Source organism: Desulfoprunum sp., assembly GCF_053613775.1.
In genome coordinates, this window is sequence record NZ_JBSHXH010000004.1 from 515,702 (window position 1) to 573,372 (window position 57,671).

Sequence of the window (57,671 nt, forward strand, 5' to 3'; positions counted from 1 at the left end):
GACAAGGTCGGGGTCATCCTGCCGTTCGAGGAACAGTTTTTCCGCCGGCGCGGGGTTGACGCCCACTATGTCGGCCATCCCCTGCTCGACTCCGTCAGCGTGACGATGACGCCCGAGCAGTTCTGTGCCAGGCACGGCATTGCCCTGACGAGCCGGCGGATCTGCATCCTCCCCGGCAGCAGGAAACGGGAGATCGCCTGCCTGCTGCCGCACTTTCTCGGCGCGGCACGACTGCTGCAGGCATCCGTCGGGGAGAAACTGGTGTTCCTGCTGCCGCTGGCATCAACCGTCAGCTCCCGTGATCTTGACGCCAACGGCCTGGCCGAAGCCGGCGATCTGGATGTCAGGATCATTGCCGATGAACGCTATGAAGTGATGGCCGCCAGTGATTTGGCAATGGCCGCCTCCGGCACCGTGACGCTCGAACTGGCGCTGCTCGGCGTGCCGATGGTCGTTGCCTACCGCTTTTCGCCGCTCACCTATCGCCTCGGCCGCCTGCTGGTCAAACTCGACCATTTTTCGCTCGTCAATCTCATCGCCGGCGACGAGGTCGTGCCGGAACTGCTGCAGGACCAGGTCGACCCGGAACACCTGGCCGGGCTGCTGCAGCGGCTGCTCCGCGATAACGACTACCGGACAGCCATGGTGCGCGGTCTGGCGGATGTCAGAAGCCGTCTCGGCGAGCCGGGGGCCTCGGAGCGGGCCGCCCGGCTGGCGCTGACGATGCTGCGGCGAGGGGAGCGGAATGGATGAGGAAATGTTCGACGACGGCGAGCCCGTCGAGGTGGAGATCGACGGGGTCCTGGATCTCCACAGTAATGTCCGGTTAGGGACGTGGATGTATCCAACCTGAAGTTTCCCGTTTTTAGACCCGGCTGACCCGAGATCCTGGCAAGCGAGGCCCGTGATTCGAATCAGAACCGAGTTCGGAGAAATATTTATTTTAATAATTTCAAGACGATGCAGTGAAAAATTGGAGAAAGCTAACTGCTTGATATCACACGGCAAATCAAAAGCGATTTTTCACAGGCAATGGGGAAGTTTGATTAATAACAGGAACATAATAGTGAATGCGAGGCCCACTCATGGTAAGATGTAACTAACCCTACAACGCAATTTAATCAATTTTACCTTGATGTTTGTCAGGCCCTTCTGGTATGGTGAAATAAAAACACCTACAAGGAGGTGGAGCCATGTTACCAGATATTCGACAATCGGACTATCTCTACCAAGTGCCTCAATTTCAGTTGGATCGCGATGATATAGTAAATATGGCCTACGAACTCAAAGGGTTCCACGAGAACTTCGCAGAGTGTTTTCAGCGCAGCGAATCCCGTGACAATTTCTATCGGTACATGACCGGTCAATTCAGCCACCTCGAGCGCAAGTCAATCGAGCCGATTGCCATTGCTACGGAAGGCGGCAAAGTCCGAGCGATGCAACGCTTTGTTTCCGATGCGCCATGGGATGATGCCAGGATCACAGATATCTATCGTAGTCTTGTTAACGATGACCTGGGGCATCCCGATGGAGCCATTATTTTCGACGAGAGCGGTTTCGTCAAAAAAGGCAACGACTCTATCGGCGTCGGCCGCCAATACTGCGGTACCATCGGCAAGGTCGACAATTGCCAGGTCGGCGTTTTCGCTGCCTATGCTTCGCGGCATGGCTACACTCTTATCGATAAACGGCTCTATGTTCCCGAGAAGTGGTTCTCCGATGCCTATCGTGCTAAACGGGACAAATGCAAACTACCGACTGACGTACTCTTTCGCACCAAGCCACAGCTTGCTGTCGATATGCTCTCGGAGATCTCCGACCAAGGCATACTGCCGTTCCGTTATGTCCTTGCCGATTCCGTCTATGCCAACAGCAGCGAGTTCATAGACGCCATCGAGGTTCTGACCGGGGTCACATATCTCCTGCAAATACCGGAAGACACGTTATGCTGGCTCAAGCACCCGGTCGTAATTCGAAAGACCTATCAATACGGCGGGCAACGGCATACGAAAGAGCTGGTTTCCGACCAGGTCAAAGCATCGATTTCCGTTAAATCCTTTGCCGCGCGGATCAACGATTTCTTCTGGTACCGGCGAAAAGTCTCCGAGGGCACCAAGGGACCGATCGAGTATGAGTTCACCAAGCGACGGGTGACCATCTCTCGGCATGGGATGCCGTGGAAGACAGTCTGGCTGTTGATTCGTAGGACGCTTGAGCCTGAACCGACGTATTCCTATTTTATTTCCAATGCACCGCTCAGTGTTCCGTTGGCCAAACTTGTATGGCTGAGCGGGCTGCGCTGGGCGATCGAGCAATGCTTCGAAGAAACCAAAACCGAACTTGGCATGGACCAGTATGAGGTGCGCAAATTTCCAGGCTGGCACCACCATATGCTGACATGCATGCTGAGTCATTACTTTCTCTGGCATCTCAAGATCCGGTTGGGAAAAAAAAGTACCAGTTATTACGCCATCGCAACTGAGGGTTTTACTCAAGGCAATATTGCCCTTGCGTGTGTTTGACATCGATATGGCCATCGCTCTGGTACAGTGGGTTCAGGTGCGGAACCATCGGGCTTACCTTTCACATCGGAAAAAGAGGTTATGGATGTCGACGGAAAAAAAACTCTTCCTCGAGGTGTTCTCCCGCCAGCAGCCTATGAAAAAACGCAAGACTCCACAACGACTACCGGCGTGAAACATCAAGCCGATTTGGCAATACCAATCAATTTCTCAGAGGTTCGGTGAAACGGAGGCGGGCTCTGCTGAGGAGCAACCCGTCAAGGGATAGCCGGATGGGCGGCGAATAGCCGTTAAAGAGGAGGGAGCCTTCGGGCTCCCTCCTCTTTTTCCGCCGGTCGCACTTCCGACTATTTGATGCCCCCATGCCTTAAAAAAACCTTGGGGTCCGGGGCAAAGCCCCGGTCGTCAGATCGATCAACCACAAACCATCAACGTGCCGGAAAAAATGCCCATCATTTTGCGTGATCGGGCTCAATTCGATAGCGATCTCGATTTCGAGAGCCCATCCCAACCCATGTGTCGAAGAGGTACCACACCGTTAAACGTGCTCCCGGCCTGTTCAGGGAACTGTTACGCCAGTGTTCGCAAGGGTGTCAGCCATTGGCCCCTTGCCGTCCGGCTTTTTCATATCTTTTTCTGCGCTTTCTGTATTGGCTGGAACGGTCCGTACTGATGCTGATCCTGGGGGAAATCGTCGGCATAGGGTGGATACGGGCAATCCACCGCTTTTTTCTCCTTCTTGGGATAGTCCTTTTCCAATCCGCTCATCTGCGGTCGTTCCCTGGAGCTGAGATAGCCGGCGACATCGTAAGCGTCTTCATTGGTAATTGCCGGATGATTCCACGGTGTCCCCAGCGGCATGTTGCTGTGAATAAATGCGGCGGTGGTCAACAGCCGGTTCATTCCGGCGCCGTTGTTATAGCTGTTTGCCCCCCAGAGTGCCGGGGCGACATGGCTGCCGGAACCTCCTGCCGCCATTGACTGATAGCCGTCCCCGTTTTCACCGTGGCACGACATGCAGAACCGGCTGTACACAACCTCGCCTTTTTGCACATCGGCCTTGCGGTTCGGACCTTCGAATTTGGGAGCCCCCAGGCCGGAAACGACCTTGGGCATGTCCTTCGACAACCAGTCGATGTAGGCGACCATCGCCTTCATCTCCCTGCTGTCGACAGCCAGCGCCTTGCCATTTAGACTTCGCTCGAAACAACCGTTTATCCGCTCCTCAAGTCCCTGCTCCTGATCTTCCCGACCTCGATACTGGGGGTATGCCTGGCTCACTCCCATCCAGGGGAGCCCGAACTGTTTGGTGCCGTTATCCATGTGGCAGCTCGTGCAATTCAGGGCGTTCCCCGAGAATCGCATTTTCTCATCTTTGGCACCGGCGCCGAGTTGCGCATAGGTATCGGTTAACAGCCGTGCGCCGTAGCGGATGAGATCGCCTTCCTCCGTTTGGGGAATATCCTGCATCAGCGGCGGCACCCAGGTGGCAGGAGATACCTTGGCCTTGATCGGCGGGGCGGTGGTGCGCTCGGTATCTGCCAGCGTGGTCAAAAATCTGAGAATAGAGTTGATCTGGTCGTCTTTGAGTTCCCTGTTCAACTGCAGGTAGCCCATCTGATCGACGGCCTCCGCCAGATTGCCCACCTCACCGTCATGGAAATAGGGGGCGGAAAGGGTGACATTGCGCAGAATGGGGACCTTGAAGACATATTTATCTTCTTCCAGATTGGTGACTTTAAAGCGTCCAAGATCCTCTCCATTGGAGTACTTATCGAACACGCCCATTTTCTGGAATGTCATCCCGCCCAGGTTGGGGCCGCTGTGGCACTGCACGCAGCCGACATTGATAAAGGTGCGCATCCCTTCAATTTCCTGGTCGGTGAGGGCCTTTCTGTCCCCTTCCATAAAACGGTCGATGCTGCCTCTGCTGATCAGGGTCCGTTCAAAGGCCGCAATCGCTTTGGCAAAGTTGTCGAAAGTCATGGGGTCTTTGTCGCCGGGAAAGGCATCTTTGAAATCAGCGGCATAATGTTGTATGCCTTTCAGCCGTCCGACCAGCGTTTCTGCATCGGGCATGCCCATTTCAATAGGATTGAGGGGAGGGCCTTTGGCCTGATCTTCAAGTGTCGCCGCCCGTCCATCCCAGAACTGGGCAATCTGGAAACCGGCATTCATGGTGGGCGGATCGTTGCGGTCGCCGGATTTCCCTTCCGCACCTTTACCCGTCTTGAGATTATCCGCGCCTGAGCCTTTGTTGTCTATGGGATGGCAGGAGTTGCAGGATTGGGTGTTGTTAATGGAAATGGCTTGTTCGAAATAGAGTTTCTTCCCCAGGGAAACCATGGCGGGAGTATCATGTTCACTGCCCGGCATGGTCGACGGAAGTTCGCCGATAAGCGCCTGTGCCTGCATCAGCACCACCCCATCCGAGTTTCCGGGCACCGCTGTGATTGTATGCGGGGAAGGCATCTGACGCTTCACCGCTTTGTCTTGTGCCTCCGCTGTGGATTTGGCAGAGGCCTGCGTGATCAGATCGCCCCCCATGCCGGAAACACTGAGTACGCCCAGTCCCGTTGCCAGACAGACAACTGCTCGTAGCTTCTTCCGCATTGTCATTCCTCCTTCCTTGATTGTTTAGGCCTCCCGACTCGGGTTTGATTCAGGCCAAGGTTCGAACGGTTTTTCCTGCGTTGTGGCCGACATTGGCACTTTGCAATATTGCCTGGCCAACCTTGTCGACAGCGATTGCCTTCCATCGTGCCGTATTTTTGCTTGATCAATCTCCTCGGAGCCCGGTTTGCTGTGAGCTTCTGGTGGTTTCATGTCTCGCTCCGTTTCGGATTTTTCAAACACACCGGTTACGGCGCAAGGTGTCCACCACAGCAAGAGACAACGCCGGCCAAGCCATACCCGCGGCGGCAGCGCTAGCATATCGCTGAGATAATGAGCACCCACGCACACGCGGCTCACACCGACTAGCAGAATCATGACGATTGCATCGACGACTGCCCCAACTCGCCGGCGCCAGACCAACGTGAAGGCGAGCAATAGCGCCTCGCCGACGATTTTGCTGACGACATCAGCCCATTTCTCGGCTGCACGCCAGCACTTTCCCGCTCAATCGGCAATCATCCCGACGCCATTTCCTTCATGATTTCAGTTCCTATAATCCAATTCTTGTACCAGGTGGCAACCATCCTCGATACTTTCATCTATTGTTTTGATATTTAATAATAATTAGCCGGAAGAGCACGCGCATGGTGGTCATTGTCAGCCGTATGAAAAAGGGCATATTTAACCGCTGGTCGCATATGACCAGCGGTTCACCTCGGTGCAGGTTAAATCAGCCAACGTAAACACTTGAACTTCGACGCCCTCATCACCACTATTCGGGAGGATTTCGGTAAGCATCCTCACCTCAAGTGTGTAATCGTCGAGGATGGTCTCAGCTCCAACGCGCCCCATATCGAGGATCTGCGCCAAGACGGCCACCATTTCATCTTGGGGGCCAAGCCGGGCGATCATGGTCATCTCTTCGAGCAGATGGACGAGGCCTTTAACGCCGGCCAGGCGGTGGAGTTTTCCAAGGCAGACGAGAACCGGCAGGATATTCTCCACACCTATCGTTTTGTCAATGGCGTGGCGCTTAACAAATCGAATCCGGATGTTCAGGTTAACCTGCTGGAGTACTGGCAACTTGACGGCAAGGGTAAGGTCATCCGGTTCAGCCGGGTTACCGACCTGGAAATCACCGCCGCCAATGTCTACCAGATCATGCGGGCCGGGCGGGCCAGGTGGCGGATTGAAAACGAGACCTTCAATACCCTCAAAAATCAGGGCTACAACCTGGACCACAACTATGGCCTGGGCAAGAAGCACCTGTCTGCCGTCTTTGTTTATCTGACGGTGCTGGCCTTTTTGGTAGACCAAGTCCAGCAACTCTGCTGTCCGCTGTTTAGGGAGGCGCTGGTTTTCCGCAAACGCAAACGGCGGCTCTGGTCGGGAATCAGAAACCGTTTCGAGCTCCTCGACTGCCCGTCCATGGAGGCGATCCTGCTCCACATCGTCGGCCGAGGCAAGCCCCTGCCGCAACTGGAATGACCGTCACCGGCAATCGGCCGGGGGATGGATAATTTGTCAAAGATCAGAATGCTTGCCGGGTGCTGCCCGCGGCTGCAACGGGGTAATATTGCCAAAAAACGGCAAAATCGACTATGTTACGGATGACTCGGCCAGTAAAAGTGATAACCGGGCGCCATCAGACCCGGACAGCCACCGAAAAAAAGTAAAACAAGCCACCTGTGCCATCATAATGTTGGCAAGTGGGCCAAAGCGGGAATGGCTGACGGCATACCACGCTCAACTTTAACAATTGGGAAAAGGCAGGCGGAAAGGAAGATGCTGTTCAGAACCGGAACGAGAGGCGGGGTGTGAGCAAGCGGCAATCGGCACAGGCAACATAGCGCTTCCGCAACCCAGCTCGATTCCTGGGCCCCCGCTAAAAAGGGAAGGCCATCCGGGCGCTCAGGGTGCTGCGGTCAAGGCCCATTATTTCCGAGGCACTGTTGCTGCCGCTTACTTTCCATCTGGTCTGCACCAACACCTGAAAAATATGGTCACGTTCAACCGCTTCCATGGCTATAACCATACCTTGTGGAGGCATTATGGCTAAAATTCAGTCCTGGGAAGTATCCGATATTTTTTGGCAGAAAGTGGCACCACTGGTCCCTCAACCGGAACGTGATTCGAGTAAGGAATATATTCGTAAAGTTGGCGGAGACAGAAAGCCTATTCCACCACGACAAATCTTCGAGGCAATATTGTACGTCCTGAGAACTGGTTGCCAATGGAAAGCATTGCCGAAAGAGCGATTTGGCAGCCCCAGTGCCATTCATACCCATTTTATGCGTTGGATGAGAGCAGGGTTTTTCGTTGCCCTTTGGCGCGCCGGACTTGCCGAGTATGATGAGATGGAGGGCATTGCCTGGAGTTGGCAAAGCATCGATGGCGCTATGACAAAAGCTCCTCTCGCACAGGAAGCTGTTGGCCGGAATCCAACCGATAGGGGAAAAAAAGGAAGCAAAAGACATCTGCTGGTGGACGGCCGTGGGGTCCCGTTATCGCTCGTCGTGACCTGAGCAAATCGACATGATGTCGACCCGGTTGGAACTTGTACTGGATGAGATCATTATAGAGCGCCCCGAAGACATTGATCAGCATCTCTGCGCCGACCGAGGCTATGATTATCCATCAGCACGGCAGTGCCATAATTCCAAAAGGATACACTCCTCCTCACGTGAAAAGGCGAGGGGAAGAGATTCAGCAGGACAAAGACAACCCCGGTTGGAAAGCAAGGAGATGGTGGTAGATGTGAGTCTTAAAATCCTATTTTATTTACGGATATGTTCTTAGTCACACGCTACCGGCTGGCAGGGGCCGAGGCCGGCACCTGGGGGCAACCCTGGTCGACCTGGTGGATCACCGCCTGAGTCCGACGGCCGACCCGTCGTCGTCGAGTACATAGCGGCGCTGCCGGCCGATAAATGGGCAGATGAAGGCGAGCGAACAGGCGACCAGCTGCAGGCCGATGCCGTCGTTGCCGGCGCCATAGCGGCGGTCGCCCACCAGCGGGTGGCCGAGCAGGCTCAGATGGCGGCGGATCTGGTGATACCTGCCGGTCTCGAGGCGGATGTCGACCCGGCTCGTCTCCCGATCTTCATGGATATCCCGCACCGTCACCAGGGTCCTGGCCGTCTTGCCGTCGAGCGGGGCGTCGCAGGTCACCACCTCCCCGACAGGACCGAGGATGCCGTGGATCTCGGCCCGGTATCGCTTGTCGATCGCCCGCGTCTGAAACATGCGCGACAGTGCGGCGGCCGCCTGTCGACCATGGGCCAGCAGCACCAAGCCACGCGCCTCGCGGTCGAGGCGGTGGACGAGACGGGCCGCTCCCCCGATCTCCTTGAGTTTTTCCGCATGGCGGAGCAGGGAACAGTGGTCGCCGTAGCGGCTGCCCTGGCTCAGGAGGCCGGCCGGCTTGTACCAGACGCTGTAGTGCCGTTCGCGGGCCAGCTGGATTGGTTGTTCCGGAATGAGGGCGAGAATCGCCGGATCGTAGTACAGGGCGAGGTGGTCACCGGCCAGCAGGGCGAAACCGGCCTTGCGGATCCGCCGTTCCTTGCTGCCGGGGCGCTTCAACCAGACCGCCCCCTTGGTCATCGCCTCCTTGACGGCGGTCTTCGACAGCCCGGTCGCCGCCGACAACAGATCAGGGGCGGTGCCGGTCGTGTCAGCGACTGACAGCCGCGCTATAATCGGCGCTTGGTCATTTGCCAAAGCTGCAGGCGGGGTAATGACAGGTCGGACAATTGCGGCACAGGCCGCCGTGGCCGAGGGCGGCCAGCTCCCGGCGCCCGACCGGTTCACCGGTCAAGATCCGCGGCAGCACGAGGTCGAGGACGGTGATCTTGTGGAACATGCCGCAGGCGGGGATGCCGAGGACCGGCACCTCGCCGATCCGGCCGGTGAAGAACATCGCTCCCGGCAGCACCGGGCTGCCGTAGGCGGTGTCGGCGGCCCCGGCGGCCATGATGCCGGCCCGGGTGACATCGTCGGGATCGACCGACATGCCGCCACTGGTGACGATGAGATCGGCACCGCCGGCCAGCGCCCGGTTGATCGCCGCGGTGATGGCGGCCGGATCGTCGGGGGTGAACTCCACCGACTGGACGGTTGACCCAAGCTTGCCCAGTTTCCGGCGCAGCACTTCCTCGAAGCGATCCTTGATCCGGCCGTAGTAGATCTCGCTGCCGGTGATCACCAGGCCGCAGCATGCCTGCCGCAGCGGCAGGACCTGGAGCACATGGCCGTTGCGGCCGGCGATCGCCGCCGCCTGATCGACGAGCGCGCGCAGACCGACGAGCGGAATGAGGCGGGTGCCGGCAATGATCTCCCCCTCCTTGACCGGGGTGTTGTCATGCAGGGTCGCACACATGACCTCGCCGAGGAGGTTGAATTGGAACAGCGTTTCAATATTCACCCGCAGCAGCCCGTCGCGGGCGGCGGCGAGGGTGATCTTGCCCTCGTCGGGGCCGGCATTCAACCGCACCCCCTGGCCGGCCAGGGCCTGGGCGAGGATGGCGGCCGCCTCGTTCTCATGGATTTCGTCGGCCGCAAGCGACAGGATATAGATATGGTCCTTGCCCAACCGCTTGAGATGGGAGATGTCCTCAGCGCGGATGATATGGCCTTTCTTGAAGGCACATTTTTTATGGCTGTCCCGGACTATTTCAGTGATGTCATGGGGCAGGACCATGCCGACGGAATCCTCGACGGGGACGGTTTTCATCATAGCAGAGCCTATCTGACCTGGTTTGCTCAGAGACAGCCGTCGGCCAGGCCGGCGGGCAGGATATTCTTGACATCGTAGATGACGGCGTTGTCGCAGCAGAGCCGGCGGAAATCCGCCGCCTGCATGGTCGCGAACTGCCGATGGGCGACGGCGATGACGATGCCGGCATAGCCATGCTCCGGCAGCGTGTCGATCAGCCGGATCCCATATTCTTTCAGGGCCTCCGCGGCATTGACCCACGGGTCATGGACATCGACCCGGATGCCGTACTCCCGCAGTTCGCCGATGATGTCGGTGACCCTGGTGTTGCGCAGGTCCGGGCAATTCTCCTTGAAGGTCAGCCCCAGCACGAGAACCCTGGCCTTGGAGGTGTCAATCCCCTTGCGCGACATCAACTTGATCATCGCCGCCGCGATATGGTGCCCCATGTTGTCGTTGACCCGTCTGCCGGCGAGGATCATATCCGGGTGGAACCCGACTTCCTGGGCCTTGTGGGTGAGGTAGTAGGGATCGACGCCGATGCAGTGGCCGCCGACCAATCCCGGCTGGAACGGCAGGAAGTTCCATTTCGTCCCGGCCGCCTCCAGTACCTCGCGGGTATTGATGCCGAGACGGTCGAAGATGAGGGCGAGTTCGTTGACCAGGGCGATATTGACGTCGCGCTGGGTATTTTCGATGACCTTGGCCGCCTCGGCCACCTTGATCGAACTGGCCGGGAAGGTGCCGGCGGTGACAATCGTCCCGTACAGCCGGTCGACGAAATCGGCGATCGCCGGTGTCGAGCCGGAGGTAATCTTGACGATATTGGGGAGCCGGTGTTTTTTGTCCCCGGGGTTGATCCGCTCCGGACTGTAGCCGCAATAAAAATCGGTGTTGAAGACCAGGCCGGAGACTTGTTCCAGCACCGGTACGCAGACTTCCTCGGTCGCCCCTGGATAGACGGTGGATTCATACACGACGACATCACCCTTTTTCAGCACCGAGCCGACCGTCTTCGAGGCGCCGATCAGCGGTTGGAGGTTGGGGCGCTTCGAGGCATCGATCGGGGTCGGCACCGCGACGATAAAGACATTGCAGTCGGCGATCGCCGCCGGATCGGTGGTGTAACGGAGATTCAGGCAGGAGCGAAGCTCATCCTCGCCGACCTCGAGGGTCGAGTCCCGTCCCCCCGCCAGTTCGGCGATGCGGGCGGCATTGAGATCAAAACCGATTGTGCTGAAAAATTTTCCAAATTCAACGGCCAGCGGCAGCCCGACATAACCGAGGCCGATGATCGCAATCCGTGTCTGTTCAGGTGAAAGCATGATATTTTCCGGTAAATGACAGCGATAACGATAAAAATCCGGCGGAATCCCGATATGATATTGAACTATCTAGCCGACAATGCAGGAAATGTCAAACCCCTCGTGTCTGCTCAGGCCAGATGAGGGTGTGAAGCTGGAGCTGCAGCCGTACCGGCAGGCGGTCCGCGAGGACGGCTGCGGCCAACTCCGCCGGCGATATCCGGCCGCGGACCGGGGAAAAGAGGACGGGGGCATGGGCCGTCAGGTCATGCTCAAGCACGAAATCCCTTGCGAACCGATAGTCGCGGAGACTGCTGATCACAAACTTCACCTCGCTGCCATTCGGTCTCCGGGCGGCCCGGCGGCGAATCGCGGTCAGATTGTCCGGCAGCCAGGAAGCGGCCATGCCGCTGTCCGGACACTTGACATCGAGGATGACGCGAACATCGGCGGGGAGATCGGCGATCGGCTGGGACCCGTTGGTCTCGAGGAGAACGGTGCGGTGTCGGCCCACCAGCCTGTCCAGCAGCAGCAGGCTGCCGGGCTGCAGCAATGGTTCGCCGCCGGTCAGTTCGACCAGGGTACCCGGGTAGCCATCGACAAAGTCGAGGAGGCTGTCGACGGAGACCTCGCGCCCGGTCTCCTCGTAGCTGTAGGCGGCGTCACAGTAGCTGCAGCGCAGGTTGCAGCCGGCGAGCCGGATGAACACGCAGGGCAGCCCGGCGAAGGTCGATTCCCCCTGGATCGAATAAAACAGCTCCGACACCAGGAGCCGATCCTCACGGACCATAGTAGGTCAGACCCGAGGTATCGGTTTCATGGACGGTCACGCTGCAGAGCGAATACCGGTCATGGGTGAGAGGCCCCTTGAGCTCGCTGAACAGAAATCTGGCGATATTCTCGGACGAGGGGTTGACGTCCTTGAAGATCGCCATGTTGTTAAGATCCCGGTGATCGAGCTTGTCGATCGCCACTTTAACGATATTTTTCAATAATTTGAAGTCGATGCCCATGCCGAGTTCATCGAGTTCGGTGGCGCGGACCGCAACCTCGACCTTCCAGTTATGGCCGTGCGGATTTTCGCATTCTCCGGGATAATCGCGAAGGTGATGGGCTCCGGCAAAATGGGTCTTGACGAATATGTCGAACATGAGCAACTCCTCGGGATTCGATAGAGATTGAGAGAGGGGATGGTGACGGATAAAATGTTATGGACAGATGTGTGATTGCGCTTTACTTCATGGATTGGACGCGGCACACTGACTGCTTTTCAGGCGTCGTCGCATTGCTGCGTGGTCCGGTAGGAAGAGCCGTATTTCATTCGCCTCAGTGTAGCAGGAAAGGAGTAAAAGAGCATGGCTTTTATTGCACCGTTGAGAGGGGTCCGCTTCGATACCGACAAGGCCGGGAGGCTGGATGACATCGTCACTCCGCCTTATGATGTGATCAGAGAACAATCGGCGGAGGCGTTTCTGGCGAAGAATCCCTACAGCATGGTTCGCCTCGATATCACCAAAGCTCCCGGTTCCGGTGCTGTCGACCGGGAAAGGTATGTGGCGGCGGCCAACCTCTTCAACACTTGGCGAAGGGAGGGCATCCTGATCCGGGATGAGGAGGACGCCCTGTACCTCTATGAAACCAGGTACACCCTGCATTCCGGCAAAAAAATGGTGCGTCGGGGGCTGCTGTGCCTGGTCGGCCTGGCCGAATTCTCGGAGGGGGTGGTCAAGCCTCACGAACATACCTTCGACACGGTCGTTGCCGATCGGCTGCAGCTGCTTCAGCACTGCAAGGCCCAGTTCAGCCAGATCTTCTCGCTCTACTCCGACCCCGACAATGCGGTGATCGCCCTGCTCGAGGGCGCCCGATCGGAGCCCGCCGGATCGGTTACCGATGCCGACGGCTGCGTCCACTCCATCCGCCGGGTCACCGATCCCACGGTCATCCGCCAGGTCCAGCTGTTTTTCAGGGATCAATCGCTGTATATCGCCGACGGCCATCACCGTTATACCACCGCCCTCGGATATCGGCGCTACCTGCGCGAACAGCAGGGGGAACTGCCGGTCACCCACCCGGCCAACCATATCATGATGTATCTCTGTCCGATGGAGGATCCGGGGCTTTCGGTGCTGCCGACCCACCGGCTGCTGTACTGGCCCGGCGGGCTGGATGTGGCCGAATTGACCAGGCGGCTGCAGCCGGGATTCGAACTGGAAGAAATTCATGCCGGCAGCCGGGAGAGTCTGATCGAGGAGGCCCTGTCGCGGATGGATGAAATCGAGCAGCGGACCCAGGAAAAGACCTCGACGAGCTTCGGTGTCTATCATCCCGGGGAGGATCGCTGTTTCGTGATGACGATGAAAGCGGGAGTGAATGACCGGTTCGAGATCGCCGCGCCGTGTCTCAAGGATCTCGATGTCGTCGTTTTGTCGGAACTTATTGTTAAGAAGTATTTTGGACTTGACCACCAGCGATGCGAAAGTGAGGACCTCATCCACTTTTACAGTGATCCGGATGAGGCCCTCGACGCTGCCGTCAAGGACAGTGCCGAGCATGATGACATCACGCCGCTGCTGTTCCTGATGAATCCGACCCGGGTCGAACAGGTGAGGAAGGTGGCCGACGCCAACCACGTCATGCCCCATAAGTCCACCTATTTTTATCCGAAAATAATGACAGGACTGCTTTTTTTACCAGCTTGTCGACAACGAGATGATCAAGCGTCTTGAGTGAGCAGAAACGCCGGGAGGCAACCGCCGCCGTCAGCCGTGACAGCCTCTTCGACGGCCGGCTGTCGTGTCTCCAGCACCGCCGGGGGTACCGGTTCTCGGTCGATGCCGTCCTCGTCGCCCATTTCCTCCCCCCGACGCGGGGAGCGGTCGTCCTCGATCTCGGCACCGGTTGCGGCATTATCAGCCTCATCATGATGTATCGCTGGGGCGGGCGGATCAAGGAGTTGACGGCCCTCGAAATCCAGCCGGGCCTGGCCGCACTTGCCCGGCTCAACTTTCAGGCCAACGCCTTCCAGGATACATGCCGCGTCGTCGAGGGTGATCTGCGGCAGATCGGAACCATCCTGGCGCCGGAATCCTTCTCCCGGGTGGTCTGCAACCCACCCTTTTACCGCCACGGGTCGGGAAGGCAAAGCCTCGACCAGGAGGCCCTCGCCGCCCGGCACCAGATCCTGTGCGGGCTCGACGAGATCGTCGCCGCCGCCGCCTTCGCCCTCAAGACCGGCGGCAGCCTGGCGATGATCTATCCGGCCGATGGCCTGGCCGAACTGACCATCGCCCTGGCCGCCGGCGAGCTCGAGATCAAACGGCTGCAATGCGTCTACAGTTATCCCGATCCGGCGGAGCCGGCGCGGATGGTTCTGGTGCAGGCGGTCAAAAGGGCCGGCAGGGGCGGGCGGATCCTGCCGCCGTGGTACATCTATGAGCGGCGACACGGCGGGTACAGCGACCAGATGCACCGACTGTACCTGGCCGGCGACGACGACCTGAGGCCGAATCCCGGGCAGGCGCAGGGGGAAGAATAGCGATGCTCTCCTCGATCAAGAGCTGCACGGTGATCGGCATCGATGGCATGCTGGTCGAGGTGGAGGTCGATGTGGTCTTCGGCCTGCCGATATTCTCGACCGTCGGCCTGCCCGATGGGGCGGTCCGGGAGAGCCGGGAGCGGGTCCGGGCGGCGATCAAGAATTGCGGATACGAATTTCCCCAGAAAAAGATCACCGTCAACCTCGCCCCGGCCGATATCAAAAAAGAGGGCACCGGCTTCGATCTGCCGATCGCCATCGGTATTCTCGCCGCTGCCGGGCTGTTCAATCGTTGCGAGCTGTCGTCGTTCTGCGTGGTCGGGGAGTTGTCGCTGGATGGCCGGATCCGCCGGGTCAACGGGGTGCTGCCGATGGCCCTCGCCGCCGCCGCGGCCGGGATCAAGGCGATCATCATCCCCGAAGACAATGCCGCCGAGGCCGCGATCGCCGCCACCGCGATCAGGGTGTTTCCCGCCACCCATCTGCCCCAGGTCGTCGAATTCCTGCTGGGGATGACCGAGATCGCCCCCCTCGAGCCCTTCCGTCTCAATGACCTGCGCCAGGCCCGGCAATCCGAGGTCGATTTCTCCGATGTCCGAGGCCAGGCCCATGTCAAGCGGGCGCTGGAAATCGCCGCCTGCGGCGGCCATAACATTTTGATGAAGGGGCCGCCGGGATCGGGCAAGACCATGCTGGCGCGGCGTCTGGCCACGATCCTGCCGGAGATGAGTTTCGCCGAGATCATCGAGACGACCAAGATCTACAGCATTTCCGGCCAGCACCATGGCGTCCAGGTTCTCCGGCCGTTCCGCGCCCCGCACCACACCATCTCCGATGCCGGCCTGATCGGCGGCGGCAACACCCCGCGGCCGGGCGAGGTGTCGATGGCCCACAACGGCGTCCTCTTTCTCGATGAACTCCCTGAATTCAAAAAGCATGTGCTCGAGGTTCTGCGTCAGCCGCTCGAAGACGAGACCGTGACCATCGCCCGGGCCAACATGACCCTCACCTTCCCGGCCCGATTCGTGCTCGTGGTGGCAATGAATCCCTGCCCCTGCGGCTTTCTCGGGGACTCGCGCAACCGCTGCAATTGCAATCCGGCCCAGATCCAACGCTACGAGAGCAGGATTTCCGGGCCGCTCCTCGACCGGATCGACATGCATCTCGAGGTCCCGGTCGTCCCGATCGAGGAGATGCGCGGAACCCATACCGGCGAACCATCGGCTGTGATCAAGGAGCGGGTCGACCGGGCCAGGGAGATCCAGAAAACGCGCTTTACAGGCAACAACCGGATCTATTTCAACAGCCAGATGGGGCCGAAGGAGATCGAACGGCATTGCCTCCTCGATCCCCCCGGTCTGGCGCTGCTGGAAAAAGGGGTAGAGAAACTCGGCCTCTCGGCCCGGGCCTATCACCGCATTCTCAAGATAGCCAGGACGATAGCGGATATGGAAGGGGCGGAGCGGATCTTGAGCGCCAACATCGCCGAGGCGATCCAATATCGGCGTTTCGACAGAAAATCGTCAGGGTCCTGATCTTCGGCCTGTCCAGGATCGTGGAATCGAGACCGATCGCCAGGCTGCCGATCCCCCCCCTTAAGGCGGGGGGAATTTCTTGCCGCCCTCAGTCGTTCATGATAAACATCGATGTTTGCCACCTGCAATTCCGTCAGGTGTTTTTCCCGAGGATATTCGTATGAAGATGAAATATTTCGCCGGCATCGCCGGCTGCCTGCTGCTTGTCGCTCTCTGGTATGTCTGGGGAGACGGGCTCCTGAGGAAACCGACCGACCCGGCGGCGCTCGTTCCCGACAACGCCCTGCTGTATCTCGAACAGCAGAAAATCGGCGGGCTGATCGATGGTATCAAGGCCTCGCAGTTCGGCAAGGCGGTGGCCGCGATGGATATCAAGAAGATTGCGGCCGGCCTGGAACTCGATGACGATCAGACCCTGAAGATCGAGCAGGGTGCCGAGACCGTCGCAGCGCTCGGTAACGATCCGGTCATCAGGGAGTTGTGCGGCAAATCCCTGTCTCTGGCCGTTCTTCCCGGCGAGAGCGAGGTCGTTGTCGACCACGAGAAGCACCTTCTCCCGGTGCAACTGCTGTTGATCGCCCGTCCCGAACATAAGGCCGAACTGCTGGAATTGATGTCCCAGGCCTTTACCGGGGAGGTCAAAGAGGACGTGATTCCCTATGGAAAATCGGAAATCGTCCAATTCACCGTTGATGGGACAACATTTTTCGCGGCGGTGACCGACGGTCTGTTCGTCTTCGCCCTGAACCGGAAGACCGTCGAGGCCACTCTCGATCTCCAGGGTAATTCACAGGGGGCGCTGGTGGCGCTGGCGGCGTTTGCCGAACTGAAACAGCAATTACCGGCTGTGGAATTTCTGGCCTTTTCCGCTCCGGAAAACCTCGCTGCCGCAATGGCGGCGACAGTGCAGGGGGAGGAGCGGACAGACGACAAACTCGCCGGATTGCGCTACAGCATCTATGGGATCTGGAAAGAGGGTACGGGATTCAAGGACCGGACGGTAACCCTGATCGACCGGAAGCGGCTTGATCCGCTGCTCGCCAGGATCCTGGCGACCCCGCCTCAGGACAATGATACCCTCGCCTTCGTCTCTCCGGAGGTTCAGATCTACACCTGGTCGAACGCCCTGGCCCTCGATGCCATCTGGGAGAGTATCAAGAAGGAAGGAGGTGCGGATGGGCCTTCAACCGAGTCATTCGCTCGCAGATTCAGAGAGGTGACCGGAAGCGAGATCGAGCAGGTCCTCGCCCTGTTCGAACCGGGAGTGAGTCTGCTGGTCCAGAAAGGCAACGCCAATGGTCTCATCCCGATGCCGCAGATCACGCTCATGTTGAAGGTGAAGGACTGGGCGCCGGTGGAGAAGGTCATCGAACAGGGTGCGGCCGGTCTCGGTATCCGGATGGAGGAAGTGCAGTACAAAAACACGATGTACAGGTCGTACAACCCGGGCCTGCCGGGCAATATCGAGGCCGTGTACGGTTATCACGGCCAATATCTCGTGGTCGGCAACAAGAGGCAACTGCTGGAAAAAATCATTGATGCCGCCGAGGATGGCAAAGAATTCAAGCAGAGCGAGGAATATGCCGCTCTCGGTCTGGACCTGGAGCATGGCAATAATTCTGTCGGTTTGATCAGGGTGGCGGATATCGCCAATGGGGCCATCAAACTGATGGCATGGACCGGAGCGATACTGGCGCTCCAGGACCGGAATCAGGCGCTGCGGTCACAGGTGGTGTTCGATGAGGTGATCAAACCTCTGCTCCACGGTATGACCACGATCGCATCGGTTGCCACCAGATCCTCCTTCGCCGACGACAGGATCACGGTGGAATCGACGATTCAAATCAGACCGGACCAGCCTTTATCAGCAGGGCGGTGAAATCATGGAACAACTCGTCAGCGAACTGAAAAAACTGGTGGATTTCAAGGACACGACCGATATCGGCGATATCATCCTGATCGCCGCTCACGATCCGCAGTTCCTCGTTTTTGCCCTGGTGACGGATATCGAGAGGGACCCGGGCCGCAGGGACGAATGGTGGCACCTGCACTTTTCGGTGCTCTCGATCCCGATCCAGAAAATGACCTGGACCCTGCGGACGCCGCAGATGTGCGGCATGGAGATCTTCACCATGGACGGCAAGGAACGCTTCGTCAAGGCCGTCAACATGGGGGGATCGCAGCTCAAACCGGTCGAATCCGGATCGGTCCCGCGGCCCGGAGGTCTGAAGCGGATAAAATAGGGCTAGTTTTCGCCGGGCGGGATGAAATGAATGGCAAGAGATTCCAGCGAGGTCCGCATCTGCCGGTAGGTGATGTTCGGTGATTTGTCGAGCATGATCTTGGCCGCCCTGACCTGATCGGTGTCCCGGTACTTGTCGGAGAGGTAGATGATCTCCGATATCCCCGACTGGATGATCACCTTCGTGCATTCATTGCAGGGAAAAAGGCCGACATAGATCCGGCAGCGGCGCAGGTCGGTGGTGATCGCGTTCAGCACCGCATTCAACTCGGCGTGGCAGACATAAGGGTACTTGGTGTCGAGATAGGCCCCCTCACGCTCCCAGGGCAGCTCATCATCCGAGCATCCCCAGGGAAAACCGTTGTAGCCGACCCCGACGATCTTGTTCTGGTCGTTGGCAACACAGGCCCCGACCTGGGTGTTGGGGTCCTTGCTGCGCTGGGCCGAGAGCAGGGCCACAGCCATGAAATATTCATCCCAGGAAAGATAGTTCAGCCGTTTCATCAGTCTCGATTATTGTCGTTGTCCTGGAATTTCCTGCGCCGCTGTCTCCAGGTGTTGAGGCCGCAGATCTCGTCGATGAACTTCCTGATGCATTGAAAATACCGGACGCCGGCCATGGCGATCAGCGAATTGTGATCGGCGCCGGGGATGAGCAGAAACTGCTTGTTTCTCGCCCCGCTCTGCATCTGCAGTTTCTCCGCCTGATAGGGCGGAATCAGTTGATCCCGCGCCCCGTGCAGGATCAGTGTCGGCAGCTTGATACCGGCAATCTTGCCGCCATTGTTGAAACAATCCTGCTCCCTGATGTCGACGCCGTCAAGGCCGATACCCAGCGCTTCGGCGAGGGGGAGGGTGTCGGCGAAACCGCTTTCGAGGATCATGCCCTTGTAGTGTTGGCCATGGTGCAGGGCTATTTCGATGGCGCTGGCCGAGCCGAGCGAGCGCCCCATGACGATGAGCGGCCCGCCGAACTTGTTCTCCGCCAGCCAGCCGGTGACAAAGCTGCTGATGGTGAGAGCATCGCTGAACATCGCGGTCACGGTCGGGGTCCCATCGCTCCAGCCATAGCCCCGGTAGGTGGCAATGAACAGGTTGAGCCCCTGACGGCGGTAGTCGTCGGCTATCTCGTCATAATCACTTACCACCTCGCCGTTGCCGTGAAAATAGAGAATGGTCGGACTGTCCGGGGCAGCCGCATACAGCCGGCAACCGAGCCGGACCCCTTCGGTCACCGTGATGAACACATCCTCGGCGTTATCCGGCAGGGGTGATCTGTCTGCCGGAACCGGGAAAAAAATATGAGCGAGGTATTCGGGACGGTCGAGGATGCAGTGTTCTGTCATAATGATAGATGCCGTGCTGATTATTGTTGATGGGGATCAGAACAGGCAGTGTAATTGATGCGTGAGGAAAAAGCCAGCACCGGGAGACGAACCGTTCTGCATGTCCCAGCGCCGGGAAAGGATTCAGACGGGGCGCGGGGGGAAGTTGCGCCGGACCTGGCCGGCGAGCGGAGGACATGGCAGGAAAAAAAAAGGTTGCGGACAAACGCCCGCAACCTTCAAATAAATGGGGTGGACAATGGGACTCGAACCCACGGCCTCCTGGGCCACAACCAGGTGCTCTAACCAGCTGAGCTATGTCCACCACCTGTATCGCCTTGAAAAAACGCCCTCCTTATACCCACTCGGCTCCGGTTTTGCAAGCGCAAAGTTACTTCACGGTCTCACCGCAGTGCATGCACTTCACCGCCTGGGCCTTGATGATTTCGAAGCAGGACGGGCATTCCTTCCGGTAGTTGGCCTTGAGGATACTTCTTATCGCGAGATTGCACTCATTCTCGAAGGCGATGTCCCGGAACGCATGGTTGCGGATCGGATCGATGCATTCGAGATCGTTGAGCTGGACCATGAATTCCAGGGCCCGGGAGCGATTGACCCGATCCGCCGCCTCGTCGAGCAGCAGGGTCATGACCGGCTCCAGATTGTTATCTGCCACGCAGGTGTCAAGCGCCTTGACCGCATCTTTTTCCTTCTGGTAGCGGGTATTCTGACTTTGCAGTTCCTGCGGATTGATGACTGCGGCCTTGAACGCGTCGGCATTGCCGACCATCATGACATTGCTTTCCCTGCTGCCCGGCAGTTCCATATAGCGATAGGAGGCATGATGGCCGTACTGGTTTTCAATCTGCGCCCAGCCATTGAGGAACAGCGGGCACATATCGTTGAGGCAGATGAAAAGGATCTCCGACCCCCAGCCGAGTCCGTCGCCGACATGGACCGGTGGCGATTCGCAACAGGACATCCGCTCAGAACAGTGCGGACACGTATGTTCCTCTTGGATGAATTTCTCTACTTGTGGATGCATATATTCACAGCTCCTTACTGCACATAATTGCCTCTGGCGGACGGCCAGGGGATGACGTTTTTGCCGCGCTCACAATACACCTGATGGCAAAGAAGGTAAAGATGTACCGTCTCCCAAAGCCTCAACTGTCCCAATCTCCCTTGTTCGCCGAGAGGGAGAGCACCTCGTCGACCGCCTTGGCCTGCTTCATCCAACTCTGGAGAAAGGCCGACGGCATGAAATTGCGGTTTGCCTCCATTATCCGGCACAGTTCATTGATATTACCTGATTCAGCGAGGTCGATCAGGTGGAGAAGATTCTCGGCGAAGCTGCGGACGATCTTGCGACCGTCGCCGGAGGTCGCCATGATCTCGGCATAGGTCCTGGGGTTCTGGATATGGACCCTGGCCATCGCCAGGATGCCGTAGAGGGAGGTCAGGGTGGTATGGCTGCTGATGTCGAGGCAGTCGATCTGGTGGCGGGCAAGCGTCATCGCCAGCGCCACCGAGATGGTGGTCGGCAGTTTCTGGCCCATCCCCGTCAGCAGGTCGTGCCTGGACGGGCTGTCGTGGAAGATATCGGCCCCGTGCTTATAGAGAAAGGCCTCGAATTCGCTGCAGAAGGCCCCGCTTCTGGCGGTCCGTACCACGGAGGCGTTCTTGTCCTTCATCGTCAGGGCCTGGGGGCCCCAGAGATTGTGGACCAGCATCAGTTCGACGCCCGGACTGGTGGCGGCAAAGGCGGTGTTGATGGTGTTCTCCGATTCTCCGGCAAGCAGGATCAGGGCCTGGCCGTCACGCAGATGCCGGCCGTACTGCCTGATCGTATCGACGGTGACCGAGATCGGGACGCAGATCACCACCACATCGACCATCTCGATCATCGCTTCGGGGCGAAGGGCGGAGGTCCTCCCGGTCAGGTAGGTCGTGTAACCCTCGTTTTCGAGCCGACTGGCGAACCACCGGCTCATCGCGCCGGAACCGATGAAGCCGAAGGCCTTGATCTGCTTGACCCGCATGTCGACCCGGGGGAAGGAGCCGAGCAGCTTGATCGCATTGCTTTCCTGGATGACGCTCTTTTCCAGCCGGGTCAGGGCCTCGCGCAGCACGGTGTCATCGATGTGTCCCTCGGCCTCGATATAGATCCGCAGTTTCTGGGTCTTGATATCGTTTTCGGTCTGCAGATCAAGGATATTGATCCCCCGTCGGGTGAATTCGCCGAGGATGTCGGCGAGCATGCCGACCCGGTCACGCAGCGGTCGGGTGATGATCGCCGTCGCATCGTACCCGGATGACTTGGCCAGATCCTTGCCCAGCACGGCGAAGCGGGTGCGGTTGTGGGGCACGACCTCCCTGGCGATCAGCGGGATGCCGTGCTTCTTCAGCAGCGTTTCGGATTCGATGACCGCATGGGTGGTCCGGTCGCTGGTCCGGATATCGGTCAGAGCGGCCTCGATATCCTGCACCGCCATCATGGTGGCCAGGGGAAAATGCCGGTCGAGGTATTCGTCGCACTGCCGCAGCACCGAACTCCTGCCGACGATGATCTTTATCGTCGACGGATCGAGGCCGCCGCCGGCGACCGCCCCCAGCGACAGATGGATCGGCAGGACGACGTTGTCGATCCAGTACCCCTGTTCCAGTTGGGAAACGAGTCTGAATGTCTCCTTGATCTCTCCCTCGCGGGTGTTGTAGACCGGGACCAGGGCCTGGTCGGCGGCGCCGCCGAGGAAGGCGTCGAGGATATCGGCGATCCGGTTGAACAGAAGGAGGCGGGCATCGGGGGCATACTGGCGTGCGGCCTGGCAGCTGTCGGAGCCGGCCGGTCCCTGGGTGGCGATACTGATCATTGATTTCTGCGGCTGTTCTGGGAAAAACCCGGTACTATCTCGCTGTCGACTGGATGTCTGTGATCGATCCCGCCGGCGGCAGGGCAGCAATCGCATATGCCGGCGCCAACAGGACGACAAGAGATTAAATTATACACTTTTTTGTGTGAAAGCAAGAAATTAAAACGGAGATCATGACTGCATCCCATGATCCTGCCGCAGGGACGGGCGATATCGTTGAATATCTCGCCGCCCTGGAAGGCTCGAGGAAATTCGGCCCGCAGGTGGTATGTCACCGGGTCTTTCCCGCCACGAGGCAAAATCCGGCAGCCGCCGATCCCGCCCTGTGCCCGGCGGTGCTCGACCTCCTGCGTACCAGGGGTATAGATCGTCTCTACGCCCACCAGGCCGAGGCGATCGGCCACCTCCTGGCCGGCAGCCATGTCGTGGTCGCCACGCCCACCGCCTCCGGCAAGAGCATGATCTTCAACCTTCCGGTCCTCGACGGCATCTGCACCGGTACCGGCGGCCACGCCCTCTATCTCTATCCGCTCAAGGCCCTGGCCCAGGACCAGTTGCGGGTGGTCGGCGAGTTGGCAAAACAGCTGCGAGGCGGACCGACCGAAGGTCCCGTAGACGTTGCCGCCATCTACGATGGCGACAGTACCAGCCATCAGCGGCGACGGATCAGGGACCACCTGCCGCCGATCCTGATGACCAATCCCGATATGCTGCACCTGTCGATCCTGCCGTACCACGGCAACTGGTCGGCCCTGTTCAAAGGACTGAGGTATGTCGTGATCGACGAGATCCATACCTACCGCGGGGTGTTCGGGTCGCACATGGCCTGGGTTATCCGGCGGTTGAAGCGGATCGCCGAACATTACGGCGCTCATCCCCAGTTCGTTCTGCTCTCCGCCACCATCGGCAATGCCGGTGCATTCGCCCGGCAACTGATCGACGCCGAGGTCGAGGTCGTCTCCGTCTCCGGGGCGCCCCAGGCCGAAAAACACTTTCTCTTCCTCAATCCCTGGGACAGCGCGGCGACGGTCGCCAGTCAGCTCCTGGAGGCGGCGATCAAACGGGGGCTGCGGACCATCGTCTACACCAAATCGCGGCGGATGACCGAACTGATTCATCTCTGGACCGCGCCCCGTCTCGGGCCGCTGCAGGGCAAGCTCAGCTCCTACCGGGCCGGGTTCCTGCCGGAAGAGCGGCGGGAGATCGAGCAGCGGCTCAACCGCGGCAGCCTGCTCGGGGTGGTCTCGACCTCGGCCCTCGAACTGGGCATCGATATCGGCGATCTCGATCTCTGCATCCTCGTCGGCTACCCCGGCTCGATCATGGCCTCGTGGCAGCGCGGCGGCCGGGTCGGCCGGCAGCAGCGGACCTCGGCGATCATCATGATCGCCCAGGAAGATGCCCTCGATCAGCACTTCATGCGCCAGCCCGAGGATTTTTTCAGCCGGGCGCCGGAGTCGGCGGTGGTCAATCCGCTCAACGAATCGATCCTCCACCGCCATCTCCATTGCGCCGCCGCAGAACTGCCGCTGGCCGCGGCGGAACCGCTGCTGCAGATCCCGGACGTCAGCGCTGCGGTCGATGCCCTGGCCGGCTCCGCGACCCTGCTGCAGGACGCCGACGGGAGATACTGGCATGCCAGCCGCAAGTATCCGCAACGGCATGTCAATCTGCGGGGCGGCGGGCTGCAGCTGGCCCTGATCGACTGCGACAGCGGCGAGATCTTCGGCGAGGTCGACAGCGGCAGGGCGCTCAAGGAGTGCCACCCCGGGGCGGTCTATATCCACCGGGCAAACTCCTGGCTGGTCGAGGGTCTCGACCTGGTGGGCCGGGAGGTGAAGTGCCGGCGTCAGACCCCGCCCTACTATACCCGTCCCATCTCCGGCAAGGAGACCGAGATTCTCCAGGTCCTGGAACAGAAGACCACCTTCGGTTGCCGGGTGTCGTTCGGCCGGCTCAAGGTCACCGAAAAGGTTACCGGTTACCAGCGGCTGAATAACGCCACCCGGCGGGTCATCGCCACCATGCCCCTGGAGCTGCCGGAGCAGATCATCGAGACCGAAGGGTTGTGGCTGGAGATAACCGAAGATATCCAGCATCGGCTGGAGGCGGCACAGCTGCACTTCATGGGTGCCATCCACGCCCTCGAACACGCGATGATCTCGCTCTTCCCCCTGCTGGTCCTGTGCGACCGCAACGATATCGGCGGGATCTCCTGTCCCCGCCATCCCCAGACCCCGTGGGCGGCGGTCTTCATCTATGACGGCCATGACGGCGGGATCGGCCTGGCGGCGGAGGCCTTTCGCAACATCGATGAACTGCTGCTCCAGACCGAGCGGACGATCAGGCTCTGCCCCTGCGATAACGGCTGTCCGTCCTGCGTTCATTCCCCGAAATGCGGCTCCGGCAACCGCCCGATCGACAAACAGGCCTGTCTCGCCCTCCTCGAGGTGATCCTCGCCGGCAACCATCGCCAGGCAGCTGCCGAGAGCACGATCCAATCCGGAGAAACAGCAGGGGAGAGGGCCTCGCTCATGGGGCGCCGGGCCGAGAGCGGCCGGCAGACCGGAGAGCGGCCGGGGATCGGGGCGCTGCCGCGCCATTACGGGGTGTTCGATCTGGAGACGATCCGGTCGGCGGCGGAGGTGGGCGGGTGGAACAGGTGCGAACGGATGGGGATCTCGGTGGCGGTGGTCTGGGATTCACTGCTCGGCGAGTGCGTCACCTATCTCGAACAGGAGATTGACGGCCTGATCGAGCATCTGTCGGCTCTCGATCTGGTGGTCGGCTTCAACTCGCGCCGGTTCGACTACTGCGTCCTGGGCGGCTACAGCAGGCAGGATTTCAGCCGCCTGCCGACCCTCGACCTGCTGGAGGAGGTGACCAACCACCTGGGCTATCGCCTCAGTCTCGACCGGCTGGCCGAACATACCCTGGGGGAAAAGAAGAGCGCCGACGGCCTGCAGGCGCTCAAGTGGTACCAGGAAGGCAGGATCGATCTGATCGCCCGGTACTGCCGGAAAGATGTCGAGATTACCCGGGATCTGCTGCATTTCGCCCTGGAGAAGGGCTATCTGCTCTTCCAGAACAAGGCGGCGAAGACCGTCAGACTGCCGCTTGCTCTGGAAAAGATTATCGGTGCGGTGTGCGCCAAGGACGATCAGGGCCAGATCAGGGGCTGAAAGATCCAGCCGACCGTGCCGCCGCTGTGTTTGACCTTGACCCATTTGTCCTGCGCCGACAGTTTGATCAGCACCACCCCCCGTTCGACATCGGCGACCACCGGGGCCGTGGCGTTCGGTTCGGTCCGCATGTTGGCGCTTTTCTTGGCGTTGACGATGACCGTATCGCCTTTTTTCACCAGTGACGAATGGATATAGCCGGAATCGTTCTCATAATCGGTCACCTTCAGCCAATCGCCCTCCTTGCCCTGCACCAGCAGCGGATAGCCCTGGAACAACTCCATCAACACCGGGGCATCGGTATTCGGTGCCGTCCTGACGTTGACCCCATCTTTGACAACGCTGACGTATTCGGCGGCCATGGCCGGTCCTGCAAGCATGGTGCAGAGAGAGCCGGCAACAAGAACTCGTTGTGTGATGTTCTTCAGGTTCTGTAAAAAAGTCATAGCAATGTTCTGTGGTTGAATTGATAAACGGGAGCAGCGTCCCCTTTGACCACGACGGTTTCGAGTATCATCTATAGCACTATTACCGGTTGAAGTCAAAGGCTTCACGCCCAAAAAAGCATCGACTGCATATGCCTATTGCTCGATACAACAGGGAATTTTAACTGAACGCGAGACATCTCCGACTGCTGTTGACGACAACGCGGGCGCCGATCGGCAGGGTCAGGTTTTCGGGGCGGTGCCCTGACGGCAGACCGGCCCAGACCGGGATCCCCGAGGATGCGGTCAGGTCGAGGACCCTTTGCCACAGCCATTCCTGATCCACCGGGCCGGTTTCGGAATGCCGGGTGTCGCCAGGGGAGAAATCGCCGAGGAGGATCGCCGCCGCCTCATCAAACTTGCCGGCGATGGCGAGCTGGGTCAGCATCCGGTCAAGACGGTACAGGGGCTCATTGACATCCTCGAGCACGACGACCAGGCCCTGCCAGGAAAAATCGAACCGGGTGCCGAGGAGGGAGGTCAGGCTGGTGAGATTGCCGCCGGCCAGGATACCTTCGACGTTGGCCCCTCCCCTAAGAATCTCGAGGGATGGGAAGGTGAAGGTGTTGCGCCAGGCACCGGTCAGGCAGTGATACAGGCGCTCGATGGCGTTCGGCGGCGAGGCGGCGAGGGTGGTCAGGACCGGGCCATGCAGACCGATCAGCCCGAGCGAGGCCAGCAGGTGGTTGTGGATCAACGTGATATCGGAAAAGCCGACGAGCAACTTCGGATGGGCCCGCACCAGATCGAGGTCGATACCGCCCAGCATCCGCAGGCTGCCGTAGCCGCCGCGCACGGCGAAGATCGCCGCGGAGCGATCGTCGGCAAAGGCCCGGTTCAGTTCTTCCGCCCGGGCGGCATCGCTGTCGGCAAGAAAGCCGCTGCCGGGCCACAGCCGCTCGGGATAACGGACGATGAACCCCATCTGGTCGAGGACGGCCAGGCCCGAGCGGAACGGCTCGATTGATTGCGGCCGGCCGGCGGGGGCGACGACCTGAATCACATCGCCCCTTTTCAGGGCGGGGGGGATGATCCGGGCCTTCATCGGTCTCTTTTCTTGTCGTAAATGATGCGCAGCCCTTCGAGGGTGAGATTGGGATCGATATGGCCGATCAGCGTGGCGTAGGGTGAGATGAGCCGGGCCATGCCGCCGGTGGCGATCACCTCGACATGTTTTCCTTCCCCGACCATCTCCCGGCTGATCCCTTTGGCCAGGCCGTCGATCATCGCCCCGTAGCCGAAAAGAATGCCGTTGCGCATCGCCTCGACGGTCGTGGTGCCGATGATGTTCTCCGATCTCGCCGACACGTCGATGTGCGGCAGCTTGGCGGTCCTGGTGGCCAGGGCCTCGAGCGAGATGCCGATCCCCGGGAAGATGATGCCGCCGATGTATTCGCAGCGGGCGGTAACGCAATCGAAGGTGATCGCCGTGCCGAAGTCGATGACGACCAGGTCGCTCCGGAATTGCTCCCAGGCGGCGATGCCGTTGACAAGCCGGTCGGCGCCGACCTCGCCGGGGTTGTCGGTGCGGATGGTGATCAGGTCGCCGACCGTTGCCGCCGAAACGGTCAGCGGCGATTGATGAAGGTTCGGCGCCAGATGTTCTCGGCAGCAGCTGACCCAGGCGGCCTCCAGATTGGGGACGACGCTGGCGATGACGATGCCGGTGATGCGGCGCGCATCGATGCCGGCCATGGCAAAGAGCGCATTGCTGTTGATCGCCAGCTCGTCGGCGGTCTTATCCCGGTCCGATTTGAGCCGCCATTGACCGACGAGCCGGTCGCCGTCGTACAGACCCGTCACCGTATGGGAGTTGCCGATATCGATAACAAAGAGCATGGGATTCCTGTGCTGGTTGATTGATGGTGGTTGATGCGGTCATTCCGTTTCGCCACAATAGACCAAGGCGGGGAAAAATGAAAGATTCGGCGATCGGTGCAGCGAAAAAGTCTCCGCCGCCCCTCTCCTGCGGCACAGGGGATGCAGGAACACCGCACCGTATTTGATTGTCAACGCCCCAGGGATATTATAATATGTCGGCATGTCACGGTTTTCATGACAAATGCGGGACGCGGCCATCCTGCCGCCGCCTGAAACTCCGCACGTGACAGGCGGCGGTGTCGCTCATGGGGACAGCGCGCCCCCGCAGGCATCCCGAGGCAGGGTATCCCCGGGCGATCCCCGGTCGGTACTCACCCCGGGTGAGCGATGGCCGCATCGCCTCCTTGCGGCAATTCAATATAGTGGAGTCAGGATGACGGTACCAAGGCTGGTCGCCAAAATTGAGTCCGAGGAACCGACCCTGCGGCTGGCGGTGTTGATCGATGCCGACAACGCTCAGGCCGCGGTCATTGAAAACCTCCTTGCCGAGATCGCCCGCTATGGCGAGGCGACCGTCAAGCGAATCTACGGCGACTTCACCGCGCCGACGAGCGCTTCCTGGAAAAAGGTGCTGCAGCGTTACGCGATCAAGCCGGTGCAGCAGTTTGCCTACACCACCGGCAAAAACGCCACCGACAGCACGCTGATCATCGATGCGATGGATCTGCTCTATACCCGCAAATTTGACGGGTTCTGCCTGATCACCAGCGACAGCGACTTTACCGGCCTGGCGATGCGCCTGCGCGAAGAGGGGCTGACGGTGCTTGGCTTCGGGGAGAAGAAAACCCCGGAGGCATTCCGCAACGCCTGCCATAAGTTCGTCTTTACCGAGGTGCTGCGCCGCGAGGCGGCGGTCCATGCCGAGAAACAGCACCCGGTCGAGCACGGCAGAAAGTCGGGGGCACCCGTCAAGGCGGCCACTCCCGCCGAGTCCACGAGTGATGGCGCCGGTCCGCCGAGTGAGTTCCCCAAGGATTTTGTCCTGGCGGCGCTGGAGCAGTCGACCGACGATGCCGGCTGGGCCCAGCTCGGCACCTTCGGCAGCTATCTCACCAAGCTCCAGCCCGACTTCGATTCCAGGCTCTACGGCTACAAAAAGCTCTCCGACCTGGTCAAGGCCAGAAGCGATCTGTTCGAGACGGAAGAGCGGAAAATATCTGGAACCACCCAGAAGGTTCTGTACCTCCGGGCCAAATAATACCGCATACAGGCGGTAACGATGCTGCCGAGATACAGTTATTAACATTATATTAATTGCTTATGACTGAAATGGGTACCCCGATCCTGATCACCACGACCTTCGAAAACGAACAGGACGCCGAGAGGCTCGCCAGAATCCTGCTGGAGCAGCGGCTGGCAGCCTGCGCCCGGGTTTCGGTTGCGGGAAAGAGCATGTACTGGTGGCAGGGCCGGATCAGCGAGGCGCAGGAGTACGAGCTTACGCTGAAAAGCACCCGGGAACTGTATCCGGAGATCGAGGCCCTGATACAGGCTGAACACCCTTACCAGACGCCGGAAATAGTCGCCACCGCCTTTGTTGCCGGCAGTGCCGCCTATTTCGCCTGGCTGGAGGAGGAGCTGCGGCAATGACCGACAAGCATCAGGGCCCGCGCCCGGCCGGCTACCGCAAACGCAAGCTCGGCGAGTACCAGTGCCATTGCTGTAAGAAAAAAAAACCGTTCTGCTGGAGTTGCCCCTGCGGTTTTCAGATCTGCGACGCATGTTTCCGGGAGAACAAGTGGGGGATCAGCAACGGCCCCACCTGGATCTGTCCCGACTGCGAGCGTATCCGGATGACCTGATCCGGACTGACCTCCACACGCCCCCACGCCAGTCCCTGCCGTTGACATACGATCCCGCCCCTGCTTGGGACATTGATGGCGGTAGATGCCGCAGAAGAAGCAGCTGAAAGCCCGGTGCCGGGCGCGCCGGATGGACCGGATCGATCGCGGTTGCCAAACCGATTGAAATGAAATAGTATGGCTTCCACATCTCAACCAAGCCCTGCGCTAACAGCCAAACATGAACGTATCTACGCATAATTACGACGAAAGCAAGATCAAGACTCTGAGCTCTCTGGAGCATATCCGCAAGCGTCCGGGGATGTATATCGGTCGCCTCGGCGACGGTTCGAATCAGGACGACGGGGTCTATATCCTGCTGAAAGAGATCGTTGATAACGCCATTGATGAATTCATCATGGGGTTCGGCAAACGGGTCAACATCTCCATCGCCGACAACGGCCTGGTCAGGGTGCGCGATTTCGGCCGAGGCATCCCGCTCGGCAAGATCATCGACTGCGTGTCGATCATCAATACCGGGGCCAAGTACAATACCGATGTCTTCCAGTTTTCCGTCGGCCTCAACGGGGTGGGGACCAAGGCGGTCAATGCCCTGTCCGAACATTTCCAGGTAACGGCCTTCCGGGAAGGCCAGTTTGCCTCGGCCCGATTCTGCCGCGGGATTGTTGTCGAGCAATCGGAAGGGGAGACCGCTGAGAAAAACGGCACCCTGATCGAGTTTCAGCCGGACAGCGAGATCTTCCCCGAATTCGTCTTCGATCCTGCCTTCATCGACAAGAGGATGTGGCGGTACGCCTATCTCAACGCCGGATTGAAGATATATGTCGGCAGGAATCTCTACCATTCCGCCAACGGCCTGCTCGATCTGCTGGCCAAAGAACTGGCGGAGGAGAACCTCTACACCCCGCTCTACTACAAGGACGACACCCTCGAATTTGCCTTCTCCCATACCGATTCCTACAGCGATAATTATTACACCTTCGTCAACGGCACCTATACCAGCGAAGGAGGAACCCATCTCTCCGCCTTTCGGGAAGGGGTGTTGAAGGGGATCAACGAGTACGCCAAGAAGGTGTTCGTCAATACCGACGTCCGCGACGGTCTCGTCGGCACCCTGGCGATCAAGGTCAAGGAACCGGTATTCGAATCGCAGACGAAGAACAAACTGGGCAACACCGAGGTGCGCTCGTGGATCGTCGCCAAGGTCAAGGATGCCGTCTGCAGTTCGCTGTACAAGGATACCGAGGCGGCGGAAATCCTGATCGACAAGATCCATCGCAACGAAAAGGTCCGCAAGGAACTGCACAGCGTCAGGCTGGAGGCCAGGGCCAAGGCCAAGAAGGTGGCGCTGAAAATCCCGCAGCTCAAGGACTGCAAGCACCATCCCTCCAAGGGCAAGCCGTCGCCGGAAGGGCGACGGAACATGATGTTCATCACCGAGGGCCAGTCGGCCTCCGGCTCGATCGTGTCGGCCCGCGACCCGATGATCCAGGCCGTCTTTTCCCTCAGGGGCAAGCCGATGAACGTCGTCGGCCAGAAGATGGCGATTCTCTATAAAAACGAAGAGCTGTATTCACTGATGCGGGCCCTCGACATCGAGGAATCGATCTCCAATCTCCGCTACGACCAGGTCATCCTGGCCACCGATGCCGATGTCGACGGCCTCCATATCCGCAACCTGCTGCTGACCTTCTTTCTCCATTACTTCGAGCCGCTGGTCAAACTGGGGTACGTCTATATCCTCGAGACCCCGATCTTCAGGGTCCGCAATCAGCAGCAGACGATCTACTGCTATTCGGAGAAGGAAAAAATCGAGGCCACCCGACAGCTGAAAGGGCAGGGGAGCAGGCAATTGACGGTCGAGACCACCAGGTTCAAGGGGCTGGGCGAGATTTCGCCGAAGGAGTTCAAGCAGTTCATCGGTCCGGATATTCGCCTGAAAAACGTCACCCTCGACTCCATCAGCGAGGTCAACAAGGTGCTCTCCTTTTATATGGGCAAGAATACGCCGGACAGAAAACAATATATCATGGACAACCTGCTCTGATCAGGCCTGTCATGACCTGCCTTGTCCCACCAAGGCCTCTCGTTCAACCAGTGTGTACACTTAAGCCATGGAATTCAGTCCGGGAAAACTGCAGAAGCTCTTCGAATTCAATTTTCTTGAATACACCTCGTATGTGATCAGGGAAAGGGCGATCCCCTCGATCGAGGACGGGCTGAAGCCGGTGCAGCGCCGCCTCCTCCAGACCCTGATCAATATGGAGGACGGCCGCTACCACAAGGTCGCCAACGTCGTCGGCGAGACGATGAAGCTGCACCCGCACGGCGACGCCTCGATCTTCGCCGCCCTGGTCAACCTTGCCAACAAGGGCTATCTCATTGACCGCCAGGGGAATTTCGGCAACATCTACACCGGCGACCAGGCCTCGGCGGCCCGGTATATCGAATGCCGGTTGTCGCCGCTCGCCAAAGAGGTCCTGTTCAACAAAGATCTCACCGAATTTATCGATTCCTACGACGGGAGAACGGTCGAACCGGTGACCCTGCCGGCCAAAATACCGCTCCTGCTGCTTCAGGGATCCGATGGCATCGCCGTCGGTATGGCGACCAAGATCCTGCCGCACAATTTCTGTGAATTGCTCGAGGCCCAGAAAAAGATCCTCCGCAACGAGGATTTCGTTGTCTATCCCGACTTCCAGCAGAAGGGATTCATCGATGTCACCGACTACGAGGACGGCAATGGCCGGGTCCGCTGCCGGGCGAAAATCGAAGAAGTCAACGACAAGACCATCGTCATCCGGGACATCCCGTACTCGACGACCACCCAGTCGTTGACCGACTCGATCGAACGGGCGGCCAAGGCCGGCAAGATCAAGATTGTCTCGATCAACGACTATACCGCCGAAAACGTGGAGATTGAGATCAAGCTGGCGCGCGGTGTCTATGCCAAGGACACCATCAAGGCGCTGTACGCCTTCACCGACTGTGAGATCCCGATTTCACCCAATCTGACGCTGATCCGCGGCAATAACCCGGAAACCTCGACCGTCAGCGATGTCCTCAGGTACAACACGGCAAAGCTCCAGGTCGACCTGACCCGGGAATTGGAGATCGACCTGGGGCGGCTGCAGGAGAAACTGCATGCCCGGCTGCTCGAGCAGATCTTCATCGAGGAACGTCTCTACAAGGATATCGAAGAAGAGACGAGCTATGCGGCGGTAATAAAATCTGTGGAAAAATCTCTGGTGCCGTTCGCCGGCGAACTGGTGCGGGCGGTAACCAGGGAAGATATCGAGAAACTGCTGGAGATCCGGATCAAGCGGATCTCGCGTTACGACATCAATCGGCAGCACAAAGAGATCCGGGACATTCGCAAGGAAATCGCATCGATCGAGAAAAGCCTCAAGGATACGGTGGGGTATACGATCTCCTATCTCGACCGGCTGCTTGAGAAATATGGCCCCCTCTACCCCCGCAATACCGAAATCCGCGCCTTCTCCGAGGTGAGTGTACGCAAGGTGGCGCCCGCCAATCTGCTGGTCAGCTACAACCGTGAATCCGGCTTCATGGGCCACCAGATCAAGAACGAAGATGAAGCCCAGGAGCAGGCCATCGCCTGTTCCGAATACGATCGACTGCTCCTCTTATTCAGCAACGGCGTGTACAAGGTCATTCCGGTGACGGACAAACTCTTTGTCGGCCCGGAACTCGAATGGTTCGGCAAGGTCGAGAAGGATCTCGTCTTTAATGTATTGTATAGGGATGGACAGGAAAACATTGTTTATGCGAAACGATTCAAAACTCCAAGTTTTATTTTAGAGAAAGAATACCGGATATTTCCCGAGCACAAACGATCAAAAATCCTGCTGCTGACTTTTGGCGAGGGCAGGAGTGCCCACGTCAGCCTGATGCCGTCTTCACGGGCGAAGAGCAACGTCCTCAATGTCCTTTTTGATGATTATCTCGTCAAAAACCCCCTCGCCAAGGGAAAGAGGATATCAAACCGAATTGTCAGGAAGGTTGTCGAAGGGGCGCCTGATCTGCGGCTCAATGCAGAGAAAAGGCAGATGCCCACACTGCCCGGATTCGTCATCGAGCCACCCGAGGACGGTGACCAGACGGACGATGGGTCGATGGCCGACGGCGATGGGGAGGATCTCATCTGATTCGCTGTGATCGATCCATTGCCCGACAGAGAGGCGGCAACGAATCGTCATTCGATTCAGAATATTTATCCAATAGATCAATATATTATGATCATCACTTAATGTTTTGGATGAAATCTTCCCTTAAGGGAATGCTGCCCCGCATGGTAAATCTCGACCTCTAACGGATCACCGGGGCCGAGATCCGTGTGCTGGTCGACATGGACAATGTGGTTGGTCCCGGTCCTGCCCTGGAAGCCACTGTCACCGGTGCTTTCGATCATTATTTCCTGGCGTGATCCCACGTAGGCGCCGTTACGCTCCAGACTGATTTCATCCTGTCTTCTCTGGAAGATGGCGAGACGTTCAGATTTCACCTGTTCACTGATTTTTCCATCGAAATTGCATGATCGGACACCGGGACGATCCGAATACTTGAAGGAAAATGATCCGTGAAAGCGGACACGCTCCAGCAAGTCCATGGTCAAGGCAAAATCCTCATCGGTTTCTCCCGGAAATCCAACAATAATATCTGTGGTCAAGGCGAGATCGGGGCGGCAGGCAAACAGGGCTTCGACCCTTTCGAGATAATCGGCGACCGTATAATGCCTGTTCATCCTCTTCAACACCGCGTCTGAACCGGACTGGACGGGAAGATGAAACTGCGGGCAAAGTATGGCGATATCGCGGAAACATCCAATCAGTTCATTGGACAGATCCTTAGGATGCGAGGTGGTGAAGCGCAGCCGATGCAACCCCCTGATTTCAGCAACTTGATGAAGAAGTTCAGGAAAAGAGCAGGGGCGGGCGGTTCCGTTCGGCTTCCGGCCATAGGAATTGACGTTCTGGCCAAGCAGGGTGATCTCTTTCACCCCCTGATCGACGAACTTTCTGACTTCCGCAACAATATCCTGCGCACTGCGGGAAATCTCCCGCCCCCTGGTGTACGGCACCACACAGTATGAGCAGTAATTATCACATCCCTGCATGATCGTGACAAAACGCCTGAAGGGGTGCAGATCACCTGTCGAGCCGATAGCCTCCCGGTCAGTGGGAAGAAAAGCCGGAATCTGGAAGGCCTTGCTCATGCCGGTGGCAATCACCGGCCGACCGGTCTCGGTAGTACGGGCAATATATGTCCCCAGATCATAGATATTCTGAGTCCCCAGGACCAGATCGACATGGGGCATGCGTTGTATGAGATGATCGCCCTCCTGCTGGGCGACACAGCCGGCGACACAGATCTTCATCCCTGGCCTCTGGGTTTTGATCTTCCTTAAGGCGCCGAGCAGGCTCATCACTTTCTGTTCCGCTTTGGCTCGAATCGTGCACGTATTGAGGATGACCAGGTCGGCGGATTCCATGTCATTGCACTCAACATAACCATGGCTTGAGAGAATCTGGCCCATGATCTCCGAATCACGCTCGTTCATTTGACAGCCGAATGTCTTTATAAATACATTTTTTAACATTATATTAAACAGATATTGACCATAATTAATGTTTTTTCAAGATTTTCGAGAGGCTTCCAAGTAATTCCAAGATCTCTCTTTTGCAACCTGGCGCGAATCGAATAACAATCACTCCGTGCTTCTCGGGCCAACTCGAGAGAACCCCCATATTGTCGTAGCCCTCGAGAATGCTTTTCAACAAATGAAACTTCTCTTCAGAAATCCGCAGAAAGAACCGTTCCATTTTCTTCAGGTTTTGCATTATCGCTATACGGTAATTATTGAATCCTGTGTTCCGAATTGCCCCTCGTATCGGTCCAGAAGAGGGTAAACCGTTTCCTTGAGATATTCCTCGGTCTGTTCGGGAGCCCGCCCGACAAAGCCGCTCTGATCGCCGATGATCTCTTCGAGTTCGTCAAAAGAAAATGGCACCCGATCGTCGTCGGCCAACCGCCGCATCAAGTCGTTGTCCTCGCCTTGCTCCTTGACGGCTCTTCCGGCAGCAACGGCATGTTCCTTGACGATCTCATGGATATCCTGTCGGCTCATGCCTCGATTCACTGCCTCCATCAAGATTTTCTCAGTGGCCATAAACGGAAGCTCGGCCAGGATATGACGACTGGCTTGTTTCGGAAATACAACCATATCCGAGGTTATATTCATATACAGCTTGAGTATTGCGTCAGTCAGCAGAAAACACTGGGGTATATCCATTCTGCGGATCGCCGAATCGTCGAGGGTCCGTTCAAACCACTGATTGCTGAAGGTTGCCGCGAAATTCGGGACCAACCCCATCAGCTTTCGGGCCAGGCCGGTCATCCGTTCCGCACGCATCGGGTTTCTCTTGTAGGCCATGGCCGAGGAACCTGTCTGATTCTTTTCAAACGGCTCCTCCAGGACCTTGAGATTGGAGAGGAGGCGGAGGTCGACGGCGAATTTATGGGCCGACGCCCCGATCCCGGCCAGCGTCTCCGCCATCTTCATGTCCAATTTGCGGGTATAGGTCTGACTGGTCACAGCAAATGTTTCGCTGAATCCAAGCTTTTCGGCAACTCTCTGATCCATGAGTCGAACTTTCTCGTGATCTCCCTTGAACAGATCAAGGAAGGTTGCCTGGGTGCCGACGGTACCTTTTGCCCCCCGGGCCTTCAATTGTGACAGAAACATCTCTATATAATCAAGATCCATGATCAGATCCTGGATATACAGAGTAATTCGCTTGCCGATGGTGACAGGCTGAGCCGGTTGGTAGTGGGTGTAGCCAAGAGTCGGTAATTGTCGGTATTTATAAGCAAAATCGGCAAGATTTTTGATCGCCTGGAGCAGGGCGCTCTTGATGAGCGCAAACGCCTCCCGCTGGATGATCAGGTCGGTATTGCAGACAACAAATTGAGACGTGGCGCCAAGGTGGATAATGCCGCTGGCCTTGGGGCATTTGAGTCCGAACTCGTACACATGCGCCATGACGTCGTGGCGTATCTCTCGTTCCTTGGCCGCGGCGATCTCGTAATCGATGTTTTCGCAATTGGCCCGCATTTCGTCGAGCATTTCGGCAGTGATGATATCCGTCAGACCGAATTCATATTGGGATTCCGCCAAGGCGAGCCAGCATTTACGCCAGGTAGTGAACTTCTTTTTCTCAGAGAAGAGCTGCTGCATCGCCTTGCTGGTATATCTGCTGACCAGGGGCTCCTGATAGACATCTCTGTTCATATACAACTCCTCCGGATATGGCCAAATAGATTATGTTTGATTGCTATCTCGCTGATATATCGTTCTTCATGTGATATGCAATGGCATTGCAAAATAGGTATCTTTGAAGAGTATGCCTTATACCATTTTTCCTGCCAAAGCAAAACCTCCCACCGATATTCAGTTAATTTTAAATGTCGCATAATGTATATTATGTATAGCAAGATAATACTTTGTATTTACATAACAAATTATAATCATCGTGTCATTTAGCACCTGCTCTCAGCTGCTTGAGTTTTTTAAATCGAGGACCAGCACCTGCCATTGCAGATTGCCGTTGAATCTGTTCGGGGCAAGCGAATACACCACTTCACACTCCCTGCCCTCTCTGGCGACCTTGATCTTGTCGCCAAGATGAAAACCGATTCCCTTGCATGGCCTCCCATTGGCCCGGAAGGAAATCTGCAGATGTTCCTTTTTGCTGCCGACCTGTTGCACTTCCACAATGGTTGCCTTTTTGTCGACAAAAACTGGTCGATCATTTCCCTGGCCGAACGGTTCACACAGCAAGAGGATATTGAGATAGCCAGGATTGAAGATCTCCTGGATTGAAATTTCGGCTTCGGGTATCAATCCGGGCAGCGATTTTTCAACTGGTAACGACTTCACCACCGAAGAAAATTTATTTTTGAATTCCTGCAGGTTGCCTTCCTGCAGGGACATTCCGGCGGCAGCCCTGTGACCTCCGTAAGACTCCAGGAAGTCCTGGCATGCATGTAAAACATATGTAATATCAATATGTTCAGTACTTCGACAGGATCCTTTCAAGATCTTCGAATTGCCCCTGCCATTATCAATCGCCGAAAGAACAATAACCGGGGTCTTGAGCAGTTCCATCAACCGTGATGCCAGGATGCCGAGAATGCCATGATGAAAAGCGCCATGGACGATGCAACAGCGCCTTGACTGAACTTCAAATTGATCGATCAAAGTTAAAGCTTTTTCTAGGTCATCGTCGCATGTTTTCTTCCTCAGGTTATTTAATCTCTCCAATTTCCTCGCCATTTTTGTTGCCTCAGATTCCCCCCTGCAGATAAGGAGCTGAACGGCAAGATCTGCGTGCGCCATTCTACCCGCCGCATTGATCTTGGGCCCGAGCTGAAATCCGACATCATCGGCAAATATTTTGCCGTCGGCTATTCCCGAGGTCGCAAGAAGTGATCGCAAACCTGGAAGCTCGGTTTTCTCAAGAACCTCAAGCCCGGCTCGAACCAGAACCCGGTTCGTTTTCCGCAGCGGGACCATGTCCGCTATCGATCCCAACGCGGCAAACGAGAGCAAATCCTTGAGATTCGGCTCGGTCTGCTGCTGGAACCAGCCCCGCTCTCGCAGCGTGGATCGCAATCCTGCCGCAAGATAGAAGGCGAGACCGACGCCGGCGAGGTGCTCGCCGAAGAAACCGCAGTCTGGTTGGTTGGGGTTGATGATAATGCAAGGCGGCAGGCCGTCGGCCGCTATCTGGTGATGGTCCGTTACGATCGCCGTCGCCCCCCATTGCTGCAGGGCGACAATTTCGCTGCAATTCGATATTCCGCAATCGATTGTGATCAACAGATAGCTGAAATCGTCGATTTTTTCTCCAATCTTCCGCAGATGTTCAATATTCAACCCATATCCTTCCGACACACGATCGGGGACATGCCAATGGACATCCTTGCCGATGCTGCGGAAGAATGAGATCAACAGGGCGATGCCGGTCGTCCCGTCGACATCGTAATCGCCCCACAGGACGATATTGCGGTTGCTGGCGAGGGCGGCGGCGATGCAATCGACTGCTTCCCGCATCCCCTTCATCAGAAAGGGAGAAGGAAGGTCGCCAAGGTGGGGATAGAAAAAACCTTCGACCTCCTTTTTGCCTGTGAGTCCCCTTCTCTCCAGGATTTTTACCAGGGCTTCAGGGATGTCTTCGTAGCGAATGGATTTTTTTCCGGCCATCGGCGCTCAGGAATTTACGGCATGCAGGGAAGTTGATCGCGCCAGGAGGCAATACGCTCGATGATCGGTGTGGAAGCGGCAACAGTGTGCCACTCCAACTGACGCATACCGTTGAACCAGGTATACTGCCGCTTGGCATATCGCCTCGTGTCTCTCGATAAATACATTAATGTTTGTGCCAATGTCCACGTTTTATCGATATAGTTGATAATGTGCCTGTAGCCGATAGACTGGAGGGAAGGCAGCTCCTTGCGATATCCGCGCGCCAGCAGCCCCCGCACCTCCTGCTCCAGGCCATCGGCGATCATCCGGCGGCAGCGTGCGTTGATCCGGTCATACAGCGTCTGCCGATCGCAGGTGAGGCCGATCTGCAGCATGTCGCCCCAGGCCGCCGGGGCTGACCTGCCTCTGTGTTCCTGCAGGTGCGACGACCACGAAATACCGGTGCACTGATAGATCTCCAGGGCCCGGAGCAGGCGCTGACTATCGTTGACATGGATCCGTGCCGCCGAGGGAGGGTCGCAGGCGGTAAGCTCCCGGTGCAGTTGTGCCGCCCCTTCGGTGGCCAATCTTTCCTGCAGTCTCGCCCGGATCCGGTGATCGACCGGCATGCACTCGAAGATGCCGTCGACCAGGGCCTTGAGGTACAATCCGGTGCCGCCGGTCAGCAGCGGCAGTTTGTTGCGCCGGTGGATGGCGAAGATGGCAGCGGTGGCATCGCTGACAAATCTGGCCGCATCGTACCGCTCGTCGGGATCGATGATGTCGATCAGATGATGCGGCACCCTGGACCGCTCGGCGATACCGGCCTTGGCCGTACCGATGTCCATATATCTGTAGACCTGCATCGAATCGACACTGACGATCTCGCAATCAAATCGCTCCGCGATCTCCAGCGAAAGGGCCGTCTTGCCGATCGCCGTCGGACCGACAAGGACAAGCACCGGCGGCATTGACTGCGGAATGGCACTCATCGGGGGGCAGCGAAGGAAAATTGCGGTTCGAGTTGACGGGCCCGCTTGGTGCCGATACCGGGAACCTGGAGCAGGTCCTCCCCGCTATGGAATACAACCCCATCCTGACGGACCCGGACGATCTCCGAGGCCAGGTGCGGGCCGATCCCGTCGACGGTCTCCAGCAGTCTGGCGTCGGCACGATTGATGGGGATCGGGTGGAAGAAAAAAGGCGCCAGATCCGGCCGGATTTGTTCAAAGCCGGTCGGATCCGGGCAAGCCCCACTGCTGCAGAGCGCAAGGCCCCCGCCATCCCATTGCAATTGCTGCGCCACCGGGGCGGTTTCATTGGCCCGATGTTCCGGCAACATGGTCCTGCCGGACAAGGTGATATGCAGCAGCGCCGCAAATACCAAAAGCATCATGATGCGTCTGTCGGGACCAGGTGCTGACATTGGATGTATTGATTTTTGACTTCGGGAAACAGGATTCGATTTGCCGCTTCAATCGTGAATGTAGTCTCAGGGGATCAAAATGCAAGGCCATCGTGAGCCGGACCGCCCGGCGCAGGCCAGATTTCCCTTGTTTTCATGGTCGGCATTCAGTATAGCTCCTGTGCCTTACGAAATAACGTCTCGCCAGCTGCCAGGGAAGAACATGCACCAACAGGATCGCTTTCACATCGTGCTCGTCGAGCCGGAAATCCCGCCCAATACCGGGTCGATCGCCCGCCTGTGCGGGGCCACCGACTCCGTCCTCCACCTGGTGCACCCACTGGGATTTTCCACCTCCGACAAACATCTCAAGCGGGCCGGTCTCGATTATTGGGAACATGTCGACATCGTCCATTGGGAAAACCTCGACGCGTTTCTCCGGGCCCAGGATGAGCGCCAACTCTTTTTCTTTACGACCAAGGTGAAAAGATCGTATATTGAGGCCTCATTCCAGCCCGGAGACTGTCTGATATTCGGCAGGGAGACCAAAGGACTGCCGGAGGAAATTCTCTCGTTGTACTATGACCGTTGTTATACCGTTCCGATGAAAAACACGAATATTCGCAGCCTCAACCTTGCAATGACCGCCGGCATCGTCTTATATGAGGCAATCCGCCAGATCGGCCTGCACGGGGAGTGTCTCTGAGTACCCTGTTTCCGTCTGCAGTGCAACATCATCCCCATTCATCATTATTTTACAAAGGAGATATATTCATGGTCGAGCGTGTTTTTAATTTCAGTCCCGGTCCTGCCGTCCTTCCTTATGAGGTGCTGGAACAGGCCTCCCGCGATGTCGTCAACTTCCAGGGCCTGGGCATGGGGCTTATCGAGGTGAGTCATCGCTCGAAACAGTTTATCGCGGTCATGGATGAGGCCGAGGCCCTGCTGCGTGAACTGATGGGAATTCCTGATAACTACAAGGTGCTGTTCCTCCAGGGCGGTGCCTCGAGCCAGTTTTTCATGGTGCCGATGAATCTTCTCGGTCCCGGCAAGAAGGCCACCTATCTCAATACCGGGACCTGGTCGAAGAAGGCCATCAAAGAGGCCAAACTGTTCGGCGAGGTCGAGGTCGCCTATTCGAGCGAGGAGATCAAGTTCGTCCGGGTGCCGACGCCGGATGAGTATACGGTCAGCGCCGAGTCGGAATACCTCTACCTTGTCTCCAACAATACCATCTATGGCACCGCATTTCCGGAATTTCCGGTGGTCGACACAATACTGGTCAGCGATATGTCCTCGGACATTCTCTCCCGGCAATTCGATGTCAGCCGCTTCGGCCTGATCTTCGCCGGCGCCCAGAAGAACCTCGGACCGGCCGGCGTCACCATCGTCGTCATCAGGGAAGACCTGCTCGATCGCGCCCCGGCCACCACCCCGACCATGCTGAACTACAAGACCCATGCGGAAAAAGGGTCGATGTTCAATACCCCGCCCTGCTTTGCGGTCTATGTCGTCGGCCTGGTGTTGAAGTGGCTGAAGAAGCTTGGCGGCGTTGCGGCGATCGAGAAGATCAACCGCGAGAAGGCGGCCCTGCTCTACGCCAAAATCGACGAGAGCGGCTACTATCGCGGCCATGCCGAACCGGCATCCCGGTCGCTGATGAATGTCACCTTCAACCTCGCCACCCCGGAGCTCGAGGCCAAATTCATCGCCGAGGCCACCGCCATCGGGCTGAACGGCCTCAAAGGCCATCGTTCCGTCGGCGGCTGCCGGGCCTCGATCTACAACGCCTTCCCGCGTGAAGGGGTGGTCAAACTGGTCGAGTTCATGCGCCAATTCGAACTCGCCAACCCGGCCTGACCCATCTGCCGCTGATGCACTATGAAGGAACAGTCATCCGGCCGCCCAGCGAGGCCTTTTCGATCATCCTCCAGGTGACGGTCGGATGTTCCTACAACAAGTGCACATTCTGCGGGGCCTTCAAGGACAAACGGTTCAGGGTCAAGACCGATGAGGAGATCGACGACGATCTCCGTTTTGCGTCCCAACACTGCCGGCGCCAGAATCGCGTCTTCCTCGCCGACGGCGATGTCCTCATCCTGCCACAACACCGTCTGTCGGCGCTGCTCGGCAGGATCCGCGCGTCTCTGCCGTGGGTGAAAAAAATCTCCCTCTACGGCAACGCCCGCTCCATCCGCTCCAAAACCGTCGCCGACCTCGCCGTGCTGAAGGGCCAGGGACTGGACCGGATCTACATGGGGCTCGAGAGCGGCTGTGACGAGGTGCTCGAGCGCATCCACAAGGGGGAGACTGCCGCCACCATGATCGAGGCGGCGCAGCGGGTCAACGACAGCGGTCTGTTCCTCTCCGCCACCATCTTGCTGGGCCTGGGCGGTATCGAGCTGTCGGAGATCCATGCCCGTCAGTCCGCCGCCGTCCTCAACCGCATGGCGCCGCGCCAGGTCGCCGCCCTCACCCTGATGCCGCTGCCGAATACGCTGATCGGCCGTCAATACCAAAGCGGCCTGTTCCGACTTCCCGATCAGCTGGGGATCCTCAGGGAGCTGCGGACCCTGGTCGCCGGGCTGGAATTATCGCGGTCGATGTTCCATGCCAACCACGCCTCCAACTACCTCCCGATCGAAGGGGTGTTGAGCAAGGACAAGCACAGGATCCTCGCGGCCATCGAACTCGCCCTGGCCGGGCATACCCCGCTGGTCCCCGACAACATGAGGGCGTTATAATGGAAATGCGAACCGATCTGCGCAATTTCGACCAGCAGGGGCTGATCACGTTTGTCGAGGAGCTCGGTCAACCGGCCTTTCGCGGCCGGCAGATGATGCCGTGGATCTATCGCCCGGGGATCACCCGCATCGAGGAGATGACCGATCTCGCCAAGGATTTTCGGCGGATCCTCGCCGAACATGCCTATATCTCGCGGTTCGACGACCCGATTGTCGAAAAGGCGATGGACGGCACGGCGAAGTTCGGTTTCCGCCTTCACGACGGCAACATCATCGAGTCGGTGCTGATCCCCGAGCCGGACCGCAACACCCTCTGCATCTCCTCCCAGGTCGGCTGCGCGATGCACTGCGCCTTCTGCCTGACCGGGACCATGGGAATCATCAGGAATCTTGCCCCGGCCGAAATCGTCAACCAGGTCTGCGCCGCCCGCGATTATCTGCTCGCCGAACCGGAGGAAACCCTGATCGGTCCCCGGGCGGTGACCAACCTGGTGTACATGGGAATGGGTGAACCGCTCAACAACCTCGAAAATGTCCTGACCTCCCTCTCCATCCTGACCGAACAGAAGGGGCTCGACCTGACCGGCCGACGCATCACCGTCTCGACCTGCGGCATCGTGCCGAAGATGCACGAGCTCGGCCGCCGTTCCACCGCCAACCTGGCGGTGTCGCTCCATGCCGTCGATGACGAGACCCGGAACAGGCTGATGCCGGTGAACCGGATCCATCCCCTGGATGCCCTGTTCGAGGCCTGCCGGACCTATCCGATGCCGAAACGGCGTCGGATCATGTTTGAATACCTGATGCTCGACGGCGTCAACGATTCCCCCGCCGAGGCCCGCGAGCTGGCGCGGCGGTTGCGCCTCATCCCGTGCAAGATCAACCTCCTGCCGTACAACAATTGTCCCGACCTCCCCTATCGCAGTTCCCCGATGGAAAAGATCCTGGCCTTCCAGAAGATCCTCATGGATGCCCATTATTCGGTTTTCATCCGCAGCAGTCGTGGTGCCGATATCCTCGCCGCCTGCGGACAGCTTGCCGGTGAGCGCAACCCGAACCAAAGGAGCGAATGATGCCAGAACTGTACGATACCCGTGCCTGGGAATATCTGGAGAAAAGCAGCCACGACAGGGCGACCATCAGGCATCGCCGCCGGTTGCAGATCGCCGAAACGGCAGCGCATACAAGCTATCCGCAGGCGGCCAAGATCGAACTGCCGCTGGACTGGTCGCTGCAGGAGACCCGGTTGCAACCGCTGCTCCAGAACCGGCGCTCGCTGCGCCGCTATCATGCATCCAATCAGCTGAATTTGAACGAAGTTTCGTTTCTGTTATGGGCCTCGCAGGGGATCACCGCGAGGATGGGCGGGCATCTGCTGCGGACCGCACCGTCGGCCGGGGCCCTGTATCCGATCGAGACCTACCTGGTGATCGAAAAAGTGGCCGACCTGAGCTCCGGCCTCTATCATTTCGATGCCGAGCGGTTTCAGCTGGAACGGCTTGGCCCCGAGGTGCGCGGCAAGGATGCCGCCCGGGTCTGCCTCAATCAGGACTTCATCGCCGAGGCCAACCTGACCTTATTCTGGACGGCGATCTTCAGGCGCTCCATGGCCAAATACGGGGAACGCGGCTTCCGCTACCTCTTTCTCGATGCCGGTCATATCTGCCAGAACCTGCTGCTGGCGGCGGAAGCGATCGGGTGCGGCGGCTGTCCGATAGCCGCCTTTTACGATCAGGAGGCCAATCGCCTGATCGGGATCGACGACCGTAACGAGCGGTTGCTGTACGCCGCCAGTATCGGCAGGAAATAGTCTCACGTTGCGGGGCCGATCCGCAGCAATGGTCGCCGGAAGGTCGGCTGCCCTCCCCGCCCGCATTCACGCCCCGATTCCTCTCTTGTCCATCAGAGGGTGACAACGAGATTGATACAACCGATCAGAAAGCCCAGGATAGCGCCGAACAGATTGATATACTTGAACTGTTCCTCCATGATCGAGAGCAGCAGGCGTTCCAGGCGCAGCAGGTCGAGGGAGTTGACCTTGTCGGCGACTATCTGCCTGATATTGAGCGAATCGACCAGCCCCGGAACCTCCAGCTCCAGCATGTCGGAAAGCATGGTCCGGATCGAGTTGCAGATCCCGTCCCGCACATCGACCGGCAACAGGCTCGAGAGTTTGCCGATCGGTCGGTTGAGGAGGGCGGTGAGCATCGTCTCGATCATCGAATCGAGGGTGGCCAGGGTTTCCTTGCGGCGCAGCAGGGCCGTCCCCTCTTCCCTGATCCACGCCTTTCCGGCCTCAAGCCCCGATTGGCCGACGAAATCGACAATCGCCCCCCGGATCGAGAGCTGGCCGCCGTCGATTGCGGTCTCGATATTGGTCTTCAGCATCGATGACAGGGCGACGTGGATATCCTTTTCCCGCAGCAGGGGCATCATCCGTTCGGTCAGACCATGGCAGAACCGTTCGATCCTGCCATCGTCCTCCAGGGGGACGAGGGAGCGGACCGGCTGGTCGAACAGCGCCTGGCAACGACCGGCCAGGACCTCGGCCACCCGGGTGCGCACGTCCTCACTCTGGAGCCAGGCGGCGATATCGTCTTCCTTGTCGATGAGGTAATCACGGATCTTCTGCTCCACCGTGTCCATCTTCAGGAAGCCGCGGGCCATGGCCGCCATCGGCCCCAGGGAGGCGATGAAGCTTTCCACCCCGGTCCTCGCCCCCTGGACCACCCGGTCGCGAATTTCCGGATCCTGCAGCATGGTTGAAAGGCGGAGCAGCAGTCCCGGGGTTTCCTGTCTGATCAGTGTGACCATCGTCTCCTGCAGCGGCAGCGGCAGGACATCCCGCAGGATCTTGTCCTGGCTGATGATCCCGTAGATCTTGTGCTGCAGGAACTCCTCGAGCCACCTCTCCATCGCCGAGCCCGACAGCATCCTGGCAATGGTATCCTCGACGAACCGATAGGTCGTTTCACGCTCCTTCCCCGTCAACACCTCCCCGATATCGCGGGCAAGAAAGTGCTCCATCCGCCGGTCGAGCGAAGCGGCCACCCTGGCGGCGAACTCCGGCGATTGGATGAAGGCATGGATGTGATCCTTGACCTGGAATCTGATGGTCTTGACGGCGATATCGAAATACACACCGAATTTTGGCGGGACGATCGACGCAATGGGACCGAGATCGCGGCGCAGCAGGTTGCCGACACGTTCCTCGATCAGGGTCTGGAGATGGTGCTGGAAGGACGGCTGGGTCAGGGCATGACCGATCTCCCTGCTGGTCAGGAGATGGTCGCCGACCATCTCCCCCATGTTTACGGCGAGTTCCTGCCGCTTCGCCGGAATGACGCCGGGGGTCATCGGCACCCGGATGCCGAGAATGCGCCAAGGCCTGAGCGGCCTGAACAGCATCTTGATGGCGACCTTATTGGTGATATAGCCGATGAAGGCCCCCAGCAGCGGCGGCGCAATGTATTGGAGGTAGGGGGGGAAATCAGCAGCGGCAGGAAAGGGCATGTTCGACAATCTCCAGTGGATGGCTGACGATCAGGTCAGCATGGTGTTCCTGCAGTTCGCGACGATCACGGAATCCCCACAGAACCCCGATGGTAAGCATCCCGGCCGACTTGCCGGTCTGCATGTCGACGGCGGTATCACCGATATACAGGCATTCGGCAGGCTCAACGTGGAGCAGCGCGGCGATTTCCAGGGCTCCGGCGGGACTGGGTTTTTTCTCGACCCCGGGACGCTGACCGAAGACGGCATCGAATTTCTGCGCCGGAAAGAAATAGCGAATAAACTCCCGGGTGAATTCATGGGGCTTGTTGGACAGTACGGCGAGTTTCAGACCGGCATTTTGCAGGCTGGACAACATAGCATGGATTCCAGGATAAGGGCAACTGTTTCTCTGCCATCTGGCGGCGTAGGCCTGAGTGAACTCGGCAAGGCAACGCGCACACGCATCTTCCGAAAGGGCCGGCGGGACAATCCTGCGGATCAGGGTCGCCATGCCGTCGCCGACAAAATACCGGTAGGCCTCGACGGGATGCTGCGGATAGCCGGCAGCGGCCAGCATCTCGTTGGCGGTCTCGGCCAGATCCTGCAGGGAGTCGACCAGCGTGCCGTCAAGGTCGAAGACTGCGGTTCGATACAACATGGAAATATCTCCCCATTTGATGGAAATTCCCGGGCACCCGAGCCGGGACAGTTCATTTTCTCTGGTGTTTCCCATATGCGAAACTGCTCCAATATAACGGAAAACTTCGGAAATAGTCCTTTATTTTTTAAATCGATCCTATACAATTAAAAAGGTCAGCGTGGCAATTCAATCAGGTCTTTTCCCGTAGAGGTGCGCTATGTGGTTTGTCAGGTTTGTATCGTCATCAATTGGCAAAAAACTGATAATGGGATCGACGGGGCTGCTGCTGCTGCTCTTTCTCTGCTCCCACGCTGCCGGCAATGCCACGATCTACATGGGCAGCGAGGTCTTTCAGAGCTATGCCGACGAGCTGCACAGCCATCCCCTGATCGTCCTCGTCTTCAGCACCATCGTGTTGTTTCTCTTCATCATCCATATCGCCCTCGGACTCTACCTCTTCTTCGAGAACCGTCTCGTCACCCCTTCGCGCTATGCGGTTGACAAAAAACAGGCCAGGAACGCGTTTGCGGCCAACACCATGCCGTATACCGGTCTTCTCATCCTGTTGTTCGTCCTGGTCCATGTCTTCGGATTCACCTTTTCCCCCAGGGAGATCCCGATCAGCGTGACCGTCAAGTCCACCCTCAGCGGCATTTTCCACGGGATGTTCTACCTCATCTCCTTCGCCATTCTGGCCATCCACCTGAGCCACGGCTTCTGGAGCATGCTGCAGACCTTCGGCCTCAATCATCCGCGATACAACACCCTGATAGCCCGGTTGACCTATATTATTCCCGCTTTTTTCCTCCTGCTCTTCGGAGGGATCCCCCTGTACTTCATGTCCGGTGCAGGCGCTTCGTTCTAACAGAAGCACGGTTGCAAATCTCCCCCGGCGCCCGCCGCCGCAAAACTGGTGAAATAGGATCAGACGATGAAACTCGATGCCCGCATTCCTGCCGGAGATCTGGCGCAAAAATGGGATAACCACCGCTTTGCCAGCAAACTGGTCAACCCGGCGAATCGCCGCAAGTTCACGATCATTGTCGTCGGCACCGGCCTGGCCGGGGCATCGGCCTCGGCCACCCTGGCCGAACAGGGCTACAACGTCAAGACCTTCTGTATCCAGGACAGTCCGCGCCGGGCCCATTCGATCGCCGCCCAGGGCGGCATCAACGCCGCCAAGAACTACCAGAACGACGGCGATTCGGTGTTGCGGCTGTTCTACGACACGATCAAGGGCGGGGACTTCCGGGCCCGCGAGGCCAACGTCTACCGCCTGGCCCAGGTCAGCGGCAACATCATCGACCAGTGCGTGGCCCAGGGGGTGCCCTTCGCCCGTGAATACGGCGGCACCCTCGCCAACCGTTCCTTCGGCGGGGCCCAGGTGTCGAGGACCTTCTACGCCCGGGGCCAGACCGGTCAGCAGCTGCTGCTCGGGGCCTACGGCGCCCTGTCGCGGCAGATCCACAGCGGCAAGGTGACGATGTTCAACCGCCGCGAGATGATGGATCTCGTCGTCATCGACGGCCGGGCCCGCGGCATAACAGTCCGCAATCTGATGAACGGCGAGTTGGAGAGTCATGCCGCCGACGCCGTGGTCCTCGCCACCGGCGGCTACGGCAACGTCTATTTTCTATCGACCAACGCCATGGCCTCCAATGTCACCGCCGCCTGGCGGGCCTGCAAACATGGGGCGGGCTTCGCCAATCCCTGCTTTGTCCAGATCCACCCCACCTGCATCCCCGTCCACGGCGACTACCAGTCGAAGCTGACGCTGATGAGCGAGAGCCTGCGCAACGACGGCCGGGTCTGGGTCCCGGTTCAGCAAGGCGACCGGCGGCCGCCGGCGGCGATCGCGGAGGCCGAGCGCGACTACTATCTCGAAAAGAAATACCCCAGTTTCGGCAACCTCGTCCCCCGCGATGTCGCCTCGCGCAACGCCAAGGAGCAGTGCGACGCCGGCAAGGGGGTCGGCAGCACCGGCCTGGCCGTCTATCTCGATTTCGCCGAGGCCATCAGGCGCGACGGCGAGGCCACGATTCTGAAAAAATACGGCAACCTGTTCCAGATGTACGAGAAGATCACCGCCGCCAATCCGCTCAACGAGCCGATGATGATCTATCCGGCGGTGCACTACACGATGGGCGGGCTGTGGGTCGATTATGACCTGATGACCACCATTCCCGGCCTGTTCGCCCTCGGCGAGTGCAACTTCTCCGACCACGGCGCCAACCGACTCGGGGCCAGCGCCCTGATGCAGGGGCTGGCCGACGGCTATTTCATCATCGCCACCTCGATCGCCGGATATATCGGCGCCTCGTCGCTCCAACCCGTGGCCGCTACCGCCCCGGCCTTCGACGAATCAAGGAAGAATGTCGCCGACCGGCTCCACCGGCTGCTGCGCAACAGCATGCGGGGGCCGGCCGGCAAGGTCACCGTCGACGAGGTCCACAAGCACCTCGGTCGGCTGCTGTGGGACAACTGCGGCATGGCGCGGAACAAGGCCGGTCTCGAGGCGGCCCTGGAACAGCTTCCCGCGATACGCGACCAATTCTGGAACGATGTCTACATCCCCGGCAATGCCACCGATATCAACCAGTCCCTCGAACGGGCCGGCCGGGTCGCCGATTTCCTCGAGTTCGCCGAGATCATGATCCGCGATGCCCTGGCCCGGGAGGAATCGTGCGGCTGTCACCTGCGGGAGGAAAGCCAGACCGCGGAAAACGAGGCGAAACGCGACGATGCCAGCTATTCCCACGTTTCGGTCTGGGAGTACCAGGGGGAAGGCGAGCCGCCCGTCATGCACAAGGAGCCGCTGGTCTTCGACAACGTCACCCCGAGCCAGCGCAGCTACAAATAAACCGGATCGCCGGCCGCCCTTTACGACAACCATCTCCACGGTATATGACGATGAGCAGCATTGACCTCACATTGCAGATCTGGCGCCAGAAGAATAACGATTCCCTCGGTCATCTCGAGACCTACCCCATCAGCGGGATCAATACCGACATGTCGTTTCTCGAGATGCTCGATGTCCTCAACGAGCAGCTGACCAGGGACGGAAAGGAGCCGGTGGTCTTCGATCATGACTGCCGGGAAGGGATCTGCGGCATGTGCGGGGCGGTCGTCAACGGTATCGCCCATGGGCCGGAGCGGGAAACTACCCTCTGTCAGCTGCATATGCGCAACTTCCGCTCCGGCGACACCCTGGTTATCGAGCCGTTCCGCTCCCGCGCCTTTCCGATCCGCAAGGACCTGATGGTCGACCGCTCCGCCTTCGACCGCATCATTCAGTCCGGCGGCTACGTCTCGGTCAACACCGGCGGCACCCCGGATGCCAATGCGATCCCCATCCCGTCGGCGACCGCCGAACTGGCGATGGACGCCGCGGCCTGCATCGGCTGCGGGGCCTGTGTCGCCAGTTGCCCGAACGGGGCGGCGATGCTGTTCACCAGCGCCAAGATCTCCCAGCTCTGCCTCCTTCCCCAGGGCCAGCCGGAACGGCGGCAGCGGGCCCTGGCGATGGTCGAGACGATGGACCGGGAGGGGTTCGGCAACTGCACCAACGCCAGGGAATGCGAGGCCGTTTGTCCGAAAGGCATCTCCATCCGCAATATCGCCCGTCTCAATCGGGAATTTCTTGCCGCCAGTCTTTTAGAAGGCTAAACTTACCCTTCTCTGGATAAAGTGCCGGCACTGCCATCGCCCTGATGGACCGGCACCCCGATCCGTTTTCCATCGCTGAAAAATCTCCATGTTCCATGATGTCGTCATCGTCGGGGCGGGACCGGCCGGGCTCGCCTGCGCCAGGATTCTTGCCCGCGGCGGTCTGAAGGTCCTGGTCCTCGAAAGAAAACCGCATCCGGGGCCGAAGGTCTGCGCCGGCGGCATTACCTGGAGCGGCTTGATCAACCGGATCCCCGGCTGCCTCGAGGAAAACCGCTTTCACCGGCAGTACATTTTCACCCCGCTGCAGAAGATCCGTCTGTCTTCGGCCGATCCGATCATCGCCACGGTCAACCGGGAAAAACTGGGCCGCCATATGGCAGCGGAGGCAGCTGCGGCAGGGGCGGAAATCGTCGCGTCGGCACAGGTCAAGCGGATCGACGACGGCAGGGTGATCTTCACCACCCGGCCCACCGGCAGAGAACAACACGCCCGTTTCCGCTGCCTGGTCGGCGCGGACGGGTCGGCCTCGCTGGTCCGGCGGCATCTGCGCGTTCCGACCGAGCACCTCGGCATCGGCATCAACTACCAGGTCCCCCGCCCGTTCGCAGAAATGGAATGGCATCTCGCCCCGTCATTGTTCGGCAACGGCTACGGCTGGATTTTTCCCCACCGCGACACGACCTCGGTCGGCGCCTATGTCGATGCGGCGGTGATGAAGGCCGGCGATCTGCACCGCGGGCTGCGGACCTGGGCCGCCGGCCGGGGCATCGCCCTCGACGGCACCAGGCAGCGCGCCGAATTCGTCAACTTCGACTATCGCGGCTGGAACTTCGGCACGGTCTTCCTCGCCGGTGATGCCGCCGGCCTGGCCTCGGGCCTTACCGGTGAAGGAATCTTCCCGGCCATCGTCTCCGGTGAGGCGATAGCCCGCTACATCCTTCATCGGGGGAGTGACCTTTCGGATCTGCACCGGCTGATCCGGATCCACAACCTGCACAAGCGTACAGTCCTGCTGACGGGCAGGAACCGGCTGCTGACGGCGCTCGTCGCCGAGACTGCCGCGCTGGCCCTGCGTCTGGGTCTTGTCAATTTTACCAAACTCGAGATGTCGCATTAGCCTGTCCCGGAAATCCGAAAAGCCCGGAGAACGCCCCATGAAACTCTCTGCGAAAACCATCGTCCTCAATATCCTCTTTCTCCTGGTCTGCGCCGCCATCCTCCTCTTTCTGCTGAAGGCCCCGGATGAGACCACCTCCCGGTTGCCGATGGATGACACCCATCGCCAGTTCCAGTCGGGCATGAGCAAGAAGGAGGCCGAGAAACAATGCGGTGAATGCCACGGACCGCAGGGCCGGATCCCGCTCCCGCCGGACCACCCCCCCCCCTATCGCTGCCTGTTCTGTCACAAACGGCAGCTCTAAGCCTCAGCCGGCCTGCAGGCTCTTCTTGGCGATCTCGTAGACATCGCCGGAGAGATCGTTGACTGCGAGGAGCCGTTCCAGCTGGTTGCGGATCAGGTCCTGCCGCACCGGATCGTAGCGCTTCCAGGCCGTCAGGGGCGACAGCATCCGGGCCGCGATCTGGGGATTGGTCGCATTGAGCTCGATGATCCGGTCGGCCAGGAAGGTGTAGCCGGCCCCCGAGATGTCATGGAAGCGGTAGTGGTTGCCGGAGCAGAAGGCGCCGATCAACGCCCGCACCTTGTTGGGATTCTTCATTGAAAATGATGGGTTAGCCAGCAGCCGGGTGACCTCGGCGAGGGTGTCCGCAAGCGGCGAGACGGCCTGGAGGGTGAACCACTTGTCGAGCACCAGCGGGTCGGCCTGCCACTTGGTGTAAAAATGGTGAAGGATCTCCTGCCGCTGCCGGCCCTCGATCCGGGTGATGCAGGACAGGGCGGCAATCGCATCGGTCATGTTGCCGGCCTCGGCGTACTGGCGGCAGCACAGGGCGTAGCTCTCCTCATCGGTCGGTACCCGGGCCAGCAGGTAGGCGAGGGCGACGTTCTTCAGACTCCTTTGGCCCATCGCCTCGGGGGTGATCCGGTATTCCCCCCTGTCCTCGTTGGTGTCGTAGATTCGCCGGAACTCGTCGGCCAGAAGCGACGCCAGCTGCGATCCGACAAACTCGCGGCCGAGATGGAGATTGTCGGGATCGACCGTATCCATCTGCTGGGCCAGGTAGGACTCGGCCGGGAGCTGCAGGGCCAGGGCGAGCAGGGCCTTATCGCTCGCCGGCCGCTGCAGGTTCATCCTCACCGCCGCGACAAAGGCCGGATCGAGCGTCGGCTGCTCGTTTGCCTGCAGCCGCGCCACCGTCTCCATGATCACGATTTCGGACAGCTTGCTGGCGGCGTGCCAGCGGTTGAAGAGATCGGTATCATGGGCGAGCAGGAAGGCCAGTTCCTCCCTGGTCTGGTCCGGTTCCACCTTGACCGGGGCGGAAAAACCGCGCAGCAGGGACAGTACCGGTTTCTCGGCGATGTCCGAAAAACTGAAACTCTGTTCCCGGTCGCGCAGTTCGAGGACCCGGGTCCCGTCGGGTTCTCCGCTCAACATGTCCTGGCCCCGGCGGTCGAGCAGGCCGACGGCGAGGGGGATATGGAACGGCTCCTTGCCGACCTGGCCGGGGGTGGCGGGGCACGACTGCCGTATGCTGAGGATATAGCGCCGCTCGTCGGCCAGCCACTGACCGCTGACCTTGACGACCGGGGTTCCCGCCTGGCTGTACCATCGCTTGAACTGGTGAAGATCGATCCCGGAGGCATCGGCCATCGCCGCGGCAAAGTCATCGCAGGTGACCGCCTGACCGTCATGACGGGCGAAATAGAGGTCCATCCCCTTCCTGAACCTGGCGGCGCCGAGGAGGGTGTGCATCATCCGGATGATCTCCGCCCCCTTGTTGTAGACGGTTACCGTATAGAAATTGTTGATCTCGACATACGAATCGGGCCGCACCGGATGGGCCATCGGCCCCGCATCCTCGCGGAACTGGAAGTTGCGGATGAGCTGGACATCGTCGATCCGCTGCACCGCCCGCGAGTTCATGTCGGAAGAGAACTCCTGGTCGCGGAAGACGGTCAGCCCCTCCTTCAGACTGAGTTGAAACCAGTCGCGGCAGGTCACCCGGTTGCCGGTCCAGTTATGGAAGTACTCGTGGGCGACCACCCCTTCGATGCCGACGAAATCCTGATCGGTGGCCGATTCCGGCGAGGCGAGGACGCAGCGCGAGTTGAAGATGTTGAGCCCCTTGTTCTCCATCGCCCCCATGTTGAAGTCATCGACGGCGACGATCATGAAGATGTCGAGATCGTATTCCAGCCCATAGACATCTTCGTCCCATTTCATCGCCTTCTTCAGCGAACGCATGGCATGATCGCACTTGTCGCGGTTGCGCTCCTCGACGAAGATCCGCAGGGCGATATCCCGGCCGGAGCGGGTGGTGAAGGTATCGTCGATCGACACCAGCCGGCCGGCAACCAGGGCGAAGAGATAGCAGGGCTTGGGGAACGGGTCCCGCCAGACGGCGTAATGCCGGTCGTCGCCCAGCTCGCCCGACTCGACCAGGTTGCCGTTCGACAGCAGCACCGGGCAGGTCTGGCGGTCGGCCTCGATCCGGGTGGTGAAACGGGCCAGGACATCGGGGCGGTCGGGATAATAGGTGATGCGGCGGAACCCCTCCGGCTCGCACTGGGTGCAGTAGTTGCCGTTCGAACAGTACAGGCCCTCGAGCGCGGTGTTGGCGACCGGGTCGATCCTGGTTGCGACCTGCAGTTCGAAGCGATCTTTCCCCGGGACAAGGGTCAGCTCCTTGTCGCTGACCTCGTATTCCCCCGCTTCCAGTCTCCGGCCGTCCAGTCGAACCTCGACCAGTTCCATGTTCTCGCCATGGAGCAGCAGCCGCCCCGTACAATCGGTGCTCTGCTGGTTGACGGCATAGATCGTATCGGCGGTGACCAGGGTAAATTCCGGATGCAGCTGGAAGGTCAGGCGGATCTCTTCAACCAGATATTCCGGAACGGCGTACTCTTCCCGGTATTTGGTGGTATGTTGTTCGGCGGTACTCATACGTTGTCGTCCTTGCGCAGATGGTTGGATGGTGATCATCGATCAGATGAGAAGCGGGTCCGGCAATGGGCGAGGGATAGCTGTCCGGCCGACATTGATGGTTGACAGTGACCAGCTTTTCATTATATTCAAAAAAGTTTATACAAAGCCCCCTGAATGAAATCAATTTCAATATAGTATCACTTGTCCAAATGAGAAGTATCAAATGATTACAATCAACGAGCACTATTTGAAACTGCAGGCCTCCTACCTCTTTTCCGATATCGCCAGGAGAGTGGCGGCGTTCCAGGAAAAGAACCCTGATATCGAGATCATCAAACTCGGGATCGGCGATGTCACCAGGCCCCTGCCCAGGGCCTGCATCGACGCGTTCCACCGGGCGGTCGACGAGATGGCGTCCGAGGCCAGTTTCCGGGGCTATGGCCCTGAACAGGGGTATGCCTTCCTCCGGGAGGCCATCGCCAAACACGATTTCCAGGCCCGCGGGGCCGATATCCAGGCCGACGAGATCTTCGTCAGCGACGGGGCCAAATGCGATACCGGCAATATCCAGGAACTGTTCAGCCAGGATATCAAGATCGCCATCCCCGATCCGGTCTATCCGGTCTATCTCGACACCAACGTCATGGCCGGGCGGACCGGCGGTTACGTCGATGGCCGCTACCAGGGCATCGTCTATCTCGACTCGACCAGGGAGAACAACTTTGTCCCCGCCCTCCCCCGGGACAAGGTCGACCTGATCTACCTCTGTTTCCCCAACAACCCGACCGGTTCAACCATCAGCACGGCGGAGCTGAAGACCTGGGTCGATTACGCCCGGGAGCACAAGGCCCTGATCCTGTTCGATGCCGCCTACGAGATCTTTATCCGCGACCACAGCCTGCCCCATTCCATCTATGAGATCGAGGGGGCGAAGGAGGTGGCGATCGAATTCAGGAGCTACAGCAAGAGCGCAGGCTTTACCGGCACCCGCTGCGCCTACACGGTGATCCCGAAGGAGTGCACGGCCTACGACGGCAAAGGGGGGCGACACCCCCTGCACCCCTTGTGGAACCGCCGTCACTGCACCAAATTCAACGGCGTGTCCTATCCGGTCCAGCGGGCAGCCGAGGCCGTGTACAGCGAGGAGGGCAAGGCGCAGACCAGGGCCCTGGCCGACTATTATCTGCACAACGCCGCCAGTGTCCGCCGGGAAATGCAGGCCCTGGGCTTCTCGTTCGTCGGCGGCGAAAACTCACCCTACGTCTGGATCGACGGTGGCCGCGATTCCTGGGATTTTTTCGACATGCTGCTGAACAAGGCCGGGGTCGTCTGTACCCCGGGGGCCGGCTTTGGCCGCTGTGGCAACGGCTACATCCGCATCTCCGCCTTCAACAGCCATGAAAATGTCGAAAAGGCGATGCAGAGGATCAAAGGCGCACTGTCGTAAGACCTTCCCGATCGGGGCGCAGGACGATGGGGCAGCATATCCCTGTCGTCCTGCCATCATTGCCGTTCCACTACGACAGCGGGATCGAAATGAACATGCTCCTTCTTTCCCCCCATCTCCGTGATGGTGGCCTCCCGGCGCTCCCTAATCCAGTCAATCACTCCTCTGACCAGACGTTCCGGCGCCGATGCCCCGGCGGTAATCCCAACTTTTTGCTTCCCATCGAACCACGAAGCCTGCAGATCGCCGCTGTCGTCGATCAGATAGCCGGGCGTGCCGTGACGTTGCGCCACTTCGCGAAGGCGGTTGGAATTGGAACTGTTTTTTGAGCCGACAACGAGGATGAGATCGGTCTGTTCCGCCAGCCGCTTCACTGCGTCCTGGCGATTCTGGGTGGCGAAACAGATATTCGAGGATGGCCCGCGAATATCCGGAAACCGTTGCTTGAAAATCTTGACAATGCCGATGATATCCTCCCGGCTGAGGGTCGTCTGGGTGACATAGGCGACTTTCCCCGGATCGGTGACCCGGCATTGCCGTGCCTCCTGTTCGGAAGAGATGACATGGACCCGGTCGGTCACCCGCCCGGCCGCCCCGATGACCTCGGGATGACCATGGTGGCCGATGATCAGCACATCGCAGCCTTCGCCATGATACTTCTCGACCATCCGGTGGACGCTCCCGACCAGGGGGCAGGTGGCATCGACGGTCTTGAGACCGAGCTGTCGCGCGGCCTGCTCCACCGCCCGCGACACTCCATGGGCGCTGAAGATGCAGATCCCCCCCGCCGGGATGTCGGCCAGATCTTCGACGAACACCGCGCCAAGCTGTTCAAGTTCGTTCAGGACATGAAGATTATGAACGATCTCGTGCAGCACGTACACCGGTTCCCCATACCGCCTCAAGGTCAGGCGGACGGTCTCGATCGCCCG

At 58.9% G+C, this 57,671-nt stretch carries 49 protein-coding genes, 1 tRNA gene and 2 pseudogenes (2 of these 52 running past the window's edge); 27 read left to right on the forward strand and 25 right to left on the reverse strand.

What is annotated here, in order from left to right:
* On the forward strand, positions 1 to 753 hold the 3' portion of the coding sequence (gene lpxB / locus ACWGKN_RS06395) for a lipid-A-disaccharide synthase (RefSeq protein ID WP_035229051.1). 408 nt of this gene lie to the left of the window's left edge; the window shows 753 of its 1,161 coding nt (coding positions 409-1,161); its start codon lies off the left edge, out of view; the stop codon is at positions 751 to 753.
* A gap of 440 nt (positions 754 to 1,193) precedes the next feature.
* Entirely contained in the window at positions 1,194 to 2,522 is a 1,329-nt protein-coding gene (locus tag ACWGKN_RS06400) for an IS701 family transposase (protein WP_452094892.1), read from the forward strand.
* Positions 2,523 to 3,146: 624 nt separating this feature from the next.
* Here ACWGKN_RS06400 and ACWGKN_RS06405 read toward each other — a convergent pair.
* Entirely contained in the window at positions 3,147 to 5,135 is a 1,989-nt protein-coding gene (locus tag ACWGKN_RS06405; protein WP_452094893.1) for a cytochrome c peroxidase, read from the reverse strand.
* Positions 5,136 to 5,511: 376 nt separating this feature from the next.
* Between ACWGKN_RS06405 and ACWGKN_RS06410 the strand changes: the two genes are divergently transcribed.
* Together ACWGKN_RS06410 and ACWGKN_RS06415 are read left to right on the forward strand one after the other, a co-directional pair.
* Entirely contained in the window at positions 5,512 to 5,679 is a 168-nt protein-coding gene (locus tag ACWGKN_RS06410) for a hypothetical protein (RefSeq protein WP_452094894.1), read from the forward strand.
* A 206-nt stretch (positions 5,680 to 5,885) separates the two neighbouring features.
* On the forward strand, positions 5,886 to 6,626 hold the full coding sequence (locus ACWGKN_RS06415; RefSeq protein WP_452094895.1) for a transposase: 741 nt from the start codon (positions 5,886 to 5,888) through the stop codon (positions 6,624 to 6,626).
* A gap of 397 nt (positions 6,627 to 7,023) precedes the next feature.
* Here ACWGKN_RS06415 and ACWGKN_RS06420 read toward each other — a convergent pair.
* Positions 7,024 to 7,161: pseudogene (locus ACWGKN_RS06420) on the reverse strand (hypothetical protein); the annotation flags it as partial.
* A gap of 28 nt (positions 7,162 to 7,189) precedes the next feature.
* Here ACWGKN_RS06420 and ACWGKN_RS06425 point away from each other — a divergent pair.
* Positions 7,190 to 7,887: pseudogene (locus ACWGKN_RS06425) on the forward strand (IS5 family transposase); the annotation flags it as partial.
* A 116-nt stretch (positions 7,888 to 8,003) separates the two neighbouring features.
* On the opposite strand, the gene ACWGKN_RS06430 reads toward ACWGKN_RS06425, so the two are convergent.
* The 5 genes from ACWGKN_RS06430 to queD form a co-directional block, all read right to left on the reverse strand.
* Complete coding sequence (locus ACWGKN_RS06430; RefSeq protein ID WP_452094896.1) at positions 8,004 to 8,861, reverse strand: RluA family pseudouridine synthase; 858 nt, start codon at positions 8,859 to 8,861, stop codon at positions 8,004 to 8,006.
* Positions 8,851 to 9,876, reverse strand: coding sequence for a molybdopterin-binding protein (locus ACWGKN_RS06435; RefSeq protein WP_424253472.1), 1,026 nt, complete (start codon positions 9,874 to 9,876; stop codon positions 8,851 to 8,853). Before ACWGKN_RS06435 ends, ACWGKN_RS06430 begins: the two co-directional genes overlap by 11 nt.
* Positions 9,877 to 9,902: 26 nt before the next feature.
* Positions 9,903 to 11,180: a Vi polysaccharide biosynthesis UDP-N-acetylglucosamine C-6 dehydrogenase TviB gene (gene tviB / locus ACWGKN_RS06440; protein WP_424253470.1), complete on the reverse strand. Its 1,278-nt coding sequence runs from the start codon at positions 11,178 to 11,180 to the stop codon at positions 9,903 to 9,905.
* 91 nt (positions 11,181 to 11,271) lie between these two features.
* Positions 11,272 to 11,925, reverse strand: a complete 654-nt coding sequence (locus tag ACWGKN_RS06445) for a 7-carboxy-7-deazaguanine synthase QueE (protein WP_424253468.1) — start codon at positions 11,923 to 11,925, stop codon at positions 11,272 to 11,274.
* Positions 11,926 to 11,938: 13 nt separating this feature from the next.
* Positions 11,939 to 12,310 (reverse strand): 6-carboxytetrahydropterin synthase QueD, encoded by a 372-nt coding sequence (queD, locus tag ACWGKN_RS06450; protein ID WP_035227677.1) that lies wholly within the window; start codon positions 12,308 to 12,310, stop codon positions 11,939 to 11,941.
* 204 nt (positions 12,311 to 12,514) lie between these two features.
* On the opposite strand from queD, the gene ACWGKN_RS06455 reads away from it, so the two are divergent.
* The 5 genes from ACWGKN_RS06455 (at position 12,515) to ACWGKN_RS06475 (ending at position 18,475) form a co-directional block, all read left to right on the forward strand.
* On the forward strand, positions 12,515 to 13,888 hold the full coding sequence (locus ACWGKN_RS06455) for a DUF1015 domain-containing protein (protein ID WP_452094897.1): 1,374 nt from the start codon (positions 12,515 to 12,517) through the stop codon (positions 13,886 to 13,888).
* A complete protein-coding gene (locus tag ACWGKN_RS06460) occupies positions 13,885 to 14,697 on the forward strand; it encodes a tRNA1(Val) (adenine(37)-N6)-methyltransferase (protein WP_452094898.1) in 813 nt (270 codons plus the stop codon). The genes ACWGKN_RS06455 and ACWGKN_RS06460 overlap by 4 nt, the downstream gene beginning before the upstream one ends.
* 2 nt (positions 14,698 to 14,699) lie before the next feature.
* Positions 14,700 to 16,232, forward strand: a complete 1,533-nt coding sequence (locus ACWGKN_RS06465) for a YifB family Mg chelatase-like AAA ATPase (protein WP_452094899.1) — start codon at positions 14,700 to 14,702, stop codon at positions 16,230 to 16,232.
* Between the two features lie 160 nt (positions 16,233 to 16,392).
* Complete coding sequence (locus tag ACWGKN_RS06470; protein WP_452094900.1) at positions 16,393 to 18,111, forward strand: hypothetical protein; 1,719 nt, start codon at positions 16,393 to 16,395, stop codon at positions 18,109 to 18,111.
* A gap of 4 nt (positions 18,112 to 18,115) precedes the next feature.
* Positions 18,116 to 18,475 (forward strand): hypothetical protein, encoded by a 360-nt coding sequence (locus tag ACWGKN_RS06475; RefSeq protein WP_035227671.1) that lies wholly within the window; start codon positions 18,116 to 18,118, stop codon positions 18,473 to 18,475.
* Positions 18,476 to 18,477: 2 nt separating this feature from the next.
* Here ACWGKN_RS06475 and ACWGKN_RS06480 read toward each other — a convergent pair whose 3' ends face one another.
* The 5 genes from ACWGKN_RS06480 to ACWGKN_RS06500 all read right to left on the reverse strand — a co-directional run bounded on the left by ACWGKN_RS06480 (position 18,478) and on the right by ACWGKN_RS06500 (position 22,672).
* Positions 18,478 to 18,978, reverse strand: coding sequence for a deoxycytidylate deaminase (locus tag ACWGKN_RS06480; RefSeq protein WP_035227669.1), 501 nt, complete (start codon positions 18,976 to 18,978; stop codon positions 18,478 to 18,480).
* Entirely contained in the window at positions 18,978 to 19,820 is an 843-nt protein-coding gene (locus tag ACWGKN_RS06485) for an alpha/beta hydrolase (protein ID WP_452094901.1), read from the reverse strand. Before ACWGKN_RS06485 ends, ACWGKN_RS06480 begins: the two co-directional genes overlap by 1 nt.
* 227 nt (positions 19,821 to 20,047) lie before the next feature.
* Positions 20,048 to 20,124: transfer RNA gene (locus ACWGKN_RS06490), tRNA-His, on the reverse strand.
* Positions 20,125 to 20,190: 66 nt separating this feature from the next.
* The gene (locus ACWGKN_RS06495; RefSeq protein WP_035227664.1) at positions 20,191 to 20,844 is read right to left on the reverse strand and encodes a hypothetical protein; all 654 of its coding nucleotides are present in this window, start codon (positions 20,842 to 20,844) and stop codon (positions 20,191 to 20,193) included.
* Between the two features lie 121 nt (positions 20,845 to 20,965).
* Positions 20,966 to 22,672 (reverse strand): prephenate dehydratase domain-containing protein, encoded by a 1,707-nt coding sequence (locus ACWGKN_RS06500; RefSeq protein ID WP_035227662.1) that lies wholly within the window; start codon positions 22,670 to 22,672, stop codon positions 20,966 to 20,968.
* Positions 22,673 to 22,845: 173 nt separating this feature from the next.
* Here ACWGKN_RS06500 and ACWGKN_RS06505 point away from each other — a divergent pair, with 173 nt between their 5' ends.
* Positions 22,846 to 25,854: a DEAD/DEAH box helicase gene (locus ACWGKN_RS06505; RefSeq protein ID WP_452094902.1), complete on the forward strand. Its 3,009-nt coding sequence runs from the start codon at positions 22,846 to 22,848 to the stop codon at positions 25,852 to 25,854.
* On the opposite strand, the gene ACWGKN_RS06510 is transcribed toward ACWGKN_RS06505, so the two are convergent.
* The 3 genes from ACWGKN_RS06510 to ACWGKN_RS06520 all read right to left on the reverse strand — a co-directional run bounded on the left by ACWGKN_RS06510 (position 25,833) and on the right by ACWGKN_RS06520 (position 28,178).
* The gene (locus ACWGKN_RS06510) at positions 25,833 to 26,300 is read right to left on the reverse strand and encodes an SH3 domain-containing protein (RefSeq protein ID WP_052159752.1); all 468 of its coding nucleotides are present in this window, start codon (positions 26,298 to 26,300) and stop codon (positions 25,833 to 25,835) included. The genes ACWGKN_RS06505 and ACWGKN_RS06510 overlap by 22 nt on opposite strands.
* 160 nt (positions 26,301 to 26,460) lie before the next feature.
* Positions 26,461 to 27,384: a S66 peptidase family protein gene (locus tag ACWGKN_RS06515; protein ID WP_452094903.1), complete on the reverse strand. Its 924-nt coding sequence runs from the start codon at positions 27,382 to 27,384 to the stop codon at positions 26,461 to 26,463.
* Positions 27,381 to 28,178, reverse strand: a complete 798-nt coding sequence (locus ACWGKN_RS06520) for a type III pantothenate kinase (RefSeq protein WP_035227659.1) — start codon at positions 28,176 to 28,178, stop codon at positions 27,381 to 27,383. The genes ACWGKN_RS06515 and ACWGKN_RS06520 overlap by 4 nt, the downstream gene beginning before the upstream one ends.
* A 415-nt stretch (positions 28,179 to 28,593) precedes the next feature.
* Here ACWGKN_RS06520 and ACWGKN_RS06525 point away from each other — a divergent pair, with 415 nt between their 5' ends.
* The 5 genes from ACWGKN_RS06525 to ACWGKN_RS06545 all read left to right on the forward strand — a co-directional run bounded on the left by ACWGKN_RS06525 (position 28,594) and on the right by ACWGKN_RS06545 (position 34,191).
* Positions 28,594 to 29,418 (forward strand): NYN domain-containing protein, encoded by an 825-nt coding sequence (locus tag ACWGKN_RS06525; protein WP_035227657.1) that lies wholly within the window; start codon positions 28,594 to 28,596, stop codon positions 29,416 to 29,418.
* Between the two features lie 71 nt (positions 29,419 to 29,489).
* A complete protein-coding gene (gene cutA / locus ACWGKN_RS06530) occupies positions 29,490 to 29,810 on the forward strand; it encodes a divalent-cation tolerance protein CutA (protein WP_035227655.1) in 321 nt (106 codons plus the stop codon).
* Positions 29,807 to 30,022, forward strand: coding sequence for a hypothetical protein (locus ACWGKN_RS06535; protein WP_035227653.1), 216 nt, complete (start codon positions 29,807 to 29,809; stop codon positions 30,020 to 30,022). Before cutA ends, ACWGKN_RS06535 begins: the two co-directional genes overlap by 4 nt.
* A 220-nt stretch (positions 30,023 to 30,242) precedes the next feature.
* Positions 30,243 to 32,069 (forward strand): DNA topoisomerase IV subunit B, encoded by a 1,827-nt coding sequence (locus tag ACWGKN_RS06540; RefSeq protein WP_035227651.1) that lies wholly within the window; start codon positions 30,243 to 30,245, stop codon positions 32,067 to 32,069.
* Between the two features lie 67 nt (positions 32,070 to 32,136).
* Positions 32,137 to 34,191 carry a DNA topoisomerase IV subunit A gene (locus tag ACWGKN_RS06545; RefSeq protein WP_452094904.1) on the forward strand — a complete coding sequence of 685 codons (2,055 nt, stop codon included), beginning with the start codon at positions 32,137 to 32,139 and terminating at the stop codon, positions 34,189 to 34,191.
* A 98-nt stretch (positions 34,192 to 34,289) separates the two neighbouring features.
* Here ACWGKN_RS06545 and miaB read toward each other — a convergent pair whose 3' ends face one another.
* From miaB to ACWGKN_RS06575, 6 genes are all read right to left on the reverse strand, one after another.
* Positions 34,290 to 35,642: a tRNA (N6-isopentenyl adenosine(37)-C2)-methylthiotransferase MiaB gene (gene miaB / locus ACWGKN_RS06550; RefSeq protein ID WP_424253449.1), complete on the reverse strand. Its 1,353-nt coding sequence runs from the start codon at positions 35,640 to 35,642 to the stop codon at positions 34,290 to 34,292.
* Positions 35,643 to 35,667: 25 nt separating this feature from the next.
* Positions 35,668 to 35,883: a DUF4911 domain-containing protein gene (locus tag ACWGKN_RS06555; RefSeq protein WP_035227647.1), complete on the reverse strand. Its 216-nt coding sequence runs from the start codon at positions 35,881 to 35,883 to the stop codon at positions 35,668 to 35,670.
* Positions 35,884 to 35,888: 5 nt separating this feature from the next.
* Positions 35,889 to 37,334 (reverse strand): adenylosuccinate lyase, encoded by a 1,446-nt coding sequence (purB, locus tag ACWGKN_RS06560; RefSeq protein ID WP_424253447.1) that lies wholly within the window; start codon positions 37,332 to 37,334, stop codon positions 35,889 to 35,891.
* 261 nt (positions 37,335 to 37,595) lie between these two features.
* Positions 37,596 to 39,308: a single-stranded-DNA-specific exonuclease RecJ gene (recJ, locus tag ACWGKN_RS06565; protein ID WP_035227641.1), complete on the reverse strand. Its 1,713-nt coding sequence runs from the start codon at positions 39,306 to 39,308 to the stop codon at positions 37,596 to 37,598.
* A 14-nt stretch (positions 39,309 to 39,322) separates the two neighbouring features.
* Positions 39,323 to 40,282: a tRNA (adenosine(37)-N6)-dimethylallyltransferase MiaA gene (gene miaA, locus ACWGKN_RS06570; protein WP_035227639.1), complete on the reverse strand. Its 960-nt coding sequence runs from the start codon at positions 40,280 to 40,282 to the stop codon at positions 39,323 to 39,325.
* Entirely contained in the window at positions 40,279 to 40,686 is a 408-nt protein-coding gene (locus ACWGKN_RS06575; RefSeq protein WP_424253445.1) for a ComEA family DNA-binding protein, read from the reverse strand. Before ACWGKN_RS06575 ends, miaA begins: the two co-directional genes overlap by 4 nt.
* 232 nt (positions 40,687 to 40,918) lie before the next feature.
* Here ACWGKN_RS06575 and ACWGKN_RS06580 point away from each other — a divergent pair, with 232 nt between their 5' ends.
* The 5 genes from ACWGKN_RS06580 (at position 40,919) to ACWGKN_RS06600 (ending at position 45,249) form a co-directional block, all read left to right on the forward strand.
* Positions 40,919 to 41,401 carry a tRNA (cytidine(34)-2'-O)-methyltransferase gene (locus tag ACWGKN_RS06580; RefSeq protein WP_035227637.1) on the forward strand — a complete coding sequence of 161 codons (483 nt, stop codon included), beginning with the start codon at positions 40,919 to 40,921 and terminating at the stop codon, positions 41,399 to 41,401.
* Between the two features lie 68 nt (positions 41,402 to 41,469).
* Positions 41,470 to 42,555, forward strand: a complete 1,086-nt coding sequence (gene serC, locus ACWGKN_RS06585; RefSeq protein WP_452094905.1) for a 3-phosphoserine/phosphohydroxythreonine transaminase — start codon at positions 41,470 to 41,472, stop codon at positions 42,553 to 42,555.
* A 14-nt stretch (positions 42,556 to 42,569) separates the two neighbouring features.
* Positions 42,570 to 43,439, forward strand: a complete 870-nt coding sequence (locus ACWGKN_RS06590) for a radical SAM protein (protein ID WP_452094906.1) — start codon at positions 42,570 to 42,572, stop codon at positions 43,437 to 43,439.
* Complete coding sequence (gene rlmN, locus ACWGKN_RS06595; protein WP_452095316.1) at positions 43,436 to 44,512, forward strand: 23S rRNA (adenine(2503)-C(2))-methyltransferase RlmN; 1,077 nt, start codon at positions 43,436 to 43,438, stop codon at positions 44,510 to 44,512. Before ACWGKN_RS06590 ends, rlmN begins: the two co-directional genes overlap by 4 nt.
* Positions 44,509 to 45,249: a SagB/ThcOx family dehydrogenase gene (locus ACWGKN_RS06600; protein WP_424253438.1), complete on the forward strand. Its 741-nt coding sequence runs from the start codon at positions 44,509 to 44,511 to the stop codon at positions 45,247 to 45,249. The genes rlmN and ACWGKN_RS06600 overlap by 4 nt, the downstream gene beginning before the upstream one ends.
* Before the next feature lie 92 nt (positions 45,250 to 45,341).
* Here the strand turns inward: ACWGKN_RS06600 and ACWGKN_RS06605 are convergent, their stop codons facing one another.
* Positions 45,342 to 46,952, reverse strand: a complete 1,611-nt coding sequence (locus ACWGKN_RS06605) for a DUF445 family protein (protein WP_452094907.1) — start codon at positions 46,950 to 46,952, stop codon at positions 45,342 to 45,344.
* Complete coding sequence (locus ACWGKN_RS06610) at positions 46,930 to 47,592, reverse strand: HAD family hydrolase (RefSeq protein WP_035227724.1); 663 nt, start codon at positions 47,590 to 47,592, stop codon at positions 46,930 to 46,932. Before ACWGKN_RS06610 ends, ACWGKN_RS06605 begins: the two co-directional genes overlap by 23 nt.
* 199 nt (positions 47,593 to 47,791) lie before the next feature.
* Here ACWGKN_RS06610 and ACWGKN_RS06615 point away from each other — a divergent pair, with 199 nt between their 5' ends.
* The 5 genes from ACWGKN_RS06615 to ACWGKN_RS06635 all read left to right on the forward strand — a co-directional run bounded on the left by ACWGKN_RS06615 (position 47,792) and on the right by ACWGKN_RS06635 (position 52,664).
* Positions 47,792 to 48,439: a succinate dehydrogenase cytochrome b subunit gene (locus tag ACWGKN_RS06615; RefSeq protein WP_035227626.1), complete on the forward strand. Its 648-nt coding sequence runs from the start codon at positions 47,792 to 47,794 to the stop codon at positions 48,437 to 48,439.
* Between the two features lie 66 nt (positions 48,440 to 48,505).
* Positions 48,506 to 50,434, forward strand: coding sequence for a fumarate reductase/succinate dehydrogenase flavoprotein subunit (locus ACWGKN_RS06620; RefSeq protein WP_035227625.1), 1,929 nt, complete (start codon positions 48,506 to 48,508; stop codon positions 50,432 to 50,434).
* Positions 50,435 to 50,478: 44 nt separating this feature from the next.
* Positions 50,479 to 51,240, forward strand: a complete 762-nt coding sequence (locus ACWGKN_RS06625) for a succinate dehydrogenase/fumarate reductase iron-sulfur subunit (protein ID WP_424253431.1) — start codon at positions 50,479 to 50,481, stop codon at positions 51,238 to 51,240.
* Between the two features lie 88 nt (positions 51,241 to 51,328).
* Entirely contained in the window at positions 51,329 to 52,360 is a 1,032-nt protein-coding gene (locus tag ACWGKN_RS06630) for an NAD(P)/FAD-dependent oxidoreductase (protein WP_035227622.1), read from the forward strand.
* Between the two features lie 37 nt (positions 52,361 to 52,397).
* Positions 52,398 to 52,664 (forward strand): hypothetical protein, encoded by a 267-nt coding sequence (locus tag ACWGKN_RS06635; RefSeq protein WP_035227619.1) that lies wholly within the window; start codon positions 52,398 to 52,400, stop codon positions 52,662 to 52,664.
* Positions 52,665 to 52,667: 3 nt separating this feature from the next.
* On the opposite strand, the gene pepN is transcribed toward ACWGKN_RS06635, so the two are convergent.
* The gene (gene pepN, locus ACWGKN_RS06640; RefSeq protein WP_452094908.1) at positions 52,668 to 55,310 is read right to left on the reverse strand and encodes an aminopeptidase N; all 2,643 of its coding nucleotides are present in this window, start codon (positions 55,308 to 55,310) and stop codon (positions 52,668 to 52,670) included.
* A 205-nt stretch (positions 55,311 to 55,515) separates the two neighbouring features.
* Between pepN and ACWGKN_RS06645 the strand changes: the two genes are divergently transcribed.
* On the forward strand, positions 55,516 to 56,739 hold the full coding sequence (locus ACWGKN_RS06645) for an LL-diaminopimelate aminotransferase (protein WP_035227617.1): 1,224 nt from the start codon (positions 55,516 to 55,518) through the stop codon (positions 56,737 to 56,739).
* A gap of 56 nt (positions 56,740 to 56,795) precedes the next feature.
* On the opposite strand, the gene ispH is transcribed toward ACWGKN_RS06645, so the two are convergent.
* Positions 56,796 to 57,671, reverse strand: partial view of a 4-hydroxy-3-methylbut-2-enyl diphosphate reductase gene (gene ispH, locus ACWGKN_RS06650; RefSeq protein ID WP_452094909.1) — the 3' portion only. Its footprint extends 69 nt past the window's final position; 876 of the gene's 945 nt are visible here — the last part of the coding sequence; its start codon lies beyond the right edge, outside the window — the gene reads right to left on this strand; its stop codon occupies positions 56,796 to 56,798.

Coding starts and splice junctions, on each gene's coding strand:
- ACWGKN_RS06545 (WP_452094904.1), top strand. CDS start 32,137: ATGGAATTCAGTCCGGGAAAACTGCAGAAGCTCTTCGAATTCAATTTT.
- ACWGKN_RS06435 (WP_424253472.1), bottom strand. CDS start 9,876: ATGATGAAAACCGTCCCCGTCGAGGATTCCGTCGGCATGGTCCTGCCC.
- ACWGKN_RS06645 (WP_035227617.1), top strand. CDS start 55,516: ATGATTACAATCAACGAGCACTATTTGAAACTGCAGGCCTCCTACCTC.
- miaB (WP_424253449.1), bottom strand. CDS start 35,642: ATGTTAAAAAATGTATTTATAAAGACATTCGGCTGTCAAATGAACGAG.
- ACWGKN_RS06535 (WP_035227653.1), top strand. CDS start 29,807: ATGACCGACAAGCATCAGGGCCCGCGCCCGGCCGGCTACCGCAAACGC.
- ACWGKN_RS06400 (WP_452094892.1), top strand. CDS start 1,194: ATGTTACCAGATATTCGACAATCGGACTATCTCTACCAAGTGCCTCAA.
- ACWGKN_RS06610 (WP_035227724.1), bottom strand. CDS start 47,592: ATGTTGTATCGAACCGCAGTCTTCGACCTTGACGGCACGCTGGTCGAC.
- ACWGKN_RS06620 (WP_035227625.1), top strand. CDS start 48,506: ATGAAACTCGATGCCCGCATTCCTGCCGGAGATCTGGCGCAAAAATGG.
- ACWGKN_RS06600 (WP_424253438.1), top strand. CDS start 44,509: ATGATGCCAGAACTGTACGATACCCGTGCCTGGGAATATCTGGAGAAA.
- serC (WP_452094905.1), top strand. CDS start 41,470: ATGGTCGAGCGTGTTTTTAATTTCAGTCCCGGTCCTGCCGTCCTTCCT.
- ACWGKN_RS06510 (WP_052159752.1), bottom strand. CDS start 26,300: ATGACTTTTTTACAGAACCTGAAGAACATCACACAACGAGTTCTTGTT.
- ACWGKN_RS06540 (WP_035227651.1), top strand. CDS start 30,243: ATGAACGTATCTACGCATAATTACGACGAAAGCAAGATCAAGACTCTG.
- ACWGKN_RS06575 (WP_424253445.1), bottom strand. CDS start 40,686: ATGATGCTTTTGGTATTTGCGGCGCTGCTGCATATCACCTTGTCCGGC.
- ACWGKN_RS06505 (WP_452094902.1), top strand. CDS start 22,846: ATGACTGCATCCCATGATCCTGCCGCAGGGACGGGCGATATCGTTGAA.
- ACWGKN_RS06465 (WP_452094899.1), top strand. CDS start 14,700: ATGCTCTCCTCGATCAAGAGCTGCACGGTGATCGGCATCGATGGCATG.
- cutA (WP_035227655.1), top strand. CDS start 29,490: ATGGGTACCCCGATCCTGATCACCACGACCTTCGAAAACGAACAGGAC.
- queD (WP_035227677.1), bottom strand. CDS start 12,310: ATGTTCGACATATTCGTCAAGACCCATTTTGCCGGAGCCCATCACCTT.
- ACWGKN_RS06580 (WP_035227637.1), top strand. CDS start 40,919: ATGCACCAACAGGATCGCTTTCACATCGTGCTCGTCGAGCCGGAAATC.
- ACWGKN_RS06485 (WP_452094901.1), bottom strand. CDS start 19,820: ATGACAGAACACTGCATCCTCGACCGTCCCGAATACCTCGCTCATATT.
- ACWGKN_RS06455 (WP_452094897.1), top strand. CDS start 12,515: ATGGCTTTTATTGCACCGTTGAGAGGGGTCCGCTTCGATACCGACAAG.
- ACWGKN_RS06520 (WP_035227659.1), bottom strand. CDS start 28,178: ATGCTCTTTGTTATCGATATCGGCAACTCCCATACGGTGACGGGTCTG.
- ACWGKN_RS06480 (WP_035227669.1), bottom strand. CDS start 18,978: ATGAAACGGCTGAACTATCTTTCCTGGGATGAATATTTCATGGCTGTG.
- ACWGKN_RS06605 (WP_452094907.1), bottom strand. CDS start 46,952: ATGCCCTTTCCTGCCGCTGCTGATTTCCCCCCCTACCTCCAATACATT.
- ACWGKN_RS06410 (WP_452094894.1), top strand. CDS start 5,512: ATGACGATTGCATCGACGACTGCCCCAACTCGCCGGCGCCAGACCAAC.
- ACWGKN_RS06475 (WP_035227671.1), top strand. CDS start 18,116: ATGGAACAACTCGTCAGCGAACTGAAAAAACTGGTGGATTTCAAGGAC.
- miaA (WP_035227639.1), bottom strand. CDS start 40,282: ATGAGTGCCATTCCGCAGTCAATGCCGCCGGTGCTTGTCCTTGTCGGT.
- ACWGKN_RS06525 (WP_035227657.1), top strand. CDS start 28,594: ATGACGGTACCAAGGCTGGTCGCCAAAATTGAGTCCGAGGAACCGACC.
- ACWGKN_RS06500 (WP_035227662.1), bottom strand. CDS start 22,672: ATGATCAGTATCGCCACCCAGGGACCGGCCGGCTCCGACAGCTGCCAG.
- ACWGKN_RS06635 (WP_035227619.1), top strand. CDS start 52,398: ATGAAACTCTCTGCGAAAACCATCGTCCTCAATATCCTCTTTCTCCTG.
- ACWGKN_RS06590 (WP_452094906.1), top strand. CDS start 42,570: ATGCACTATGAAGGAACAGTCATCCGGCCGCCCAGCGAGGCCTTTTCG.
- ACWGKN_RS06630 (WP_035227622.1), top strand. CDS start 51,329: ATGTTCCATGATGTCGTCATCGTCGGGGCGGGACCGGCCGGGCTCGCC.
- ACWGKN_RS06495 (WP_035227664.1), bottom strand. CDS start 20,844: ATGCATCCACAAGTAGAGAAATTCATCCAAGAGGAACATACGTGTCCG.
- purB (WP_424253447.1), bottom strand. CDS start 37,334: ATGAACAGAGATGTCTATCAGGAGCCCCTGGTCAGCAGATATACCAGC.
- ACWGKN_RS06470 (WP_452094900.1), top strand. CDS start 16,393: ATGAAGATGAAATATTTCGCCGGCATCGCCGGCTGCCTGCTGCTTGTC.
- ACWGKN_RS06625 (WP_424253431.1), top strand. CDS start 50,479: ATGACGATGAGCAGCATTGACCTCACATTGCAGATCTGGCGCCAGAAG.
- ACWGKN_RS06405 (WP_452094893.1), bottom strand. CDS start 5,135: ATGCGGAAGAAGCTACGAGCAGTTGTCTGTCTGGCAACGGGACTGGGC.
- pepN (WP_452094908.1), bottom strand. CDS start 55,310: ATGAGTACCGCCGAACAACATACCACCAAATACCGGGAAGAGTACGCC.
- recJ (WP_035227641.1), bottom strand. CDS start 39,308: ATGGCCGGAAAAAAATCCATTCGCTACGAAGACATCCCTGAAGCCCTG.
- ACWGKN_RS06515 (WP_452094903.1), bottom strand. CDS start 27,384: ATGAAGGCCCGGATCATCCCCCCCGCCCTGAAAAGGGGCGATGTGATT.
- ACWGKN_RS06615 (WP_035227626.1), top strand. CDS start 47,792: ATGTGGTTTGTCAGGTTTGTATCGTCATCAATTGGCAAAAAACTGATA.
- tviB (WP_424253470.1), bottom strand. CDS start 11,180: ATGCTTTCACCTGAACAGACACGGATTGCGATCATCGGCCTCGGTTAT.
- ACWGKN_RS06555 (WP_035227647.1), bottom strand. CDS start 35,883: ATGCAAAACCTGAAGAAAATGGAACGGTTCTTTCTGCGGATTTCTGAA.